This window comes from Nocardia sp. NPDC050435 (genome assembly GCF_040655395.1).
GTDB lineage: Bacteria > Actinomycetota > Actinomycetes > Mycobacteriales > Mycobacteriaceae > Nocardia.
Map to the genome: position 1 here is coordinate 56,099 of NZ_JBFAJW010000012.1, position 55,701 is coordinate 111,799.

General features: G+C 70.0%; 57 protein-coding genes (1 of these 57 running past the window's edge). 30 read left to right on the forward strand and 27 right to left on the reverse strand.

The window, feature by feature from the left end:
* On the forward strand, positions 1-411 hold the final stretch of the coding sequence (locus AB0I43_RS31830) for a succinic semialdehyde dehydrogenase (RefSeq protein WP_356976298.1). Its footprint begins 1,170 nt before the window's first position; the window shows 411 of its 1,581 coding nt (coding positions 1,171-1,581); the start codon falls outside the window, past its left edge; the stop codon is at positions 409-411.
* Positions 412-415: 4 nt separating this feature from the next.
* Here the strand turns inward: AB0I43_RS31830 and AB0I43_RS31835 are convergent, their stop codons facing one another.
* On the reverse strand, positions 416-1,360 hold the full coding sequence (locus AB0I43_RS31835; RefSeq protein WP_356976300.1) for a YihY/virulence factor BrkB family protein: 945 nt from the start codon (positions 1,358-1,360) through the stop codon (positions 416-418).
* A gap of 176 nt (positions 1,361-1,536) precedes the next feature.
* Between AB0I43_RS31835 and AB0I43_RS31840 the strand changes: the two genes are divergently transcribed.
* Positions 1,537-3,231 carry an alpha/beta fold hydrolase gene (locus AB0I43_RS31840; RefSeq protein ID WP_356976301.1) on the forward strand — a complete coding sequence of 565 codons (1,695 nt, stop codon included), beginning with the start codon at positions 1,537-1,539 and terminating at the stop codon, positions 3,229-3,231.
* A gap of 43 nt (positions 3,232-3,274) precedes the next feature.
* On the opposite strand, the gene AB0I43_RS31845 is transcribed toward AB0I43_RS31840, so the two are convergent.
* Positions 3,275-4,648, reverse strand: a complete 1,374-nt coding sequence (locus tag AB0I43_RS31845) for an MFS transporter (RefSeq protein ID WP_357433167.1) — start codon at positions 4,646-4,648, stop codon at positions 3,275-3,277.
* A gap of 114 nt (positions 4,649-4,762) precedes the next feature.
* Here AB0I43_RS31845 and AB0I43_RS31850 point away from each other — a divergent pair, with 114 nt between their 5' ends.
* The 4 genes from AB0I43_RS31850 to AB0I43_RS31865 all read left to right on the forward strand — a co-directional run bounded on the left by AB0I43_RS31850 (position 4,763) and on the right by AB0I43_RS31865 (position 7,650).
* The gene (locus AB0I43_RS31850) at positions 4,763-5,128 is read left to right on the forward strand and encodes a VOC family protein (protein WP_356976304.1); all 366 of its coding nucleotides are present in this window, start codon (positions 4,763-4,765) and stop codon (positions 5,126-5,128) included.
* A 32-nt stretch (positions 5,129-5,160) separates the two neighbouring features.
* Positions 5,161-5,493: a rhodanese-like domain-containing protein gene (locus AB0I43_RS31855; protein WP_356976305.1), complete on the forward strand. Its 333-nt coding sequence runs from the start codon at positions 5,161-5,163 to the stop codon at positions 5,491-5,493.
* A gap of 83 nt (positions 5,494-5,576) precedes the next feature.
* The gene (locus AB0I43_RS31860; protein WP_356976306.1) at positions 5,577-7,103 is read left to right on the forward strand and encodes an MFS transporter; all 1,527 of its coding nucleotides are present in this window, start codon (positions 5,577-5,579) and stop codon (positions 7,101-7,103) included.
* Positions 7,087-7,650, forward strand: a complete 564-nt coding sequence (locus AB0I43_RS31865) for a TetR family transcriptional regulator (RefSeq protein ID WP_356976307.1) — start codon at positions 7,087-7,089, stop codon at positions 7,648-7,650. The genes AB0I43_RS31860 and AB0I43_RS31865 overlap by 17 nt, the downstream gene beginning before the upstream one ends.
* Positions 7,651-7,676: 26 nt before the next feature.
* Here AB0I43_RS31865 and AB0I43_RS31870 read toward each other — a convergent pair whose 3' ends face one another.
* Both AB0I43_RS31870 and AB0I43_RS31875 read right to left on the reverse strand, forming a co-directional pair.
* A complete protein-coding gene (locus tag AB0I43_RS31870) occupies positions 7,677-7,913 on the reverse strand; it encodes a hypothetical protein (protein ID WP_356976308.1) in 237 nt (78 codons plus the stop codon).
* On the reverse strand, positions 7,913-8,404 hold the full coding sequence (locus AB0I43_RS31875; protein ID WP_356976309.1) for an HAD domain-containing protein: 492 nt from the start codon (positions 8,402-8,404) through the stop codon (positions 7,913-7,915). Before AB0I43_RS31875 ends, AB0I43_RS31870 begins: the two co-directional genes overlap by 1 nt.
* Positions 8,405-8,852: 448 nt before the next feature.
* Here AB0I43_RS31875 and AB0I43_RS31880 point away from each other — a divergent pair, with 448 nt between their 5' ends.
* From AB0I43_RS31880 to AB0I43_RS31895, 4 genes are read left to right on the forward strand one after another with little or no spacing between them, the layout of a single operon-like run.
* Positions 8,853-9,872 carry an iron chelate uptake ABC transporter family permease subunit gene (locus AB0I43_RS31880; RefSeq protein ID WP_356976310.1) on the forward strand — a complete coding sequence of 340 codons (1,020 nt, stop codon included), beginning with the start codon at positions 8,853-8,855 and terminating at the stop codon, positions 9,870-9,872.
* Complete coding sequence (locus AB0I43_RS31885; RefSeq protein ID WP_356976311.1) at positions 9,866-10,936, forward strand: iron chelate uptake ABC transporter family permease subunit; 1,071 nt, start codon at positions 9,866-9,868, stop codon at positions 10,934-10,936. The genes AB0I43_RS31880 and AB0I43_RS31885 overlap by 7 nt, the downstream gene beginning before the upstream one ends.
* Entirely contained in the window at positions 10,933-11,757 is an 825-nt protein-coding gene (locus AB0I43_RS31890; protein ID WP_356976312.1) for an ABC transporter ATP-binding protein, read from the forward strand. Before AB0I43_RS31885 ends, AB0I43_RS31890 begins: the two co-directional genes overlap by 4 nt.
* Before the next feature lie 29 nt (positions 11,758-11,786).
* Positions 11,787-12,764 (forward strand): ABC transporter substrate-binding protein, encoded by a 978-nt coding sequence (locus AB0I43_RS31895; protein ID WP_356976313.1) that lies wholly within the window; start codon positions 11,787-11,789, stop codon positions 12,762-12,764.
* Here the strand turns inward: AB0I43_RS31895 and entS are convergent, their stop codons facing one another.
* Positions 12,765-14,009, reverse strand: a complete 1,245-nt coding sequence (gene entS / locus AB0I43_RS31900; RefSeq protein ID WP_356976314.1) for an enterobactin transporter EntS — start codon at positions 14,007-14,009, stop codon at positions 12,765-12,767. It abuts the gene before it with no gap.
* A 193-nt stretch (positions 14,010-14,202) separates the two neighbouring features.
* Between entS and AB0I43_RS31905 the strand changes: the two genes are divergently transcribed.
* Both AB0I43_RS31905 and AB0I43_RS31910 read left to right on the forward strand, forming a co-directional pair.
* Complete coding sequence (locus tag AB0I43_RS31905) at positions 14,203-14,376, forward strand: hypothetical protein (RefSeq protein WP_356976315.1); 174 nt, start codon at positions 14,203-14,205, stop codon at positions 14,374-14,376.
* A 38-nt stretch (positions 14,377-14,414) separates the two neighbouring features.
* Positions 14,415-14,633, forward strand: a complete 219-nt coding sequence (locus AB0I43_RS31910) for a hypothetical protein (protein WP_356976316.1) — start codon at positions 14,415-14,417, stop codon at positions 14,631-14,633.
* A gap of 7 nt (positions 14,634-14,640) precedes the next feature.
* On the opposite strand, the gene AB0I43_RS31915 is transcribed toward AB0I43_RS31910, so the two are convergent.
* Genes AB0I43_RS31915 through AB0I43_RS31930 form a run of 4 tightly spaced genes read right to left on the reverse strand, consistent with a single transcriptional unit; the run spans position 14,641 to position 19,037 of the window.
* Positions 14,641-14,967: a DUF2087 domain-containing protein gene (locus AB0I43_RS31915; protein ID WP_356976317.1), complete on the reverse strand. Its 327-nt coding sequence runs from the start codon at positions 14,965-14,967 to the stop codon at positions 14,641-14,643.
* A 53-nt stretch (positions 14,968-15,020) separates the two neighbouring features.
* Positions 15,021-15,827 (reverse strand): alpha/beta hydrolase, encoded by an 807-nt coding sequence (locus AB0I43_RS31920; RefSeq protein WP_356976318.1) that lies wholly within the window; start codon positions 15,825-15,827, stop codon positions 15,021-15,023.
* Complete coding sequence (locus AB0I43_RS31925; protein ID WP_356976319.1) at positions 15,817-18,366, reverse strand: PEP/pyruvate-binding domain-containing protein; 2,550 nt, start codon at positions 18,364-18,366, stop codon at positions 15,817-15,819. The genes AB0I43_RS31920 and AB0I43_RS31925 overlap by 11 nt, the downstream gene beginning before the upstream one ends.
* 14 nt (positions 18,367-18,380) lie before the next feature.
* A complete protein-coding gene (locus tag AB0I43_RS31930) occupies positions 18,381-19,037 on the reverse strand; it encodes a TetR/AcrR family transcriptional regulator (RefSeq protein WP_356976320.1) in 657 nt (218 codons plus the stop codon).
* 356 nt (positions 19,038-19,393) lie between these two features.
* On the opposite strand from AB0I43_RS31930, the gene AB0I43_RS31935 reads away from it, so the two are divergent.
* The 4 genes from AB0I43_RS31935 to AB0I43_RS31950 all read left to right on the forward strand — a co-directional run bounded on the left by AB0I43_RS31935 (position 19,394) and on the right by AB0I43_RS31950 (position 22,050).
* The gene (locus tag AB0I43_RS31935; RefSeq protein WP_356976321.1) at positions 19,394-19,555 is read left to right on the forward strand and encodes a hypothetical protein; all 162 of its coding nucleotides are present in this window, start codon (positions 19,394-19,396) and stop codon (positions 19,553-19,555) included.
* A gap of 183 nt (positions 19,556-19,738) precedes the next feature.
* Positions 19,739-20,671 carry a prolyl aminopeptidase gene (pip, locus tag AB0I43_RS31940; protein WP_356976322.1) on the forward strand — a complete coding sequence of 311 codons (933 nt, stop codon included), beginning with the start codon at positions 19,739-19,741 and terminating at the stop codon, positions 20,669-20,671.
* Positions 20,672-20,834: 163 nt separating this feature from the next.
* Positions 20,835-21,218, forward strand: a complete 384-nt coding sequence (locus AB0I43_RS31945; RefSeq protein ID WP_357433168.1) for a hypothetical protein — start codon at positions 20,835-20,837, stop codon at positions 21,216-21,218.
* Positions 21,219-21,288: 70 nt separating this feature from the next.
* Positions 21,289-22,050: an SDR family oxidoreductase gene (locus AB0I43_RS31950; RefSeq protein WP_356976326.1), complete on the forward strand. Its 762-nt coding sequence runs from the start codon at positions 21,289-21,291 to the stop codon at positions 22,048-22,050.
* An 8-nt stretch (positions 22,051-22,058) separates the two neighbouring features.
* Here the strand turns inward: AB0I43_RS31950 and AB0I43_RS31955 are convergent, their stop codons facing one another.
* Positions 22,059-22,928 (reverse strand): class I SAM-dependent methyltransferase, encoded by an 870-nt coding sequence (locus AB0I43_RS31955; RefSeq protein ID WP_356976327.1) that lies wholly within the window; start codon positions 22,926-22,928, stop codon positions 22,059-22,061.
* Positions 22,929-23,033: 105 nt separating this feature from the next.
* Between AB0I43_RS31955 and AB0I43_RS31960 the strand changes: the two genes are divergently transcribed.
* Positions 23,034-23,489 carry a nuclear transport factor 2 family protein gene (locus tag AB0I43_RS31960; protein WP_356976329.1) on the forward strand — a complete coding sequence of 152 codons (456 nt, stop codon included), beginning with the start codon at positions 23,034-23,036 and terminating at the stop codon, positions 23,487-23,489.
* A gap of 61 nt (positions 23,490-23,550) precedes the next feature.
* Here the strand turns inward: AB0I43_RS31960 and AB0I43_RS31965 are convergent, their stop codons facing one another.
* Positions 23,551-24,153 carry an excalibur calcium-binding domain-containing protein gene (locus AB0I43_RS31965; protein WP_357433170.1) on the reverse strand — a complete coding sequence of 201 codons (603 nt, stop codon included), beginning with the start codon at positions 24,151-24,153 and terminating at the stop codon, positions 23,551-23,553.
* 140 nt (positions 24,154-24,293) lie between these two features.
* On the opposite strand from AB0I43_RS31965, the gene AB0I43_RS31970 reads away from it, so the two are divergent.
* Positions 24,294-25,154, forward strand: coding sequence for an alpha/beta hydrolase (locus tag AB0I43_RS31970; RefSeq protein WP_356976333.1), 861 nt, complete (start codon positions 24,294-24,296; stop codon positions 25,152-25,154).
* Between the two features lie 37 nt (positions 25,155-25,191).
* Here AB0I43_RS31970 and AB0I43_RS31975 read toward each other — a convergent pair whose 3' ends face one another.
* From AB0I43_RS31975 to AB0I43_RS31985, 3 genes are read right to left on the reverse strand one after another with little or no spacing between them, the layout of a single operon-like run.
* Positions 25,192-26,046: a sugar phosphate isomerase/epimerase family protein gene (locus tag AB0I43_RS31975; RefSeq protein ID WP_356976335.1), complete on the reverse strand. Its 855-nt coding sequence runs from the start codon at positions 26,044-26,046 to the stop codon at positions 25,192-25,194.
* Positions 26,043-27,233, reverse strand: coding sequence for a dihydrodipicolinate synthase family protein (locus AB0I43_RS31980; protein ID WP_356976336.1), 1,191 nt, complete (start codon positions 27,231-27,233; stop codon positions 26,043-26,045). The genes AB0I43_RS31975 and AB0I43_RS31980 overlap by 4 nt, the downstream gene beginning before the upstream one ends.
* Positions 27,230-28,396: a Gfo/Idh/MocA family oxidoreductase gene (locus tag AB0I43_RS31985; protein WP_356976338.1), complete on the reverse strand. Its 1,167-nt coding sequence runs from the start codon at positions 28,394-28,396 to the stop codon at positions 27,230-27,232. Before AB0I43_RS31985 ends, AB0I43_RS31980 begins: the two co-directional genes overlap by 4 nt.
* A gap of 177 nt (positions 28,397-28,573) precedes the next feature.
* Here AB0I43_RS31985 and AB0I43_RS31990 point away from each other — a divergent pair, with 177 nt between their 5' ends.
* The 5 genes from AB0I43_RS31990 (at position 28,574) to AB0I43_RS32010 (ending at position 33,625) form a co-directional block, all read left to right on the forward strand.
* Entirely contained in the window at positions 28,574-29,605 is a 1,032-nt protein-coding gene (locus tag AB0I43_RS31990; RefSeq protein WP_356976340.1) for a LacI family DNA-binding transcriptional regulator, read from the forward strand.
* Positions 29,606-29,731: 126 nt separating this feature from the next.
* A complete protein-coding gene (locus tag AB0I43_RS31995; protein WP_356976342.1) occupies positions 29,732-30,604 on the forward strand; it encodes an ABC transporter permease in 873 nt (290 codons plus the stop codon).
* A 38-nt stretch (positions 30,605-30,642) separates the two neighbouring features.
* Positions 30,643-31,683: an ABC transporter substrate-binding protein gene (locus AB0I43_RS32000; RefSeq protein ID WP_356976343.1), complete on the forward strand. Its 1,041-nt coding sequence runs from the start codon at positions 30,643-30,645 to the stop codon at positions 31,681-31,683.
* Positions 31,684-31,695: 12 nt separating this feature from the next.
* A complete protein-coding gene (locus AB0I43_RS32005) occupies positions 31,696-32,499 on the forward strand; it encodes an ABC transporter ATP-binding protein (protein ID WP_356976344.1) in 804 nt (267 codons plus the stop codon).
* Positions 32,500-32,515: 16 nt separating this feature from the next.
* Complete coding sequence (locus AB0I43_RS32010) at positions 32,516-33,625, forward strand: glycerate kinase (RefSeq protein WP_356976345.1); 1,110 nt, start codon at positions 32,516-32,518, stop codon at positions 33,623-33,625.
* Between the two features lie 11 nt (positions 33,626-33,636).
* Here AB0I43_RS32010 and AB0I43_RS32015 read toward each other — a convergent pair whose 3' ends face one another.
* The 6 genes from AB0I43_RS32015 to AB0I43_RS32040 form a co-directional block, all read right to left on the reverse strand.
* Positions 33,637-34,287, reverse strand: a complete 651-nt coding sequence (locus AB0I43_RS32015) for a response regulator transcription factor (RefSeq protein WP_356976346.1) — start codon at positions 34,285-34,287, stop codon at positions 33,637-33,639.
* Complete coding sequence (locus AB0I43_RS32020; RefSeq protein WP_356976347.1) at positions 34,284-35,450, reverse strand: histidine kinase; 1,167 nt, start codon at positions 35,448-35,450, stop codon at positions 34,284-34,286. Before AB0I43_RS32020 ends, AB0I43_RS32015 begins: the two co-directional genes overlap by 4 nt.
* Complete coding sequence (locus AB0I43_RS32025) at positions 35,443-35,898, reverse strand: hypothetical protein (protein ID WP_356976348.1); 456 nt, start codon at positions 35,896-35,898, stop codon at positions 35,443-35,445. The genes AB0I43_RS32020 and AB0I43_RS32025 overlap by 8 nt, the downstream gene beginning before the upstream one ends.
* A 34-nt stretch (positions 35,899-35,932) precedes the next feature.
* On the reverse strand, positions 35,933-37,168 hold the full coding sequence (locus AB0I43_RS32030; protein ID WP_356976349.1) for an MFS transporter: 1,236 nt from the start codon (positions 37,166-37,168) through the stop codon (positions 35,933-35,935).
* A 521-nt stretch (positions 37,169-37,689) separates the two neighbouring features.
* Complete coding sequence (gene lanKC, locus AB0I43_RS32035; RefSeq protein ID WP_356976350.1) at positions 37,690-40,254, reverse strand: class III lanthionine synthetase LanKC; 2,565 nt, start codon at positions 40,252-40,254, stop codon at positions 37,690-37,692.
* A gap of 159 nt (positions 40,255-40,413) precedes the next feature.
* A complete protein-coding gene (locus AB0I43_RS32040; RefSeq protein WP_356976351.1) occupies positions 40,414-41,343 on the reverse strand; it encodes an alpha/beta hydrolase family protein in 930 nt (309 codons plus the stop codon).
* A gap of 184 nt (positions 41,344-41,527) precedes the next feature.
* Between AB0I43_RS32040 and AB0I43_RS32045 the strand changes: the two genes are divergently transcribed.
* Positions 41,528-42,541 (forward strand): ABC transporter substrate-binding protein, encoded by a 1,014-nt coding sequence (locus AB0I43_RS32045; protein WP_356976352.1) that lies wholly within the window; start codon positions 41,528-41,530, stop codon positions 42,539-42,541.
* 8 nt (positions 42,542-42,549) lie between these two features.
* Entirely contained in the window at positions 42,550-43,371 is an 822-nt protein-coding gene (locus AB0I43_RS32050; RefSeq protein WP_357433172.1) for an NADPH-dependent oxidoreductase, read from the forward strand.
* A 19-nt stretch (positions 43,372-43,390) separates the two neighbouring features.
* On the opposite strand, the gene AB0I43_RS32055 is transcribed toward AB0I43_RS32050, so the two are convergent.
* Positions 43,391-43,789, reverse strand: a complete 399-nt coding sequence (locus AB0I43_RS32055) for a VOC family protein (protein ID WP_356976354.1) — start codon at positions 43,787-43,789, stop codon at positions 43,391-43,393.
* Complete coding sequence (locus AB0I43_RS32060) at positions 43,677-44,981, reverse strand: glycosyltransferase family 87 protein (RefSeq protein ID WP_356976356.1); 1,305 nt, start codon at positions 44,979-44,981, stop codon at positions 43,677-43,679. The genes AB0I43_RS32055 and AB0I43_RS32060 overlap by 113 nt, the downstream gene beginning before the upstream one ends.
* A gap of 111 nt (positions 44,982-45,092) precedes the next feature.
* Here AB0I43_RS32060 and AB0I43_RS32065 point away from each other — a divergent pair, with 111 nt between their 5' ends.
* Complete coding sequence (locus tag AB0I43_RS32065) at positions 45,093-45,662, forward strand: helix-turn-helix domain-containing protein (RefSeq protein WP_356976358.1); 570 nt, start codon at positions 45,093-45,095, stop codon at positions 45,660-45,662.
* A gap of 8 nt (positions 45,663-45,670) precedes the next feature.
* A complete protein-coding gene (locus tag AB0I43_RS32070) occupies positions 45,671-47,050 on the forward strand; it encodes a hypothetical protein (protein WP_356976359.1) in 1,380 nt (459 codons plus the stop codon).
* Here the strand turns inward: AB0I43_RS32070 and AB0I43_RS32075 are convergent.
* Entirely contained in the window at positions 47,026-47,391 is a 366-nt protein-coding gene (locus AB0I43_RS32075; RefSeq protein WP_356976360.1) for a DUF2834 domain-containing protein, read from the reverse strand. The genes AB0I43_RS32070 and AB0I43_RS32075 overlap by 25 nt on opposite strands.
* 356 nt (positions 47,392-47,747) lie before the next feature.
* Here AB0I43_RS32075 and AB0I43_RS32080 point away from each other — a divergent pair, with 356 nt between their 5' ends.
* Positions 47,748-49,199, forward strand: coding sequence for an amidase (locus AB0I43_RS32080; protein ID WP_356976362.1), 1,452 nt, complete (start codon positions 47,748-47,750; stop codon positions 49,197-49,199).
* Between the two features lie 9 nt (positions 49,200-49,208).
* On the opposite strand, the gene AB0I43_RS32085 is transcribed toward AB0I43_RS32080, so the two are convergent.
* Positions 49,209-49,382, reverse strand: coding sequence for a hypothetical protein (locus AB0I43_RS32085; RefSeq protein ID WP_356976364.1), 174 nt, complete (start codon positions 49,380-49,382; stop codon positions 49,209-49,211).
* Between the two features lie 201 nt (positions 49,383-49,583).
* Here AB0I43_RS32085 and aat point away from each other — a divergent pair, with 201 nt between their 5' ends.
* Positions 49,584-50,321 carry a leucyl/phenylalanyl-tRNA--protein transferase gene (aat, locus tag AB0I43_RS32090; protein ID WP_356976366.1) on the forward strand — a complete coding sequence of 246 codons (738 nt, stop codon included), beginning with the start codon at positions 49,584-49,586 and terminating at the stop codon, positions 50,319-50,321.
* Position 50,322: 1 nt separating this feature from the next.
* Here aat and AB0I43_RS32095 read toward each other — a convergent pair whose 3' ends face one another.
* Positions 50,323-52,842, reverse strand: a complete 2,520-nt coding sequence (locus AB0I43_RS32095; protein ID WP_356976368.1) for an excinuclease ABC subunit UvrA — start codon at positions 52,840-52,842, stop codon at positions 50,323-50,325.
* A gap of 99 nt (positions 52,843-52,941) precedes the next feature.
* Here AB0I43_RS32095 and AB0I43_RS32100 point away from each other — a divergent pair, with 99 nt between their 5' ends.
* The gene (locus AB0I43_RS32100) at positions 52,942-54,033 is read left to right on the forward strand and encodes a hypothetical protein (protein WP_356976370.1); all 1,092 of its coding nucleotides are present in this window, start codon (positions 52,942-52,944) and stop codon (positions 54,031-54,033) included.
* Here the strand turns inward: AB0I43_RS32100 and AB0I43_RS32105 are convergent.
* Positions 54,021-55,268 (reverse strand): sigma-70 family RNA polymerase sigma factor, encoded by a 1,248-nt coding sequence (locus AB0I43_RS32105; protein ID WP_356976372.1) that lies wholly within the window; start codon positions 55,266-55,268, stop codon positions 54,021-54,023. The two genes, AB0I43_RS32100 and AB0I43_RS32105, sit on opposite strands and share 13 nt — an antisense overlap.
* Positions 55,265-55,576 carry a YciI family protein gene (locus tag AB0I43_RS32110; RefSeq protein ID WP_357433174.1) on the reverse strand — a complete coding sequence of 104 codons (312 nt, stop codon included), beginning with the start codon at positions 55,574-55,576 and terminating at the stop codon, positions 55,265-55,267. The genes AB0I43_RS32105 and AB0I43_RS32110 overlap by 4 nt, the downstream gene beginning before the upstream one ends.
* Positions 55,577-55,701 lie beyond the last annotated feature (125 nt).

Here is a 55,701-nt window from a genome sequence, read left to right on the forward strand (position 1 = left end):
CACGCCACCCTGGAGACCTTCGGTCCCGTCGCCGCGGTCTACCGGGTCGCCGACGACGAGGAGGCGATCCGCCTGGCCAACGCCACCGACTACGGTCTCAACGCCAGCGTCTGGAGCTCGGACCTGCACCGCGCCCGGCGGATCGCCGACCGGCTCGAGGCCGGGAACATCAATATCAACGACGGATTCGTCACCACCTACGCGGCCAAGGCCACCCCGTCCGGCGGCGTCAAGAATTCCGGCGTCGGCACCCGCCACGGCGATCAGGGGCTACTGAAATACACCGACACGATCAATGTAGGCGTGCAGAAGCGGCAGGTGATGGCGGCCCGCGACGGCATGCCCTACGACAAGCAGTTGCGGATAACCCTGACCTCGCTGCGGCTCATGCGCCGCATGCGGCTGCGCTGAGGACTCAGGAGACGCCGGCGTGCTCCGGCACCGGTGCGGGCGCCACCCGCGCCTCGAGTTCCCGGCGCAGGCCGGGGCGGGGCTGCGCGGTGACGCGCACCGGCGCGCGGTAGCGGCGCAACCGGCGCTGCCGGTGCACCTGGGCGTCGATGACGGCGCCCAGCAGCAGCGTGAAATTGGTCAGCCACAGCCAGATCAGCACGATCACCACCGCCGCCACCGAGCCGTAGACCTTGTCGAACGAATCGAAATGCGAGGCGTAGTAGGACAAACCGGCCGAGCTGAGGATCCAGGCCGCGACCGCGATCACACTGCCGGAGGTGACCCAGCGCAGCCGCTGGCCGCGCACGTTCGGCGCGATCCAGTACACCAGCCCCAGCGCGGCGCTGGCCAGGCACGCCAGCACCGGCCACTGGGCGAAGCGCCAGATCGTCAGGCCCGTGTCGCCCAGGCCGAAGATCTCGCCCAGATGCACCGCCGCGCCGCTGGTCACGGCGAAGCCGACCACCGTGGTCACGATGGCGGCCACCATCAGCAGGCTCAGCGCCACCCGCAGCAGGATCGTCCGGGCGAACGAACGACTCTCCGGCACTTCGTAGAGCGCGTTCGCGGCCCGCATGAACGCGCCCAGATAATTCGAGATCGTCCAGATGGCCGAGCCGATACCGATGATCGCCGCGGGGCCCGACCACGCCTTGGTCTCCTGCAGATGCCGGACCGCCTCGATCAGGACCGTGCGGCCCTCGTCGGGGCCGAGCCGCTGCGCCGCGGTCGCCAGGGTGTCACTGGAGGAGGGCGCGAGCATGCCGAGCACCGCGATCGCGATCAGCAGCGCGGGGAACAGCGACAGCATGCTGTAGTAGGTCAGTGTCGCGGCCCGATCGGAGAATTCGTCCGACCAGGCGACGCGCGCCGTGTGCACCAGCACCCGCACCCGCCGTTTGCGCAAGAGCCCGACCCTGTTCAACCGCCACCGTCCTACCCGTCGCCGCAACACCTCCGAGGTCTAGTTTTGCCCACTGCCGGGTGCGCGAAACCCGGCGGGGGTCGCTCGGTTGCGGTGGCGGGCCGATTCCGGAGCGGCTAAATTGACTACGATCTGTCGCGGGATGGGGGGAGTCACCTGTGCGGTGTTCGGCGAAGGCTGCCATCGGTGTTTCGGTTCTCGTTCTCGCCCTGGATCTTTCGAGGGGGACCGCCCAGGCGGGTGCGTGGAACCTCGAATTCGCTCCGGCGGCACCGGAGGTGATCGCCGATTCCGGCGAATCCACCTGGCCGCCGCCGGCCGTCGCGGGGCAGCAACTCGCCTGGCAACCGTGCGCAGCCACCGGCGTTCAGGATCTGCTGGACGGTGCGGTGGCGGCCGCGGCCCGGGCCACACTGCTCGACGGACTGGAATGCGCGCGCGTGTCGACGCCGCTGGACTGGGCGGATCCCGGCGGGCCGACCGTAAGTTTCGAGATCTCACGCCTGCCGGGGCCGGGGACCGGGCGCGTGCTGCTCACCAGTCCCGGCGGCGCCGGAGCGGGCACCCTGCTGAACCCGATCCAGTGGGCCGCCGCGCTGCCGGAGCTGCGCGACTCCTACGACCTGATCGGTTTCGATCCGCGCGGCACCAGCGGGTCGGGCACCGCGGCCGACTGCGACGCGAACGTCTCCGGGGATCCGCAACTGCTCGCGACCGGCCGCAACGACGCCGCCGACATCCTGGATTTCGCGGCCGCGTCGGTGCATCGGCAACTGGCCCAGGCCCGAGCGTGGATCCAGGCGTGCGTGCAGCGCACCGCGGCGGGTGCGAACACCCTCGGCGTCGTCGACTACTGGCAGACGGTGCGCGACCTGGATCTGGTGCGATCGCTGCTGGGCGTGCCGACCTGGAGCTATCTCGGAGCTTCCCAGGGGACGGCGCTCGGGCTGGAACTGGCGCGCACGTTCCCGGACCGGATCGACCGCCTGGTGCTCGACTCGGTGATCGACCCGTCCCGCTCGCTCGCCGACGGCCTGCGCGACCGGATCCTGGCCCAGCAGCAGACCCTCGAGGGGTCCTTCGGCCCGTGGCTCGCCACGCGCGGCACGCCCTTCGGCGCCGACCGCGAGTCGGTGCTGGCCGCGCTTACGCGGCTGCGCGCGGAGCTGACCGCGCGCCCGATCGCGCTGCCGCTCGGCCGCAGCTTCAGCGGAAACGATCTGAACACCGTGCTCTTCGGCGTCGGCAACGGGCCCTACGAGACGCTGGAACGCAAGCTGCTGCTCCTGCGCGACGCGCTGGATCGGCCCTCGCTGGCCGCGCAACTGAACGTGGCCATGGCTTTCCGGGTCACGCCCCTGGCCGGTGAGCTGGGCCAGGATGTCGTCCAAGCCGGTTCCCGGGTCGGCTGGTGGACCGCCCGCAGCTGCAATGCCGCCGGGTGGAGTCACGACCTGGACGAGATCGTCACCGCCGCACAGCAACTCGCCGAGCGCGCGCCCCTGACCTACCTCGGGATGGGCTTCACGGCCGCGTGCGCGTTCTGGCCCGCGCCGCATCGCGCGCCGAATCCGGCTCCGCTCGAGCACATCAGCTCGGCTCTGGTGCTCGGCAACGACAGGGATCCGGTGACGCCGATCGCCGGGGCGCGGGCGGTCCGCGCCGCCGTCCCGCAGGCTCGCCTGATCACGGTGTCGGGCACGCCGCGTCATCTGGTGCTTCCGCAGACCATGCCTGCCGGGCTGCCGGGCTCGATTTCCGCCACCAGTGCCTGCGCGGTTGGTGCGGTCGTGGATTACCTTGTGCACGAACGGCTTCCGGACGACGATATCGGCTGCCGGTCCGACCGGTAGCGGGCCTCCCGGTCGAAACCGGAAGGCCCCGGCGCGGAAGGGGTCAGCGGGCCGCGCAGGCGCTCAGCGCCGCCGACAGCGCGGTCGATCCGGCCAGGCTCAGGAACACCGTTCCGAAGGCCGCGATGCCGACCACGACGCCGAGCTGGACGTTGGTCACCAGGATGCCGCTGGCGTCGGCGGCCAGCTCCAGCGGCACCTTGGCCAGCGTCCGCGTCATCAGCGGGCTGAACGCCAGCCCGTTGCCCAGGCCGATGAGCCCGAACAGGATCCAGCCGAGCGGACCGAAATCGGAACCGTCGCGCAGCAGCGTGCCCAGCGCCACCATGGCGATCGCCGCCAGCACCAGTCCGGCCGGGATCATCGCGGCGTGCAGGTTCGCCGGGATCCGATCCCAGCGCAGGCTCGCCAGCGCGAAGGTCAGCCCCATCGGGATGAACAGCAGCCCGGCGTGCAGCGCGCTGTAGCCCAGCGTGCTCTGCAGATGGATCGCCATCACGAACATCCAGCCGCCGAAGGTCGACATGATGACGAACAGCGTCGCGGCCGTGAGCAGCAGCCCGGGTGCGCGCAGGGCGCGGCGCGCGAACAGGGGAGCGCCGCCGCGCGCGGCCACCCAGCGTTCGATCGCGACGAAGCCGGCGAAGCCGAACACGCTGGCGCCCACCAGGATCCAGCTCCACGCCGGCCAATCCTGCTCGTGGCCCAGCACCAGCGGGAGCACCAGCAGCAGCACCGACAGGGTGAGCGTCACCAGGCCGGGCACGTCCACCTTGCGCTCGAAGCGCGGGCCCCCGGCGGGCAGCACCCGCGGCGCGAGCACCAGCAGCGCCGCGCCGATCGGCACGTTCACCAGGAACACGCCGCGCCAGCCGCTGTCGAACAGATCGAGATCGACGATCAGCCCGCCGAGCACCTGCCCGACCACCACGCCGCCGGAGATGATCGCCGAGTACAGGCTCAGCGCCTTCGCCCGCGCCGTTCCGGTGAACGTGCGCTGGATCAAGGTCATCACCTGCGGCACCATCGCCGCGGCGCCGACACCCTGGATGAAGCGGAACACGATGAGCGACAATTCGTTCCAGGCCAGTCCGCACGCCAGCGAGGCGACGGTGAACAGCGCCAGACCCGCGATGAACACGCGCCGCTGGCCGAAACGGTCGCCGAGCCGCGCGCCGGTCACCAGCAGTACGGCGTAGGCGATCACGTACCCGGCCACGATCAGTTGCAGCGCGGAACCGCTGGTGTGCAGATCGCCGCGGATCGAGGGGATCGCGACATTGACGATCGAAGAGTCGAGGACAGCCATGAACTGTCCGGTGAGAATGACGGCGAGAATGGCGAAGGTGCGGCGTGGGTCCAGCGCGGGCACCACCGCCGGGGCCGGCGGCGCCTGCGTCGGCAAAGTCTGTGTCATGTATTGCAGCGTGCTCCGCGTGCGGCACCGGTAACAGGAGCCCAGGAAAACTAGTACTGGGAACACCCGGATAACCGCGTGCGGACGGTCGCCTCGCCGCTCTAGGGTGAAGCGATGACGTCGGTTCGAACCATCCAGGTCACCTTCGACTGCGCGGAACCCGAACGGCTCGCGCGTTTCTGGAGCGAGGTGCTCGGCTACGAGCATCGCGGCGTGGCCTGTGCCGACCCGGCCGGGGTCGGCCCGCGCCTGTACTTCCAGCGCGTCCCCGAAGGCAAGGTGGTCAAGAACCGGGTGCACGTCGACGTGCGGGTCGGCACCGGGCTGGTGGGGGCCGAGCGCGAAGCCGCGCTGGAGGCCGAATGCGCTCGGCTGACGGCCCTGGGCGCGGTGCGGCTGTGGCTCCTGCCCGCCGACGACGAGAACGAATCGTGCCTGGTGATGCAGGACATCGAGGGCAACGAGTTCTGCCTGGACTGAGCACGAGCACAACCTTCAGCTAGGCTGAAGGTGTGAGCATTCGTCACTATCTCCGCAGACCGCCCTCCGTCAGTGCCGCCGAGGCCATCCGGCTCGTCGGTGACGGCGCGCTCGTCGTCGACGTCCGCCGCCACTTCGAATGGAACCGCGTCCACATCCCCGACGCCGTCCACGCGCCCCTGGAAACTCTGCTCGAAGACTGCCTGAGCTTCCCCGGCGATCGCCTTCTCATCACCTTCTGCACCGGCGGCCTGCGCTCCGCCGGAGCCGCGAACCTCTTGGTGGAGAACGGTTTCGACGCCGTCAACATGAGCGGCGGCCTCATCCACTGGCGCGCCGCGGGCGGTCTGCTCACCGATCGGTGAAGCCGTCGATCCCGGCTCCCGCTCGCCGCATTTATTGAACGATGGTACAAATAGTACGATAGTTCAACTAGTGAGGGAGTGTTGTGGATACCGAACGCGCGAGCTGGCGGCAATGGGCGGGCCTCGGGGTGCTGGCACTGCCGACCGTTCTGCTGGGACTCGATGTCACCGCCCTCTATCTGGTCGTGCCGAGTCTGGCCGAGGATCTGAATCCGACTGCGGCGCAGACGTTGTGGATCATGGACGTCTACGGCTTCCTGATCGCGGGTTTCCTGATCACCATGGGCACGCTCGGTGACCGGATCGGTCGCCGCCGACTGCTGATGATCGGCATGACCGCCTTCGGCGCGGCGTCGGCCCTGGCCGCGTTCGCTCCCAGCGCCCTGTGGCTGATCATCGCGCGCGCTCTGCTGGGCGTGGCCGGCGCGACGCTCATGCCCTCGACGCTGTCCTTGATCGGCAACATGTTCACCGACGCGCGCCGCCGTGCCCTCGCGATCGGGGTGTGGGCGACCATGTTCGCCCTGGGAATGGCGCTGGGGCCGGTGGTGGGTGGTGTGCTGACGGCGAGCTTCTGGTGGGGCGCGGTGTTCTTGATCGCGGTCCCCGCCACCCTCGTGGTGCTGGTCGCTGCGCCCGTGCTGCTGCCGGAATTCCGGACCGGCGCCGGTCGCCTCGATCTCGTCAGCGTCGGCCTGTCGCTGGCCGCGCTGCTGCCGCTCATCTACGCGATCAAGCATGTCGCCGCGCACGGGCTGGACGCGCAAGGGCCGATCGCCGTTCTCGCGGGCGCGGTTTCGGCGGTGGCTTTCGTGCGCCGGCAGCTGCGCTTGCCCGAGCCGCTGCTGGATATGACGTTGTTCGGCAACCGCGCGTTCTCCGCCGCGCTGGCCGTGCTGCTGGTCGGCTTGATCGGGTTCGGGGGCGTGATGTATCTGGTCACCCAGTATCTGCAATTCGTCACCGGCTTGTCGCCGACGTCGGCCGGGCTGTGGATGGGTCCGCCCGCCCTGGCCATGCTGGTCGGTGCCATCGGTGCGCCCCTGGTGGCCGCTCGGGTGTCACCGGGTGTCCTGATGGCGGCGACGCTGGTGCTCTCGGTACTGGGATACGCGCTGCTGGTGGGGGCGGGCACCGAGGCGAAGTGGAGCGTGGTGGCCGGGTTCGCCCTGGTCTATCTGGGACTGGGGGTCATCGCCGCGCTCGGCACCGACATCGTCGTCGGGGCCGCGCCGCCGGCCCGGTCCGGATCCGCCGCGGCGTTGTCGGAGACCGTGCAGGAGTTGGGTATTGCCGCCGGGGTGGCTCTGCTGGGCAGTCTCACCACGGTGATCTATCGGGCCGTGGTCGAGGTCCCGGCCGGTGCGGGCGAGTCCTACCGCGAGGGGATCGCCTCGGCGGCCGGTGCGGCGCAACACCTTCCGGGGACGGCGCTCGACAACGCGCGTTCCGCGTTCACCGCGGGGGTGAACCTGGTGGCCGGCGTCTCCGGTCTCGCGATCGCGGTGGCCGCGCTGGTCTGCTTCGCGACACTGCGGCACCTGCGCCCGCTCGGCGAGCACGGCCGCCAGGAGGAGCCGGTAACCTCGAGCGGTGGCGAAGGTGGATGAGACCGTCGACGGTCGCAAGGTGCGCGGCGAGCGTCGCCGCGCCCAGATCATCGAGGCGACCCTCAGTATCGTGCACCATCAGGGCGCCGCCGGCGTGACGCATCGAACCGTGGCCAAACAGGCGGGCATCACCACCAGCCTGACCCTCTACTATTTCGCCACCCTCGACGACCTGCTGGTCGCCGCGCTCACCAGCGTCACCGACGAATACACCCAGCGCATCCGGCAGATCGCGGACACCGCCGACCCGATCGCGGGCCTCGCCGAACTCATCGCCGAATCCGCCGGGCCGGGGCGCGAACGCGCCCTCGCCGAACGCGAACTCTCCACGCTCGCCGCCCGCCGGCCCGCCCTGCGGCAGGCCGCCCGCGCCTGGCGCGACAGCGTCGCCGACCTCGCCCGCACCCGGACCCGCGATGCCGACGCGATCGCGGCGTTCGTCGCCCTCACCGACGGCCTCTGCACCGCACTGCTTCTCGACGACAGCCGCGCCGACGTCGACCACCTCCGCGCCGTCCTCGACAACGCCCTTCCCGCCGCGGGTTAGCGGATTCTCACGCGAGCGCGACGGATTCATCGCCGACGGTCGGCGCCCCCGCGCGCGTCCAACCAGGCGTCCTGGTGATCGGCCAGGGGAGTACTGAGCGGCAGTGCCTCGAACCGGCACGCGAGACTCTCACCGGCCTCCACCCCGTCGGCCGGCACCTGTGTCCCGGCCTCCGGCATCCCCACATGGTCGAAAACCAGAAGCTCCGCCCCGCCCCGATCCCGGATTACATACGCGGCCACCCGCACCCTCGGCTGCTCCATCACCGCTCCCTCACCTCCGCGAGCCATTCGGCCATCGTGACGAAGTCGCTGCCCCGCAACCCGATTCGCGGATCGACCCGATAGAGCAGCGCCGCCCCGCCATGCTGCCGCCCCACCCACTCCCGATCGTTCTCCCCGATCTCGTCATCGACCCAGATGAATCCTCGCCCTCGCGCCCACTCCACCACGGCCCGCGTCTTCCAATGCAACCCGAACCACGCGTCGACCGGATCATCGCCCCGCTCCGGCCATTCCACCACCGCCAGCACCGGCAACCCGAGCAACGGCGCAAGCACCTGATTCGCCTCTTCCCCCCAGGTAGTCGCCCACACCACCTCGCACTCCAACCCCGAAAGCAGCCGCCCCACACCACGATCGACCCGATCGATCAGCGGATTCCCCCGCCCCTCCCGCACCGCCCGCGGCTCCATCCCACCGAACGGAATCAGCGGACCATCCACATCGAGAAAGAGCAACGGACGCCGCGACATTCGCTGAATTGTATCCGTTCGTGGGCGAGACCAGATCGCTACGCTCACCGCGCTCGGACGCACGGCCGAATTCGGGCGGCGAAGCGGCTGCGGAACTCGAAACCTCGGATCCGCTCGGTGCCGAATGCTCCTTCTGGGCTGCCGTCGTGGCGAGCCGCTCTCGCGCGAGTAGATATGGGCGAAAGTTTCGGCTTCGAAAGCGCAGCGGAAACGCGCGCTCGGCTACCGCGACTTGCGGCACTATTCCCGACCACGCCGGAGAACGCCACGAGCGATCGTCGTCCGAGTTTGTGCGACCGCGGCGGGTCCCACGTGCTGCGGGATAGCTGAGGACACCCCCGTGCGGGGTCGGCTGATCCCACTAACCCAAGGCTAAACTAACCTCCACGCGGTGGCGGCAAGCCTTCCGCCCCTCGAAGGCAGCATTTCGAATGGAGGATCCAGGAACGTGCCCCCATCCGCCACCGCTCCGCCGCGCACAGCCTGGTCGCGGACCGTCGTGCTGGCGTTTGCCGCCGTGCTGCTGGTCGCCCTGCTGGCCGCCGGTCTCGTGGTCGGCAGCGGCGACTTCTCGGTGCACGACGCCTGGCGGGCGCTGTTCGGGGAGGGCAGTCCCACCACGCTCGGCGTGATCCGGGAGCAGCGGGTCCCGCGCACCTTGCTGGCCGCGCTGGTCGGCGCGGCGCTCGGCGTGGCGGGCGCGGTGATGCAGGGGCTGACTCGCAACCCGCTGGCCGATCCCGGCATTCTCGGTGTGAACTCCGGCGCGTACTTCGCGATGGTGCTCGGTTCGGTCGCCGCCGGTGCGGGCGGGTCCGACTATCTCTGGTGGGCGCTCGGGGGCGCGTTCGTCGCCTCGGTGCTGGTGTATTTCGTGGGCTCGCGCGGCATCGGCGGCGCCAGCCCGGCCAAACTCGTGCTCACCGGCGTGGCGATCGCCGCCATGCTCAGCGGACTCGCGTTCGGGCTCACCATGATTCACCCCAAGAGCTTCGACGCCATCCGCGGCTTGCTGATCGGCACCCTCGACGGGCGCGGCTGGCCGCAGCTCTCGGCCACCTGGCCGCTGGTCCTGGCCGGCGCGGCGGCCGCGCTCGTGCTCACGGCCTACCTCAACGCCCTCGCTCTCGGCGACGACCGCGCCAGCGCGCTGGGCGTGCCCGTGACCCGGGTCCGCGCGCTCGGGTTCGCGGTGGTGACGGTGCTGTGCGGCGCAGCGACCGCGGCCATCGGCCCGATCACCTTCGTCGGCCTGATGGTGCCGCACGCGGTGCGCGCGGTCGTCGGACCGGATCACCGCTGGACGATTCCGCTGTGCCTGGTGGTCGGCCCGATCGTGCTGGTCGGCTCCGACCTGATCGCCCGGACCGCCACCGCGAGCGAACTGCCGGTGGGCATGGTCACCGCGTTCCTCGGCGCCCCGGTGCTGATCTGGCTGGCCCGCCGCGAACAGGAGTCGCAGTGGTGACCCCGGCCCGCTGGCCCCGGCGCGTCCGGTTCCTGCGGATCACCCGGTCCGGCCCGAGCGTGCGCGTCGACCTCGTCTCGACGGCGATCACCGTCGCGCTGCTGCTGTTCACCGCGGTGCTGGCGGTGTGGTCGATGGGCGCGAGCACCACCCGCCGACCCGGGCTCGGCTTCACCGAGGTGCTGCGCGTGCTCACCGGCCAGGTCGCCGGCGCACCCGCCGATCACGTGGCCACCTGGCTCCCGGTCGTGGTCACGGCGGTGCTCGGCGGCGCCTGCCTGGCCCTGTCCGGCGCGATCTTCCAGACGTTGACCCGAAACCCGTTGGGCAGCCCCGACATCCTCGGTTTCACCACGGGCGCCAACACCGGCGCGCTGCTGGCACTGCTGGTGCTCGGACTCGGCTCGGCCGGCGCCACCGCGGGCGCCCTGCTCGGCTGCCTCGGCACCGCCCTGGTGGTCTACTTCCTCGGAATGCGCGGCGGCACAGGCAATTACCGCTTCATCATTGTCGGCATCGGCATCTCGGCGATGCTGCTGTCGTTCAACGGCTACCTGATCGCCACCTCCGACGTGCAGAACGCCGGCGCGGCGGCGGCGTGGGGGATGGGCAACCTGCGCGATCTCACGATGACCGACACCGTGCCGGTGTTCCTCACCCTGGCGGTCCTGGTCCCGGCGCTGATGGTGGTCGCGCCGCGCATGCGCATGCTGGAGCTGGGCGCCGATTCGGCGCAGAGCAAAGGCGTCGACACCGAACGCACCCAGCTGGTGCTGCTGGTGATCGGTGTCGGATTCGCCGCGGCCACCACGGCTATCGCGGGCCCGATCGCCTTCATCGCCCTCGTCGCACCCCAGCTGGCCGCGCGCATCACCCCGACCGCGGGCATCCCGCTGATCACCTCGGCGGCGCTGGGCTCGGCCCTGCTCGTCTCCAACGAACTGGTGGCGCGCACGATTCTCGCCCCCGAGACCCAGCTGCCCGTCGGCGTGGTCACCACCTCGCTGGGCGGGCTGTATCTGCTGTTCCTCCTGCTCGCTCAGTCCCGAAAGGCGCGGCCGTGACCAGCGAACTCTCCTCCGGCCCGGGCCGGCTCACCGGCGCCGGACTGCGGGTCGGCTACGGCGACCGCACCGTGCTGGCCGACCTCGACGTGGTGGTGCCCGACGGATCGTTCACCGTGATCGTCGGCCCCAACGCCTGCGGCAAATCGACCCTGCTGCGCACCCTGTCGCGATTGCTGCGACCCGCGCGCGGAGCCGTGCTGCTCGACGGGCGCGCGGTGGCCGAGTACGGCGGCAAGGAATTCGCCCAGGAGGTCGGGCTGCTGCCGCAGCAGTCGATCGCCCCCGAGGGCATCACGATCATCGACTTGGTCTCGCGCGGGCGTTTCCCCTACCAGAAGATGTTCCGCCAGTGGACCGACGCCGACCAGCACGCCGTCGACTTCGCCCTGCAGGTCACCGGTCTCACCGAGCTGTCCACGCGCCCGGTCGAAGCGCTCTCCGGCGGTCAGCGTCAGCGGGTGTGGATCGCGATGGCGCTGGCTCAGGAGACGCCGATCCTGCTGCTCGACGAACCGACGACCTACCTCGACCTCGGTCACCAGATCGAGGTGCTCGACCTGTGCGTGGACCTGAACCGCCGGGGCACCACCCTGGTCGCGGTGCTGCACGACCTGAACCAGGCCGCCCGCTACGCGTCGCACATCATCGCCATGCGCGACGGCGAGATCGCCGCCGTCGGCCCGCCGGGCGAGATCATCACCGCCGAGCTGGTCGAGCGGGTCTTCGGGGTGTACACGCAGGTGATCGACGATCCGCAAACCGGAACACCGCTGGTGGTGCCGCTCGCACGCGGCGCGGTCCGGACCGAGGGCGAATGAACAGGGCCCGCAACCGAAAAGGAGAGTGCATGTCGAAACGGCGTTTCCGCGCGGTCGTGGCGGTCTTGGCGGGTGTGGCGCTGGCGGCCACCGCGTGCGTGAAGTCCTCCGACACCGTGCACGAGGTGTTCGCGGATCCGGCCGGCACGCCCGGCTATTCGCTGCCGGAGAATCCGCGCGTGGTGGCGCTGGGCTGGTCCGACGGCGCGGTGGCCGCGGAACTGGGCGTGCTGCCGGTGGCCGTCTACGACTGGATGAGCTTCGGCGCGGCCACCAAAGGCGTCGGCGAATGGGACGCGGCGGCTTTCGGCGACAGCACCCCCGAACTGCTGTCCGCGCAGAGCGCCGGTGACTTCAACATGCAGCAGATCCAGGAGCTCGAGCCGGATCTGATCCTGAACGTGCGGGCGAAGGCCGACAGCGGCGTCACCGACAACCTGCGCAAGATCGCCCCGGTAGTCACCGCGCCGGCGGGAACGGGCGATTTCGCGGTCGACTGGCAGACCCAGGCGAAGCTCATCGGCGCCGCGCTGGGCAAGCGCGCGGAAGCGGACAAGATCATCGCCGAGACCACCGGCGCGCAGCGGTCGGTCGCGGCCGCGCATCCGGAATTCGCGGGCAAGACGTTCGTCTATGCCGCCAAATACGGCACCGCCTACGGCGCCTACCTGGCCGGGGACGCCCGCTTCGACTTCTTCGCCGATCTCGGTTTTGTGCCGAATCCGCCGGTCACCCGGTTGCAGAGCTCGGGCTTCTTCGCCCAGGTACCGGTGGAGCGGGTGGGTGACCTGGACGCCCAGGTCGCCGTCTTCACCACCATCGGACTGCCGTTCGCCGATCTCGAGAACGACAGCCTGATCAATTCGCTGGCCGTGGTCCGCGACGGTCACGCCGTGCGGCTGCCCGACGACGATCCCGCTGTGCAGGCCCTGGCGGCGGGCACTCCGAAATCGCTGCGGGTCGCGCTGGAGCGGATCACCCCGCAGCTGGCCGCCGCCGCCCGGTAATCACCGCGGCACGGATTCGCGGCTGTCGAAGGCGCGCAGTCCGGCGAGCACACCCCACAGCACGAGGATCAGCACGCACCCGCCCGCGCCGTAGACGAGGAACACGGCGCGGGCGGGAAACGTAGACGACACCACACCCGCCACGACCGCGCCCAGCGACAGCGCGATGGTCAGCTGCGCGGTCCACAGACCCGACACCCGGCCGCGGAACTCGTCAGGGGTCTCGGCCTGCACGACCGCGAACCGGGCGATATCGCTCACCACCCGCCCGGCGCCGTGCGCGAGCAGGCCCGCGAAGACCACGGCCGTGGCCGCCACCAGCCCGGCACCCGCGATCCCCGCCGCCGACAGGAGGGTGGCCGCGAAGACGACCTGGCCGCCGCGCCGCATCGATCCGGTCCAGCCCGAGGTCAGCGAACCGAGCACCGCGCCGGCCGCCGGCGCCGCGAACAGCAGCCCCACCGTGGTTTCCCCGCCGTGCAGCACCTCGCTCACATAGCCGGGAATCAGCACGTTCCACCCGGACAGCAGCATCGTCACGCAGCCGACCAGCAGCGTCGCCCCCACCACCCGATGCCCGGCGACGAACCGCAACCCGGCCAGCACGGCCCGCACCGGACTGTCGCCGCCATCTCGCTCGGCGTTCATCGGTCCGAGGCGGGCGATGAGCACGGTGGTGACCACGCCCGCCGCGGCCGCCAGCCAGAAGTTGGCGGCGACGCCGAGCCAGGCGATGAGCAGACCCGCCAGCGCGGGCGCCACCATGTGGCCGAGGTCGGCGGTCAAGGCCATCAGGGCCGCACCGGCCGCCAGCTTGTCCGGCGGGACTAACCCCGGCACCGCCGCGACCAGCGCTGTCTCCGAGATGCCGCCGGTCAACCCGTCCACCACCGCGCAGACCAGGATGATCCACAGCCGCGGTTCGGGCAGCATCGCGTTCACCGCCAGCAGCGCGAATCCGAGCGTGGCGGCGGCGCGCGAGCCCACGATCACCGCGCGCCGGTCGTATCGGTCGGCCATCGGGCCGCCGATCAGCGTGCCCGCGAACGCCGAGACCCCGATGAGGGTGGCCACGGTCGCGACCATGGCGGTGGCGCCGGTGAGCCGATACACCTGGATCGGCAGCGCGACCACCAGGAACCCGATGCCGAACACCGAGATCGTGCGGGCCGCGAACAGGGTCGCGAAGGCGGGACTGGTGCGCAGCGGATCCAGGTCGATAGCGATCCGGCGCTCCCGGGCCATGCGTGCGGCTCCTCTCGTCGTGGCAACGCACCCGGAAAAGGCCGCTGATTCGCAAAGCCTACGAACCCGTCGTGATCGGTCCTACGGTCGGGCCTGCATCAACGGCAATACGGCACGCGGTGCAAGAATGCGGCGACTGGCGTGCACGTGTCGTGGCGTCGTTTCCTCCACGTCCGTCGATACCATTCCGGCTATGGCGGACTTCAAGATCGGCGATACCGTACGCGTCGTCGGCTCGACGATGACCGGAAATGTCGGCACCGTCGTCTATCTCGACAGCGGCACCGGCAAGTACCTCGTCCGAATCGGGGGAGCGACGCAGAATTACTTCACCGTCGACGAGCTGGAGTTGTTCACGAGCTCGTAGAATCGGTGGTGAAGTTCGTACAGGGGGAGGTTTCGGGCGTGGCCGCTTCCGACAACCGACTGGCCGCGGTGATCGTGTGGGCAATACAAGTCTTCGTGCCCCTGATCCTCTGCGGGGTCGCCTATTTCATTTTGATGCTGCTGGCCCAGCGCCCCGCCGACGGCGGGGACTGGGCGTGGCTGGTGGCGCAGAGCGCGGTGTTCGCGGCGCTGCTCGTCGGGTGCAATCTGATTTACGAGAAAGTTTGCCGCCGCTGACCCGCCGTCACTGCTCGGCGCCGGGCAACCAGTAGCGGGAGCCGTCGCGGGTGCGGTCGAGTCGTCCGCCGACGACCAGGTAGCGGCGCAGCGCGGCGTAATCGTCGAAGATCGCCGCGAGGCGTTCGTTGACCTGCTGCTCGGTATAGAAGACATTCGGCTCGAAACGCGTGCGGGCGATAAAGCTGAGCAGCATTTCCCGTACCGGGCGGCGACGCGTCTTCAACGAGGGCATCGCCACCAGCCGGCCATCGCGAAACAACCGGTCGATATCCGGGTCGCCGCTGCCGCTGCCGCCGTCGATGCGCTCGCCAACCATCGCCTTCTCACTCATGCCGTCAGTGTCGTGGCACCCCGCCCGCCCGCGCAACGGGATTTCGCGGAGCTTCAGTACCCCTGGGCGCGTTGCCAATCGAGGTAGCGGTCGAGCCAGAAATCGCAGGGCAGCCCCCGCTCGCCCTCGGCGAAACCGTGCCCGCCCCGGTCGTAGAGGTGCAACTCCACCGATCGCCCGGCAGCCAGCCAGTCGCGGTGCAGCGCGAGATTGCCCGCGAGGACGTTCTCGCCCGGATCGTCGGCGGCCAGGCAGAGGAACAGCGGCGGAGCCGCGGGCGGCACCCGGTACTCGTGCCAGATCGGCGGATAGATCGGCGCGGCGAAGTCGGGCCGCGCGGCCGGGTCGGGATCGGTCGCCGCACCAACGGTCAGCAGCCCACCGGCCGAGAAGCCGAGCATGCCGACGCGCTGCGGGTCGACGCCCCAGTCCGCGGCCCGGCCCCGCACCACCCGGACCGCTTGCTGGGCGTCTCGGAGGGCGACGCGGGAGTGCGCCCGGATCTCGTCCATCGAGAGCTCGCCCCACCGCCGCTGGAAGTCGGCGTCCGAGGGTGCGGACGGCAGCAGGCGGTAGCGCAGGACGAAGGCGGTGATGCCCTGGGCGGCAAGCTTTCTCGCCACGTCGGTAGCGGTCTCGGTGAGCGTGACGAAACTGCCACCCGGACAGACGATCACCCCGGATCCGGTAGCCCGCCCGGGCGCCGCGGGGTGCACCACGCACACGGGCCGGGTGACATTGCGGATCACCCGCAGGTTCCGATGCCCCGCTACCTCCGGCAGCACCGTCTCCTGCCCGGTGCTGGAGAGCGCATCTTGCTCCGGCCACAACGGAACCATGTCGGCACGCTCAATGCTCATCGACGGTCACCTTCCCGGAATCGCCGTCGACGGTGACCCGCTGACCCGTCCGAAGGCGGCCGGTCGCGTCGCCGGTGCCGAGCACCGCCGGAATGTGGTACTCACGTGCCACGATCGAGCTGTGACTGAGCGCGCCGCCGACATCGGTCACGATGGCCGAGGCGAGAGCGAACAGGGGCGTCCAGGCCGGGGTGGTCATCTTGGCGACCAGCACGTCGCCGGGGCGCATCTGATCGAACTCGCCGGGGCCGTTGATGATTCGGGCCGGTCCCGTGGCCCGCCCGGGACTGCCGGGGGTGCCCGCGACGGTGTCCGCGTGCTCGGCCGACTCGCCCGAGCCGAAATCGATGCCCAGGATCTTCCCGCTTGTGGCCACCGGCAGGACATGCGGCGCGGACTGCGTGCGTTGCGCCCGCCACGTCGCGCGCCGCTCGGCGATCGCGGAGCGTGCGTCGGCCACCGCGGACCCGGCGTCCAGCTCGCGCGCCGCCGCCCGCAACTCCGGCAGGGGCAGCCAGTAGACATCGTCGGGCTCGGCGATCGCCCCCGCCGCGACCAGCCGCCGCCCGAGTTCACCGGCCAGCCGCTGCACTGCGGGCCAGCCCGCACCCACCTCCGCCAGCGCGTCCTCGCGCAACGGAGCCGCCGACTGGGCCCACCCGAGCAGCCACGACGCCGGGCGGCCCGCGAGGCCCTTGGCCGCCAGCCGCCGCATCGCCGCGGTGCGGGCTTGGACGGCGGTGCGCTGGCGCGCATGGGGATCCGGTGCGTCCCCCGTTAGGAAGAAGCTCAGGACGCGCAGCTGCCCGGCCGGATCGTCGGCCGGCAGCGGCTTGGCGAAATCGAGGTCGTAGATCATGTCGCCGAACTCGGCCAGGTGCCGCTGGAAGCGTTCGCGGAATTCCGGCCACGCCGGGTTGTCCGATTCGGTGGCCGACATGCTGATCAACTCGGCCAGACCCGGCTGCTCCCGCACCCACCGGGCCAGATCGAAGAGCGCTTGTTCGCCGCGGATCGGCTTGCTGTCGAAGCCGAGCAGGAAGGTCGCCGCGGGCGGATCGTCGGCGCCTCGCACCAGCCGATACGCCTTCGTGAACAGTGATTCGCTGAGGTAGGCGGCGGGCAGCGCGCTGCCCTGGATGGTGAGGTAGTACCGGGCCGCCTCGTCGGTGATCTCGCCGATGCCGTCCAGCAGCCGTTCGGCGGGCTGCTCGACCGAGGTCCACCGATCGGCCACCGCCCGGTACCGGTCGCGTGCCGTGCGCCAGCGCTCCGGCGCGGTGCGGAGCAGTTCTGGCAGCGTCCGGCTCAGAAACCTGGGCTGCGCCAACGCCATTCGGATCAGCAGGCTGCCGCGGTAGTCGACGTTGTAGTAGCCGTAACCGTTGATGATCGCCAGTGGTTCCCGGAAGTAGGGCAGGTGGATCGCGCGATAGTGCGCCAGCGTCGCCCGCTCCCAGGCCGGGATGCCCACGGTGGCGAACAGCGGCGACAGCGGTTCGGGCAGTAACTCCATCACGCTGCCGCGGATGTATTTTCCGTGCGGATCGGGCAGCTCCCAGCGTGGTTCGGGCTCCGGGAGTGCCGTGATGGGGCGGGCCTGCAGAACGAAAAGCTGTCGATCGTGCTCGGCCCATTCGATGTCCATGGGCTGTCCGTAGAACTCCTCGATCCGCACCGCGAGCCGGGTGAGTTCGGCTTCGGTCGCCTCGTCCAGCGCCGGCCGGCGGCGCTGTTCCGGCGGCACCGCCGCCTCGCGGGTGCCCTGCGCGGTGCGCACGGTCATCGACTGCTTGTCGCTGATCTGCCGCTGCCGGACCGCCCCGTCCCGCTTGCCGATGACGACGGTGTCCGGGGTGACCTGACCGCTGACGATGGCCTCGCCCAACCCCCACGCGGCATTGATCAGCACCTCGTCGCGCGCCCCGGTGAGCGGATTCGCCGTGAACGCCACCCCGGCCGCAGCGGCGGGCACGAGTTCCTGCACGACGACCGCCAGCGCCACCTCGTCGGCGGAAATCGCCTGGCGGACACGGTATCCGATCGCGCGGTCGGTCCACAGCGAGGCCCAGCACCGGGTGACCGCGGCCACCACCTCGTCCGCGCCGGTGATGTCGAGATAGGTCTCCTGCTGGCCCGCGAACGACAGGTCCGGCAGGTCCTCGGCGGTGGCCGAGGAGCGGACCGCGACCGCCACCTCGCCGAGTTCGGCGTAGGCGTCCCGGATCGCCTGCTCGATCGGGGCCGGAATCGGTTGTGCGGCAAGCAGTGCGGCGATCTCGGTGGCGGCCGTGCGCCAGGTTTCCGGCTGGTCGGCCGAGACCCGGGCCGCCACCTCGAGGATGCGATCGTGCAGCCCGTCGGCCGCGACGTATCGGCGGTAGGCGGTGGTGGTCACGTGGAATCCCGGCGGCACGGGCAACTCGGCCGCGGCCATGCGGGCCAGCGAACTCCCTTTGCCGCCCGCGAGCTCCAATGTCGCGCGGGCGTCGGCCAGGTCTAGCGTGTAGGTATCCGGTTGAGTAGCAACGGTATTCACAGCATCTCCCAGAATCAGGCGGAAAAGGCGGCCCGGGTTCGCGTCAGCGCGTCCAGCAGGTAGGACTTGCCTGCCGCCAGATCGGGGCCGCCGGGTGGGGTCAATCCGAGGTCGAGCAGATCGGCGAGCGTGTCGACCACGGTGTCGGTGCTGGGCCCGCTGGTGCTCGAAAACGTCTGGCGCAGTGCCGGTGTCAGCGCGTCGAGCAGGAACGCCACCGCGGTGGCGTCGATATCGGCGCGCATCGCTCCGGCCTCCTGCATGCCCGCGAGAAAGCCCGCGGTGCCGACGTCGTCGAGCCGATCGAACAGGGTGCCCGGCTTGCGCAGATACTTGCCGAACACCGCCTCGTCGCGCGCGACGATGGCCGCGGCCAACGGCAGCGCCCGCAGCGCCCGCACCATCGCCCGATAGATACTGGCCACCGTGCCGCCGCCCGGGTCCGCGGCCAGGGCCGCCGACCACCGCTCGGCATAGCGCTCCAGCTCGCGCCGCCCCGCCGCCTCGACGAGCTCGTCCTTCGACTTGAAGCACAGATACACCAGCCCTCGGTGCAGCGAAACCGCCTCCGCGACATCGCCCATCGTCAGTTTCTGGTACCCGCCCCGCAGCAGCAGTTCGACCGCCGCATCGAGGATCGCCTGCTCCCGTTCGATCTCGTTGACAACCACGTTCTTGACCTCTTGACGAATTTCGACAACTTGTCAAAACCGAACGTACGCCGCCGGGAGGACGGCGTCAACGGTGGTCCTGGCCGTAGGCGAATCGGACCTCGACTGCGTGGGGCCGCAATGGTTCAGAGTGACAAACGATTCGACGGCTGCGGAGGGATACACGCGACGCTGTGATGGCAGACGTCGATCGGTTCGCCCGCCGGGCGGTAGGTGCTGCTCATATCAAGTCAGTGCCATACGGGTGCGGTTCCAGAATTATTCTGTAGCATCGATCGAGAAGTGTTGGGGCTGCCACGCTTCGGTCGACGAAGGGGACGACAATGGGGATCAGAACGAGAATCGCTACCGGGGCAATGAGTGTGGCGCTGTTCACGGCGGTGGCAGGTGGAGTGGCCGGAGCGCAGTTCGAGGGTGATCACACCGCGATCACGCCGCAGCAGTGCATCGAGGGCGGCGGCGTGGTGCGGGGCGCGATCTGCGAGGGCGGCTATTACACCGGCTGGATCACTTTCTAACGCTCGAAGGTATGCTCGAGCATATCGATCAGGGTTTCGCGAACCTCAGCGCACCCACGATCTCGGTCGGCGAGCAGTAGGCCGGCCAGTGGCTGTGGCGTCGCGGACCGGCCGATAGGCCCAGCGGTCACCGACAGCGACCAGCGCCGCGCGTCCGGCGACTGGTCCGGCTAGCCTCGGACAGTGGAATTTCCAGCGATCGATCCGTTCACCGAGGGGCTGCTCGACGTCGGCGACGGCAATCAGGTGTACTGGTGCGTCAGCGGCAACCCGACCGGCCGGCCGGTGCTCGTCGTCCACGGCGGACCGGGCAGTGGAAGTAGCGCGCGGGCACGAAAAGCGTTCGATCCGAGCATCTTCCGGATCGTGCAGTTCGATCAGCGCGGTTGCGGGCGCAGTGTCCCGAGCGCCGCCGATCCGCGCACCGACATGGCGGTGAACACCACCGGCCACCTGATGGCCGACATGGAGCGACTGCGCACCCACCTCGGCATCGACCGGTGGCTGCTGTACGGCGGGTCGTGGGGTTCGACCCTCATCCTCGCCTACGCCCAGCGGCATCCGGCGCGAGTCACCGGGATCGTGCTGGTCGGCGTCACCACCACCCGCCGTCACGAGATCGATTGGCTCTACCGGGGACTGGCGCGGCTCCTCCCGGCCGAATGGGAGCGATTCGCCGCCGCGGCCCCAGGTGGCGGCGACCTGGTCGAAAACTATCGTCAGCTCCTCGAAGATCCCGCGGTGCGCCACACCGCGGCGACCGAATGGTGCCGCTGGGAAGACGCCGTGATCGCCCACGAAACCCTGGGCAGCCCAGGGCAATACAGCGCCAAACCGGATACCGCCATGCTCGCCTTCGTTCGAATCTGCACGCACTATTTCGCGCGCGGGGCATGGCTCGACGAAGGTGTGCTGCTGCGTGAAGCCGGACGGCTGAACGGAATTCGAGGCCACCTGATCCACGGCCGCCTGGATCTGAGCGCGCCCCTGGATACCGCGTGGGAACTCGCGAAAGCGTGGCCGGAAGCCCGCCTGCACGTCATCGAGGACTCGGGCCACACCGGAAGCCCCGCCATGGGCGAGGCCGTCGCCCGGGCTATCGCCGACTTCGCGTAACCCGGTGTCGGTGCGATCGGCTAGAGTCGGTGATCGCGCGAAACGGGGGATGGGCATGGGTGAGTCGACGTCGGCGCGAGTGCGACAGGGCTGGTCCCGGAATCGGCCGACGCGGCATCGGATCGCGGGATGGTTGGCGCTCGGGGGCTGCTTGGTGTGGGCTATGCAGGCCCTCGGCGCATGGATTCAGTCGCAAGAAGGCAAGTGGCAGAACAAGGAATACCTGTCGGCCGGCGGATTCGTCGTCGACGCCGACGACCTGATGCTGTTCTCGTGCTTCGCCTTCCTGCTGATCGCCGGGCTGCTGGGCTACGGCGCGGTGATCCTGTTGGGGGGCAACGAAGTCGGGCGGTATCCGCTGCTGACCGGAGCGTGGCTGGTCGTTTTCGGGCAGTTGTTCGCGGGCATACTCGCGGCGATTCCGATCGACGCGTTCTACTACTCACCACCGGCCAACCTCGTCTTCTCGACGATTCTCGTGGTCTTTCCGCTGTTCGCGATTCTGTGTCTGACCGATAGTCGTCGCAGTGTGACACAGGCCACGTAGCTCGGCTGTCACAGCCCGCCGGTCCTCGGCATCTCTTGTTCGTTCGACAGACGACACAAGCGAGGACACCATGACTACTTCACAGCCCACGATCGCACTGGTCACCGGAGCGAACAAAGGGATCGGTCAGGCGGCGGCCCACCAGCTCGCCGCGCGGGGAACGACGGTGCTGGTCGGCTCTCGCGATCCGGAACGCGGGGAGCGGGCTGCCGCGGCGATCCGGGCGACCGGCGGTACGGCGCACGCGCTCACCCTGGAAGTCACCGACGCGGCCGGTATTCGGGCGGCGGCGCGGTCGATCGAAGATCGCTTCGGCTACCTCGACATCCTGATCAACAACGCGGGGATCAGTGGTTCCGGCCAGGTCGACCCGGCCGACGCCGTCGATCAGATTCCCAGCACCGTCGAGCTGGACATGGTTCGAAAAGTGTTCGAGACCAACGTCTTCGGCGTGATCGCGGTCACCAACGCGATGCTGGGATTGTTGCGCCGGTCACCGGCCCCGCGCATCGTGAATGTCGCGAGCCACGCCGGTTCGCTCACCCTGTTCAGCGACCCCGACGGCCCGTTCGCGGCGCTGCTGCCGTCCGCGGCGTACTCGCCGTCGAAGTCGGCGCTGCTCTCGCTGACCGTCAACTACGCCAACGAGCTACGCAAGGACGGTTTCCTGGTCAACGCCGTCGCGCCCGGCTACGTCGACACCGACAGCAACAACCACACGGGTTTCCTCACCGTCGAGCAAGGAGCCGCGATTCTGGTGCGCATGGCCACCCTCGGCGCGGACGGGCCCACCGGCGGATTCTTCGCCGAGGACGGCCCGGTTCCGTGGTAGCCGGCCCTTCAGTGACCGGCCCGCAGTAACCGCACCGGCCGCAACGCCTGCGGCGGCGCGCCGTCGAATTCCGGTGTGCCGCCCAGGTAATCGGCGATGAGTTCGGTTGCGGGATGGTCGTCGATGTCGGTGAAGCCGAGCGTGCGCAGCTGTTCGGCGAGGTCGCCGGGCGCGAAGTAGCTGAACCACGGCTCGCCGACAGCGCTCGCCCGCTCCGCCCGAGCCAGCAGTTGCGCACGATCTTCGTCGGTGTCGGCCAGATAGTCGAAGACCACCTCGACCGGACCGGAGTGCCCGGCAATGTATTCCAGGGTGGCGCGGGCGGCCTCCGGCGTCAGATAGAAGATGACGCCCAGCCACACGAACACGGCCGGCTCCGCCCGGTCGAAACCCGCGGCTTCCAGTTGCGTTGCCAGCGAGTCGGTTTCGAAGTCGACCGGCACGAAGGTCAGGCTCTCGGGCAGATCGATGCCGGAGGTGTCGAGGCGCTCGCGCTTCCACGCCTGGGTAGCCGGATGGTCGACCTCGAAGACCCGCAGCCCGGCATCCGGGTTGCGATAGGCGAAGGTGTCCAGGCCCGCACCCAGGATCACCACCTGCCGCGCACCGGTCGCGGCCACACGGTCCTCGGCGAAACGCGACCGCGCGGCGAAGAACAATCGGCGCGGCCGATCGCCGACTCCGAGCCGGAGCATCTTCAGCCCGTCGTCCTCCTCGGCGCCCGCGGGCCGGCCCAGCTCGCCGAGCTCCTCCACCGTTACCCCGAGCAGCCGCGCCGCGAGCGGATCGGTGAGGATCCTGGGCTCATCGACGAGCTGATGATAGGCACGCGCATAGGCCGTAGTGAGCGCTGTCCGGCTAGGTCCGTCATGGTCCATACCCGAGAAGCTACTCATCCTCCCCGCCCGCGCACCATGAACTCGGCCACACGCGGCGTCCGATAACCGCCGGTATTCCGGACGCACGATCTCGATAGTGAAGGCATGACGATATCCGCCACGCCCGCACCCAAGCTCGTTCTCGAGCGCATGTACCAGGCCGAATCCGAGTATCTCGCCGCCGGCGGCCCAGGAATCGCCTCCTTCACCACCCTCGCCCCGTTCTTCGCCCCCGACGTCGTCCTGACCCAGGCGGACTCCCTGCCCTACGGCGGCGTCTGGCGCGGCCACGCGGGCCTGGAACAGTTCTTCCAGGCGATGACCGCGACCTGGGACCGTTTCGACCTGCTCGACCAGTCATTCCTGTCCGAGTCGAACCCCCTGATCGTCCTCACCCACGTCCACGCCCGCTCCCGCACCACCGCCCGCGAACTCGATTTCCCCATCCTGCAGACGATTACGGTGACCGACGGCCGCATCAGCGAGGTCCGCCCCTTCTACTGGGACACCGCGGCAATCGCCGCGGCCTGCGCCTCGGCCGATTCGGTCTCAGAAGGCTGACGGAGACCGACACGGGCGGCGGGACTCGCCGCCTTCGGTGCCGCGCACGTGGTCGGCCCCGTCACCGGTCGCAGGCGATTCCGTCGTTGTCGCGATCCAGTCCGGATCGGTAGCCCGGCTCACCACGATGCAGGGGGGCGGCGCCGGCGGCTCGCACCGCATCGCAGTCGGCGTAGTGCACACGCGCCGGAGCAGGGGGAGGTGTCGTCGACTCCGCAGTGGGTGGTGCCACAAAAGGTTGCGGGGCGGGCACGCGGGTCGACGGCAAGGGTGGCACCGGCGGGGCCGGACTGAAGGACGTGGGTGCAGCGGGCACCGTGGTAGTCGCGGGCGCGACCGGTGCGGCGGAGACGACCGGTGACGAGCTGACCGGTGCAGAAGTCACCGGCGAGGACATTGTTGTCGGAAGGGCAGGGGCAGAACTCGGGGGACTCTTCTGCTCCGCGTCCCCGCTCTTCTGATCCGGTGCGGTGAGGCCGATGAGAAAGAACACGACGAACGACGCGGCGAGGAGCCATCCCGCATGCTTACGGCTGCGCAGCCGAGCCCAATGCAGGTGTCCTCGCACCAAGCCGATCACCGCGATTAACACCATAATCAGCCAAATCAGCGCGAGCACCCCTGCTACTGCCGCCATCCGATGACTCCTCCAGTTCCGGCTCATGGAGACTGCGGGAGCCCGATGCGACTCTCGGTGTCTCGTTCGATGCCTGAACTATCGGCGGAGTTCGAGCTTCGTTTCATTCACCGCCGCCGGATCGAACCGACCGATGAGTTTTCGACCTTGCTCCCGTCAGAACGGTTATGACGACACACAAGCTCGAAACTCCCGGCGCGACGATCACCTACGACGTGCACGGACCACTGCCGACAGCGGACGGGCGGCCGCCGCTGCTGATGGTCGGCCTCCCGATGGACGCCTCGGGTTTCACCGCCCTCGCCGCGTATTTCACCGATCGCACGGTTGTCACCTACGACCCTCGGGGTCTCGGCCGCAGCGTCCGCGCCGAGGGGCAGCTCGACAATTCCCCGGCCGTCCACGCCGCGGACGTGTACGCCGTCATCGAGGCGCTCGACAGTGGACCGGTCGAGGTCTTCGCCAGCAGCGGCGGGGCCATCGTCACGCTCGCGCTGGTGACGGCGCATCCGGGCGCGGTGCGCACGCTGGTGGCGCATGAACCGCCGGTGCTGTCGGTGCTGCCGGATGCCGCAGCGGCCGAGCGGGCGGCGGCGGGGTATCGCGAGGCCTACGCGCAGAAGGGATTCGGCGCGGGGATGGCGGGCTTCATTGCGATGACGTCCTGGCAGGGCGAATACAGTGACGCGTATTTCGCCGCGCCCGCCGCCGACCCGGCGATGTTCGGCCTGCCGGTCGAGGACGACGGCTCCCGCGACGATCCGCTGCTGTCGGAGCGGGCCGAGGTGGTCACCAGCTACCGGCCCGACATCGCCGCCCTCACCGCCGCGCGGACCCGGATCGTGATCGGCGTCGGCGAGGAGTCGACCGGCACGGTCACGGCCCGCACATCGACGGCGCTCGCCGAGCGGCTGGGGCAGAAGCCGGTGCAGTTTCCCAGCCATCACGGCGGCTTCACCGGCCCGGAGTCCGGCTACCCGGGCCAGCCGGAGCCGTTCGCCCACGTCCTGCGTCAGGTCCTCGGCTGAGCTGCCGGCCGGTCCAGCACGCTGGACCGGCCACGGGTCAGATCAGGGACGGCAGGATCAGATCCCGATAGCGCTGTTTCATCCGCTCGAGCACGACGTTTCCGTCGCCGGCCCAGATCTCGGCATTGAAGATCTCGACCTCGACGTCACCGCGGTACCCGGCGTCGCGAACCCACCGGCCGATGCTCGCGAAGTCGATCACGCCGTCGCCCATCATGCCCCGCGACAGCAGTGGGTCGGCGGCCATCGGATCGAGCCAGTCGCACACCTGATACGAGCTGATCCGTGCGGCGCCGGCGCGGGCGATCTGTTCCTCCAGCGTCGGATCCCACCACAGATGGAAGGTGTCGACCACGACGCCCACCGCCTCCGCCGGATAGGGCCGCGCCATCGACAACGCCTGTCCCAGTGTGGAAAGCACGGCGCGGTCGGCGCAGAACATCGGATGCAGCGGTTCCAGGGCGAGCCGGACCCCGCGGTCGGCCGCATAGGGGACCAGCCGCGCCAGCCGGTCCTCGACCCGCGCCCGCGCGGCGGCGAGGTCGCGGTCGGCGAGCCCACCCATGACCATGACCAGTTCGCGGGTGCCCAATGCCGCCGCGTCGTCGATGGCACGGCGGTTGTCGTCGAGGGCTTCCTGCCCGTCGCCGGGCGCGGTCAGGAAGCCGCCGCGGCAGAGGCTGGAGACGCGCAATCCGGCATCGGCGACCACCTTCGCCGCGCGGGCCACCCCGATCTCCTCGACGCGGTCGCGCCAGAGTCCGACCGCGCCGAGCCCCGCCCGGGCGGCCCCGTCCACCGCTTCGATGAGCGTCCAGCGTTTCGTGGTCGCGGTGTTCAGGGACAGCGCACCATACGGGTCATCGAGATCGTACGGCCGAGACGATGTCATGCGCGCAGTCCGTTCAGCTCGAGGTAGACCCGCATCCGATGCGCGGCCAGGTCCGGGTCCGACAGCAGCCCGGCCCGATCCGCCAGCCGGAACAACTCGGTCAGATGGGGCACGGAGCGTCCCGTGGCGAGGCCCGCCACCATCGAGAAGCCGGGTTGACGGCCGTTGAGCCAGGCCAGGAAGGCGATACCCGTCTTGTAGTAGTACGTGGGTGCGGCGAAGATGTGACGCCCGAGTTCCCTTGTCGCGCCGAGGATCTCCGCCGCGCGCGCCGCGTTCCCGCGATCGAGTTCCTGCAGTGCGGTGGAGGCGGCCGGGTAGATGGCCGCGAAGATGCCGAGCAGCGCGTCCGAATGCCCCTGTGCGTCACCGATGATCAGCTCGGGATAGTTGAAATCGTCGCCGGTGTAGAGCCGTACGCCGTCGGGCAGCGCCCGCCGCAGCGCGACCTCGTGTGTCGCGTCGAGCAGCGACACCTTGACCCCGTCGATCTTGGCGCGATTGTGCTCGATGAGCGCCCGGAAAGTCTCGGTGGCGGTATCGATCTCGGCGCTGCCCCAGTATCCGTGCAGCGCGGGATCGAACATGGTGCCGAGCCAGTGCAGGATCACCGGCCGATCCACCTCGGCCAGCACCTTCTCGTAGACGCGCACATAGTCGGCGGCCGACCGGGCCACCCGCACCAGCGCCCGTGAGGCCATCAGGATCACCTGCGCCCCGGCCTCCCGCACCACCTCGATCTGCTCGCGATAGGCATCGACGATCCGGTCGAGCCCGGCCGGGCCGGACGGCAGTGCCGCGAGATCGAGCTGGTCGGTCCCGGCGCCGCAGGCGAGCCGGCCGCCGGCCGAGGCCGCCTCGGCGCCCGTGCGGCGGATCAGTTCCGCGGTCGCGAGCCAGTCCAGACCCATGCCGCGCTGCGCGGTGTCCATGGCGTCGGCGACCCCGAGACCGTAGGACCACAGTTCGTGCCGGTAGGCGAGCGTCGCGTCCCAGTCGACGGTGGCGGGCGCGCCCGGGGTGTTGTCCGCCGTGGCGCGCGGAATCACATGCGCGGCAGCGAAAGCCACCCGCGAGGTGATCGGACCGGTCGGTCGTGTCCACACTCCCGGTGCGCCCAGGACGTAGGGTTCGAGCCGCGCACCGGCGGGTAGCAGAACGGAGACGTCCGTGGCTGCCGCGGTCACAGCGTCACCTCCGGGATCTCGATCCGGCGGCCTTCGGCGGAACTGCGCAGTCCCAGTTCGGCCAGCTGCACGCCGCGCGCGGCCGAGAGCAGCCCGTAGCGGTGCGGCCGCTCGTGCACCACGTCGGCGAGGAATTCCTCCCACTGCGCCTTGAATCCGTTGTCCAGCTCCGCGTTCGCGGGCACGTCCAGCCATTGTTCGCGGAACGGCTCGGTGACCGGCAGGTCGGGATTCCAGACCGGTTTGGGCGTGTGCGAGCGGTGCTGGGCGACGCAGTCGCGCAGGCCGGCCACGGCGGAGCCGTGGGTTCCGTCGATCTGGAATTCGACGAGCTCGTCGCGGTACACCCGCACCGCCCAGGACGAGTTGATCTGGGCGACAACGCCGCCGGCCAGCTCGAAGATCGCGTAGGCGGCGTCGTCGGCGGTGGCCGGATAGGGCCGGTCGTGCTCGTCCCACCGGGTGGGGATGTGGGTCGCGGTCTTGGCGGTGACCGCCTCGACCTTGCCGAGCAGGCCCTCGAGGACGTAGTTCCAGTGGCAGAACATGTCGACGACGATGCCGCCGCCGTCCTCGGCGCGGTAGTTCCAGCTGGGCCGCTGCGCGGGCTGGCCGTCGCCTTCGAAGACCCAGTAGCCGAATTCGCCACGTAGCGAGAGGATCCGGCCGAAGAATCCTTCGTCGACGAGCCGGCGCAACTTGACCAGACCGGGCAGATACAGCTTGTCGTGCACGACGCCGGCGGTGACGCCGGCGTTCGCGGCGATGCGGGCGAGTTCGACGGCCTCGGCGAGGGTTTCGGCGGTCGGCTTCTCGGTGAAGACGTGTTTGCCCGCCTTCATCGCGGCCGCGAGCGCCTCGACGCGGCGCGAGGTGACCTGGGCGTCGAAGTAGATGTCGACGGAGGGATCGGCGATGACGGCGGCCGCGTCGGTGCTCCACTCCGCGATGTCGTGCTCGGCGGCGAGTGCGGCGAGCTTGGCGGCGTTGCGGCCGAGCAGGATCGGCTCGATCTGGACGCGGGCCCCGTCGGGGAGCAGCAGTCCGCCGGCGGCGCGGATCGGCAGGATCGACCGCAGCAGGTGCTGGCGGTAGCCCATGCGGCCGGTGACGCCGTTCATGGCGACGCGGAGCGTGCGCGGGGCAGGGGTGGAATCGGGCATTGGATTGTGCCTCTTCTGATTTGCGTGACCGACGACCCGCAGAATGGGTCGTGGACGGTGTGCGGGGAGTCCGCACACGTCGAGTGGACAAGTCAGCTCGGAATGCGCTTTCCAAGCTATGCTAGTCACCGAGTCCGGTCAACCCCCACGCCTACCGAGAGAACGAGGCACGAAGCCATGGCGGCTGTGAGATTGCAAGACGTCGCGATCCGGGCGGGCGTCTCCCAGGCAACCGCGTCCCGAGTGCTCAACGGCTCGTCGCGGGTCCCCGGCGAGGAGGTCGCCGACCGGGTGCGCGCCGCCGCCGCCGAATTGGGCTATGTGCCGAATGCCCAGGCCCAGGCGCTCGCCCGGGCCTCGACCGGCCTCATCGGACTGGTCGTGCACGATATCGCCGACCCGTATTTCTCCTCGATCGTGCAGGGCGTGCAGGGGGCGGCGCGACGGGCGGGCAAACTCGTCCTGCTGGCCAGTACGCAGCGGGATTTCGATATCGAACGCGAGTCGGTGAGCACCTTCATCTCGCACCGCGCCGACGCGATCATCCTGGCGGGCTCGCGCCAGAGCGGTGATCTCGACCGCGATCTGGAGCGGGAGTGCGCGCGGTATCTGGACAACTGCGGCAAGGTGGTGGTGATCGGCCAGCCGCTGTCCTTCGGTGCGGCGGTCGAGCCCGAGAACCGCGTGGCCGCAGCGCAATTGGCGCACGCGCTGCTCGGGCAAGGGCACCGGGATTTCGCCGTGATCGGCGGTCCGGGCCACATCAGGACGGCCGTCGACCGGCGCAACGGCTTCGTCGAGGCGCTGGCGACACAGGGCGTGACGCCGCTGGTCGAGATCGCCGGCGACTTCTCCCGCGACGGTGGTTTCAGTGCCGCCCGCCGCCTGGCCGCCGCGCTGGAGCTGCGCCCCGGCAACGCCGCACCCTGCGTGTTCGCGGTGAGCGACGTGATGGCGATCGGGGCGATCGCGGCGTGGCGTGAGCTGGGCCTCGCGGTGCCGGGCGACGTCTGCGTCGCCGGTTTCGACGATATTCCGACGCTGCGTGATCACGTCCCCGGGTTGTCGACGGTGGCGCTGTCGCTGGTCGATATCGGCGAGCGTGCCGTCGCGCTGGCGCTGGACGCCGCGGCGACGGCCGAGCGGGCGCACGAATTCGCCCCCGGCCGTGTGATCCTGCGCGACAGCACGGTTTTCCGGCCGGTCTGAGCTGCGGAGATTCGAAACCCTTGACACTGTGTGGGCGGTCACACTAGCCTCGGTCCCAGCTTCGGAAAGCGCATTCCCAGCGGGTGCAGTTCGAACCCCGCTCCACTACTAGCTTTAGGACTCCAGATGGCGGTAATCACGTCCGTCGGGGCCGATTCCTCTGCACCGAAGGCGACGCAACCCGTTCGCGCCCGGCGCCGGAAGCTCCCATCCCCAGCCACGCTGTGGTCGAACATCTGGCGGCCGCTGGCCCTGGTGGCGGCGCTCGCCGTCGCCTGGTGGGCGGTCACGAAGTTCGAACTCGTCGAGCCCTACATCCTGCCGTCGCCGGGGGACACCTGGCGCACCACCGTCGACAATTCGGCCTACCTGCTCGAGAACACCTGGGTGACCACCTACGAGACGGTGGCCGGCTTCCTCATCGCCGCGCTGGTCGGCGAGGCCGTCGCGCTGATGATGATCTACTCCCGCGGCGCCGAGCGGACGATGTATCCGCTCATTCTCTTCGCCCAGGTGATCCCGAAGATCGCGATCGCGCCGCTGTTCATCGTGTGGCTCGGCTTCGGCACCAGCCCCAAGATCCTGGTCGCCGTGCTGATGGCGTTCTTCCCGATCGTCATCTCCGGCATGGCCGGGCTGCGCTCGGTGGACCCGGAAATCCTCGAACTCACCTCCACCATGGGCGCGAGCAACTGGAAGACGTTCGTGAAAGTGCGTTTTCCGGCCTCGCTGCCGCAGTTGATGTCCGGCCTCAAGATCGCGGCCACCCTCGCGGTCACCGGCGCCGTCGTCGGCGAATTCGTCGGCGCCAACGAGGGACTCGGCTATGTGATCCTGCAGGCCAACGGAAACATCGACACGGCGATGCTGTTCGCCGCCCTGATCATCATGTCCCTGCTGGGCATCATCCTGTTCGCGATCATCGAAATCGCCGAGCAGTTCCTCATCCCCTGGCACGCCTCCCGTCGATCCACGGCCTCGGTCGTCGGCGGCGCGTGAGCACGTCGCACCATTCGCGTCACAGCTGGAGAACTCGCATGAAATTCGGAACTCGCACACTCACGACAGTCGGCGCCGCCGCGCTCGCCTCGGTATTGGCCCTGACCGGCTGTGGCGGCGGCGGCAAGGACGCCAAGGAGCCCGGCGCCGACGGGAAGACCACCGCGGTGTCGCTGATGCTCAACTGGTACCCCTACGGCGAGCACGCCCCGTTCTACTACGGGATCCAGGAGGGCATCTTCGCCAAGCACGGGATCGATCTGAAGATCTCGGCCGGGCAGGGCTCGACCAAGACCGCCCAGGCCACCGGGTCGAAGCAGACCGACTTCGGCTGGGCCGATACGCCGGCCGTGCTGAGCAATATCGACAAGGGCGTGAAGATCAAGAGCGTCGGCGTCTTCTTGCAGACCACGCCCTCGGCGGTGCAGGTCTTCGCGGATTCGAATATCCGGACACCGGCGGATCTGGTGGGCAAGACCATCGCGGTCTCGGCCGGTGACGCGCCGACCACGACCTTCCCGCTCTATCTCGACAAGGCGGGCGTCCCGGCGGACCGGGTCACCCAGCAGAGTCTCGATTCGGCGGGCAAGATGTCGGCGATGCTCTCGGGTCGCGTCGACGGGCTGATCGGGTTCGCGCACGATCAGGGGCCGACCATCGCGAACAAGAGCGGCAAAGAGGTGCGCTATCTGCGGTATTCGGAGCAGGGGCTGAACTTCTTCAGCAACGGGCTGATCGCGAACCAGGGCACCATCGAATCCTCGCCCAAGCTCGTCCAGGCCATGGTCGACGCGACCAGCGAGGCCTTCGCCGCGGCGGTCGCGAATCCGGACGCGGCGGTCGCCGCGATGCAGGGCAAGGATCCGCAGCTGCCGCCGCAGCAGGTGCTGCTGCAGCAGTGGCAGCAGACCATCCCGCTGCTGAGCACACCGGAGACCGCCGGCAAGGCGCCCGGCACCAACAGCGCGGCGAACTGGCAGGCCACCGTCGAGGTGCTCAGCAGCGCGAAACTGCTCGAGAAAGCCGAGGACCCGGCCAAATACTGGGACTCGGCGTTCACCCCCACCGGCAAGCCGTGAGCAGGTGACCAGATGAGCACACCCACCGAAACCCTGGCCCGGACCGATACCGCGGTCGCGGTCACCGACCTGACCGTCCGGTTCTCGTCCAAACGCGGCGAAGTCACCGCCCTGCACGAGGTCGATCTCCAGGTCGGCCGCGGCGAATTCGTGTCCATCGTCGGCCCGTCCGGCTGCGGCAAGTCGACGCTGCTCAAGGTCGTTGCCGGGCTGACCGAGCCGAGCGGGGGCCGGGTCGAACTCGGCGGTGCCCCCGTGCGCGGTCCGCAACGCGATATCGGCTACGTCTTCCAGCGCGCCGCGTTGCTGGAATGGCGGACGGTCCGCAAGAACATCCTGTTGCAGGCCGAGATGCGCGGCATGGACAAGCGGGCCGCGGCGGCCGAGTGCGCGCGGCTGATCGAGATGACCGGGCTCGGCGGCTTCGAGAACGCCCTGCCGCACGAGCTCTCCGGCGGTATGCAGCAACGGGTTTCGCTGTGCCGGGCGCTGCTGCACCGGCCCGCGGTGCTGCTGATGGACGAGCCGTTCGGCGCCCTCGACGCGCTCACCAGGGAACGGATGAACGTCGAACTGCATCGGATCTGGCGCGAGACCGGCACCACGGTATTGCTGGTCACCCATTCGGTGGCCGAGGCCGTCTACCTCGCCAACCGGGTGGTCGTGATGAGCCCGCGGCCGGGCGAGATCATCGAAGTGCTCGACGTGGATCTGCCCGCGCACCGCGACTACGCCACGACGATGGAGACGCCGGAGTTCATCACCGTCGCCAACCGGGCCCGGGACCTGCTCGGCGCGGTGGCGCAGGCGGATTGAGCGGAAGGACGATCGCGTGCGGGTTCTCCTCGCCCCGGACAAGTTCAAAGGCAGCCTGAGCGCCGCCGAGGTGGCCGACGGGCTGGCCGCGGGCTTGACGGCGGCGGGGGTCGGCAGTCACCGGATCCCGCTGGCCGACGGCGGCGACGGCAGCGTCGAGGCTGCCGTGGCAGCGGGTTTCACGCCGCGGCCGGTGACGGTGGCCGGCGCGGCCGGAACCCCGCGGTCCGCGCGGATCGCCTTCGGCGACGGCACCGCGGTGGTGGAGGTCGCCGCCGCCTGCGGTCTCACCACCCTGCCCGGCGGCCGCCCGCTACCGCTGGACGCGAGCAGCCTGGGCCTGGGACAGGCTGTCGCCCAGGCTTTGCGGTACCGGCCGCGGCGACTGGTGCTCGCCCTCGGCGGCAGCGCCAGCACCGACGGCGGCATGGGTTTGCTCGCGGCGCTCGGCCACACCTTCGCCGACGCTGAGGGCAGACTGCTGCGCCCCTGCGGGCGCAACGCGGGCCTGGTCCACACCGTCGACTCATCCCGAGCGCAGTCCTTGACCGGCGTCGAGATCGTGATCGCGGGCGATGTCACCAATCCCTTGCTCGGATCCAGCGGGGCGGCAGCGGTGTACGGCCCGCAGAAGGGAGCTACCGCGGCCGAGGTCCGGTTTCTCGACGCCGGTCTGGCCAACCTGGTCGAGGCGTTCGCGCGCAGCGGCTACCCGCACGCCCGGACGGTCGCGGCCGCGGCCGGCGCGGGCAGCGCGGGCGGAATCGGTTTCGCGGCGTTGCTGCTCGGCGGCACTCTCGTCTCCGGTGCCGAGTTCTTCCTCGACCTGGCCGAATTCGACCGGCACCTACCGGGATTCGACCTGGTGGTGACCGGGGAGGGCAGTATCGACGCGCAGACCGCGCACGGCAAACTGCTCTCGGTGCTGGCCCGGCGCGCCCGCCCGGTGCCGGTGGTCGCCGTCGCCGGCCGGAGCACGCTGCTCCGCCACCAGTGGGGCCCGGCCGGCTTCACCGCGATCCACGCCCTCGGCGACTACACCGACCGGGAAACCGCCGCCGACCCCGAACTGACCCGGCGGCTGCTGACCACGATCGGGCGCCGGATCGGCGGCGTCGCCGTCTGAGTCCCGGAACGTCAGCTCATCAAACCGCTGCGGTAGGCGTGCACCACCGCCTGGGTCCGGTCCCGGGAACCGGTCTTGGCGATGACGTGGGAGACGTGTGTGCGGGTGGTGGCTTCGCTGATGAAGAGCTTGGCGCTGATGTCGGTGTTGGCGTAGCCCATCGCCATCAGCACCAGCACCTCGCGTTCCCGGTTGGTGAGCCCGGCGATCGAGGCGGGTGTGCTGACCTGCGGGGGAGTGGCCGAGCGCAGGGCGGTGAGCACACCGCCGACGACCGCGGGATCGAGCCACCCGTCGCCCGCGGCGCACGCGCGAATGGCCTGGGCGAGGTCGGCGGGGGCGGCGTGTTTGAGCAGGAAGCCGCTCGCGCCGGCGGCGAGCGCCTGCTGCACCGCCTGCTGTTCGTTGAACGTGGTCAGGATGAGAATCGCTGGGGCGTCGGGGTTTTCGCAGAGCGCCCGGGTGGCGGTGATCCCGTCGGTGCCCGGCATGCGCAGGTCCATGAGGACCACGTCGGGCCGCGTGTCGGCGGCGAGCGCGACGGCCGCCGCGCCGTCGGCGGCTTCGCCGACCACCTCGATCCCGGCGACGCTGCCGAGCAGCAGCACACAGCCCGCCCGCACCAGGGCCTCGTCCTCGGCGATGAGCACTCTGATCGTCACGTGTTCTCCGCGATTCCCGTGGCGCTCAGCGGTATCTCCGAGACCACCGACCAGCCCGCGCCGTCCGGGCCGTATTCGACGGTGCCGCTGAGGGTTTGCAGCCGCTGTGTGAGCCCGGCCAGGCCCTGGCGGGTGGAGAGCCGGCCGACCTGCTCGGCCGGGCCCGCCCCGCCGCTGCTGCGCACGGCGACGGTGACCCGGGAGGGGTGCCAGCCGATGCTGATGTCGACGTGCGCGCCCGCGCCCGCGTGCTTGGCGACGTTGGTCAGCGATTCCTGCACCAGCCGATAGGCGGCCAGGTCGACGTCGGGATCGACCCGCGGGGGCCGGGCGCCGTCGGTGTCGAGACGAATCGTCAACCCGCGCGCCCGATTCCGCTCGATCAGGTCTTCCAGGGTGCCCGGCGCGGTGGCCTGGGCGGGGGCACGCAGCAGGCCGAGCAGGTCGTGCAACTCGCTCATGGCGTGGGTCCCGGCCTGCTCGATGGTGGTCAACGCCGCGATCACCTGCGGGTCCCCGCCGGTGGCCAGCGCCCGCGCGGCGGCGGCGTGCAGGATCATGCCGGACACCGCACCCGAGACGCTGTCGTGCAGGTCGTGCGCGAGCCGCAGCCGCTGCGCCGCCAGCGCGGCCTCGGCGTCGGCGCGCAGCCGCGACTGCGCCGCGAGCCCGCGCTGTTCGCGCAGGTAGAGCACGCGTGCCACGCCCCAGACGACGCCGAGCGCCAGGGCCCAGAGCGTGCCCGCGACGAGATAGTGGCTGGGCGCGGACTCGGCGGGACCCGCCAGGTCGTTGTGGTAGGTGAACAACGCGAGCGAGAGCGCGGAGCCCGCCAGCACCAGCCGCGCCGTGCTCGCGGGCACCCGGCACCCGGCCGCGAAGGTGGCGACCAGCAGGTACCCGACCGGAAAGTAGTTCGGGACAACCAGATTCACCGCCGTCCAACCCCACGCGAGTGCCCACACCGCGAGCGGGAACCGCCCGCGCCACAGCAGCGAACCGCACAGCAGCACCGCCGCGACCGGCACCACCCAGATCGGCAGGCTGCCCCCGCCGGCCAGCTCGCGATCGCCGCCCCAGGCCGCCAGGTCGAGCGCGCCGACGGCGACGACCAGGGCGAGGTCGGCGCATCGACGGAGCGCGCCGGCGGGGAATTCAGCCACCGCCCAGCAGCTTCCACACCCAGGTCAGGGGATTGCCGATCGTCATCGCCGGCGGTGGCGGCTCGGCGGCGGCGTCGGCGAGCACCGCGCGCACGGCCGTGACGACGTCGGCGCGGCTGGGTTCGATCAGGCCGCCGTCGGGATTCTCGGCGAGGGTGACCGGCACGCCGCGCGGCGGCGCGGCCGAGGTCTGGGCCAGTTGCAGCAGCACGATATCGGGGGCCTCGGGCACGACGATCGTCGCCGCGACATCGACGACCTCGCCGTAATGATGGGCGGGACTGAAGATCCCGAGCCGCAGCGCCGCCCGCTGCCCGGCGAGCAGGGCCGCGGAATCGGGGTGGGCGAGGGCGAATTCCCGTTCGAGCAGACTCGCCTGCCCGATCCGCACACCGGTCGCGCCGCTCTCGTCGACCGCGTATACGACCACGAAAGTCCGTGCTGTCATGGGCAGAAGTGTCGCACGACAGCGCCGGACGGGACTATGTATTCAGCGGGGCCGGGCGGCGGGCCAGGACCAGGGTGAAGGCGAGCGCGCCGCCGAGATCGGCGAGGACGAAGACCCAGATTCCGGCGCGGGCGCCGAGCTGCTCACCGAGCACACCGCCCAGCAGCGCCCCGGCCAGGTTCGCGGCGGTCGTGCCGGTGGCCAGCAGCGCGCCCACGCGGGCGAAATACCGGTCACCGACCTCGGCGCCCATGACGGTGATCAGCGCGATGTTCAGGATCGCGCCGAAAAAGGTCGGCAGCGCGGTGCTCGCGCAGACGATCACCAGCGCGACGGGCAGGGCGCCGGTGGCGGCCGGCAGGGCGAGCGCGCAGACCGCCGCCGCGAGGACGGCGCCGCGCAGCGCGCGATCGGCGGACATCCGTCCCGCGAGCAGGCGCGGCGCCAGCACCGCGCCCAGCGCCGCGGACAAGGTGGCGGCGACGGCGGGAATGCCATACACGGACACCGGAATTCGGATGTCGGTGAGCAGGAACACCGAGCGCATCGCCGCGACGCCACCGGCGGCCGCCCCGCCGATCAGCAGATACAGTGCCAGCGCGGCGAGGATTCGGGAGTCGCGCAGCGCGCGGATCCCGTCGGCGAATTCGCGGCGCAGACCGCTGGGTTCGGCGGTCTCGCGGTGATCCGGCGCGGACAGTCCGGCCAGGCAGTAGGCGCTGAACAGATAGCTCAGCACGTCGCAGCCCAACATGATCGCCGCACCGGCCGCCGCCAGCAGCGGCCCCGCCACCGACGCGCCCGCCGACCGCGCCAGCAGGGCATTGGCTTGCAGCCGCGCGCGGGTGGCGCCGAGATCGCGCACGCCGAGCGTGCTCAGATGCGAGAAGTACAGTCCCGCACGGACTATGCCGGTCACGCCGAGCGTCAGCGACAAGCCGATCAGGGTGGCCACGGTGAGGCGGCCGGTCAGCGCCGCCACCGCGCACACCGCGATCGCCGTGGCGGCCACGAGATCCGCGCCGATCAGCATCCGGCGTGGCCGGCGCACCCGGTCCAGCAGGACCCCGGCGCACGGACCGAGCAGCAGCGGCGGCACCGCCGAGGCGGCGACCAGCAGCGACACCTCGCGCGGCCCGGCCGCCAGGGCGGCCACGGCGGTGACGGCGACGGTGGTGCTGGTCATGGTGCTGCCGAAGCTGGAGGTGGCCTGGGCGAGCAGATAGCGTCGCAGATCCGCATGCCGCCGTGTCGCAGCTGTATCGATCATGGTCGGGTTCCTTGTCGGCGGAAAAGAATCGCCGGGCGCGGGGCCGCACGGCCCCGCGCCCGGCGCGGTTGTCGGGGTGTCACTGCATTTCGTGGGTGTTGGTGCAGTGCTGGATGCTCCAGGTGCTCAAGCCGGCGTCCTCGCCCTCGTTCCTGGCGATTTCGGCCTGCAGTCTCAGGATCTGGCCCATGGTGTCTCACCTCCTTCGGGTGTCGCGGGTGCGGTGGGGTGTCACTGCATTTCGTGGGTGTTGGTGCAGTGCTGCATGCTGAGCGTGCTCAAGCCGGCGTCCTCGCCCTCGTTCTTGGCGGTCTCGGCCTGCAATTTCAGGATCTGGCGCATCGTGTTCACCTCCTTCGGCGGTGGCGGAGTCGACTGGGCGTCACTGCATTTCGTGGGTGTTGGTGCAGTGGGCCATGCTGAGGGTGCTCAGGGCGGCGTCCTCGCCCTCGTTCTTGGCGGTCTCGGCCTGCAGCTTCAGGATCTCGATCATCGTGTTCACCTCCTCTCGGTGTCGTCGGTTACAGCTCGACCGGCTGGGGCGCGGCCGGAGCCGCTGCCGCGTCGAGGGTGAACAGGGGGTCGGGGCTGCCGGTCAGCGCGTGGTGGAGGGCCAGCAGGACGCCGGCCGAACCGGTGGCCAGGTCGGCGCTGAGCCGCTGGCCGTGCCCGCCGAGCCAGCGCACGCCGGTCGCGCCGGGAATCGCGTACTTGAACAGCGCCGTCCATCGAGCCGGATCGAGCGGCAGGCCCGAATCGGCCTGGGCCAGAGCCATTCCCGCTTGACCGTGGAAGAGCCCGGGAGCGGCGGTGAAGCGGATGCCCGCGGAGCGCAGACATCTCCGCAGCGCCTCGGCCAGCACGGGATCGTCGTGCCGGCGCAGGTAGCGGGACGCGACCAGCGCGTAACCCGCGCTGCCGGAGGCGAGGTAGGGCATGACCCGCAGGTCGCGCTCCGAGGTCCGGAACTCCAGCGCGTCGCCTGGTCGAAGCTCGGCGTGCGCCAATTCCTCGTGCAGCAGCCGCAATCCGTGGTCGAAGGAGCGCTGCTCGCCGGTCAGGGTCGCCAGGTAGTACAGGGCGAGCGCCGGGCCGGGCCGCCCGTGCAGCAATCCGCCGGCGTTGTCGGCGCCCAGCAGGGGGCGCAGGTCCGCGGGCAGGGCGCTGAGCAGGCGGTGCGCCTGTTCGAGGTGGCCGGGATCGCCGGTGCGCCGATGAAAGAGCAAGTAGGCCATAGCGATTCCGGCGGCACCGCCGCCCCAGGTCGCGGACTCGGTGGCGAGACGATGCGCTCCGGCCGCCGCGAGCAGCGTCGCCGCGGCCTCGCGCTCGCCGAGATCGTCGAGCACCAGGGCGATTCCGGCGTTGCCGAACATCAGGCCCGGGCAGGTGTCGTCGCGGGCGGCCAGCGATTCGTCGCGCAGGCGGGTCCGCACCGCCGGGTCGATGGTTCGTCCCGCCGACCGCAACGCGTGCAGCACGCCCGCCGTACCGTGGGCGACGCCGCGGGTGTTGGTGCCGTAGCCCTTCGGGCCCAGCGGATACACCGAAATCGGATGCCCCGGTTCGGCCATGCGTTCCAGCGCGTCGGCGGTGCGGTCGCGCAACCAGGCCAGCGCGGTGATCGGGTCGGCGCGCACCGTCTCCGGATCGGGCAGGCGTTGCTCGCCGCTGTCGCGCCGGTAGCGCAGCGCGGCATCCCACAGCGGTGCCGGCGGGGCGGCCACGTCGGCGAGATCGGCGTGCAGATGCGCCAGCGACTGCGGCGACCGCTCGGCGGCCTCGTGCATCGGGAAGATCAGCGTCTGCGCCAGCGCCGCCAGCGCGTAGGCATCCACATAGCGCGGATCGGCCTCGGCCCGCGCCGCGGCCGTCCGCAATTCGGGCGGCGTGAAGCCCGGCGTGGACAGCAGCCCGAGCGGATGGTCCAGTCGCTGCACGGCTTCCACGTCGATCAGCCGCACGGTGTCGTCGTCGGCGACGAGCACGTTGCCCGGACTGATGTCGACGAAGGCGTAGCCGAGGCGGTGCAGCGTCTGGATCTGCTCGGTGAGCTGCTCGAGGATGTGGCGGCAGCGCCGGTAGTACCCGGCGAAGGACGCCGGATCCGCGCCGGCGTGGATCAGCGGCGTCGTGGCGACCATCCAGCTGGTCAGCGTGCGTCCCGGCACGAACTCGGTGACGAGGTAGGTGTTCTCCCACTCGGTGAACAGCTCGATCGGTCGCGGCGCCAGCCCGGGTGCGGCGGCGTGCAGGGCGCGCAGCGTCAGATACTCGTGCTCGAGCCGCTGGCGGGCGTCCCGCGCGCCGACGTAGCCGTTGTGGCCCCTGGCCTCTTTCACGAAGCACGCGCCGCCGTGGCTGTCGCGGACCCGATAGGCGCCCCCGGCATTGCTGTGCTGGAGCACCTCCTCGAAGGTGTAGCCGTGGAAGCTGACCTCGCCCGCGGTGTCGGCGGGTTCCGGCGGCGGCCCGAACGGATCGACCACGCCGGCCGGCAGGAAGAATTCCGGGCGGCGCTCGTCCGGGATCTCGGTGCCGTCGAGGGCGCGCATGGTGGGCAGCTTCGAGCCGTCGGCCTGCAGCCGGTAACGGGGCCGAAACGCACCGAAACGATAGGAGACACACTGTGATTCGCCGAATCGGCGATCGGTGAGCACATAGGGTCCCGCGATGCCGTAGAGTGCGCGCTCCAGCCGGATCAGCACCTCGTGGGCGCGCTGTGGCGTCGGCGGGTAGAGCGCGCAGAACTTCCCGCTCTGCACCCGGCTGCCGTGCTTGCTGTGCAGCCAGCCGAAGAACGCCCGCCCGGTCAGGTGCTTGAACGGCACCCCCAGCTCGGCGCAGACGCCGGCGACGATGTCGAGCACCAGGTGGGTGTTCTCCAGTGCGCTGGAGACGTGCACTTTCCAGCCCTGATCGGGCAAGGCGACCTCCGGCGGCAGCCAGTGGGTCCACACGCCGGACTCGCTGCGCGTCCACCCGGCGGGCGGCGCGGCGGGGGCGAATCGCGGTCCCGGGTCGCTGTACTCGATCGGCCGGAAGTAGTCCGGGTCGGTGAGCAAGAACGCTGCGTCGTGAAGCATTGCGGTCCAACCCTTCTCGGGTTTCGAATCCGTCCGTCGGTCGATCGAACGGATTCCAGAATGACCGCTGCGGCACCCTCACCGAATCGGTGCGTGGTGCCGTCTCCGGCCTACCGCACGGCGATGAGTGGTCTCATCGTCGCGCGGTAGTGCTCGTGCTCAGGCGCCGATGGCGCGGGCCAGCTGGGGCCAGGATTCGTGCAGATCGGTCTCGAACTGCCCCCAGGTGTGCGAACCCTCCGGGCGGTTGACGTGGGTGACCGGCAGTCCGAGCTGGGTCAGCCGGGCCGCGAACGCCGCGGTGCACGAGCTCGCGATGGCCTCCAGCGGCGGGAACGGCAGCCCGCCCTCGTCGATGGCGCCGGGCGTGCCGGACGCGGCGGACAGATAGACGGTCTTGCCGGACAGGGCCGCCGCGTTGGCGAAGGCATCGTGCGCCTGCCAGATCGCGCCACCGGGGGCACCCCACATGTTGGCCGAGTTGGCCCCGCCCCGTCCGACCTGCGCGTTGATCATCGCGGTGCCGAGCGCGTCGGCGGTCCAGGGGCAGCCGCTGTAGGCCGCGACCGCGCTGTAGAGCCCACCGGAGTGGATCGCCAGATCCACGGCCGAACCCGCGGCCATCGACGCCCCGGCGATGGCGTTGCGGCCGGTGCTGCCGAGCTTCGCGTCGAGCACGCCCGGTAGCTCCTGGGTGAGGTAGGTCTGCCACCGGTTGCGGCCGATCGCGGGATCGTCGGCGATCCAGTCGGTGTACAGGCTGTACTTGCCGCCGACCGGCATCACCACGTTGACGTGCTTGTCCGCGAAGAACTCTCGCACATCGGTGTTGTCCCACCAGGAGATGCCGTCCTCGCCGCCACCGATGCCGGTGAGCAGGTACAGCGTCGGCGCGGGCCCGTCGGCCGCGTGGATCACCCGGTTGGTGATCACCCGATCCATCGCGGGAGAGTAGACGTCGATCCGGGAGATGTTGTCGGCCAGCGGCGCCTCCTCCACCAGCCGGGGTTGCGCCGCCGCCGGGACGGACACCAGGAATGCGGCCGCCAGTGCCGCCGCGAACGCGGCCGAAGACTTCGAAAACGCCATACTCCAGCTATACCGCCGCGCGATCATGACGAAACGTTCTGTGCCGAAGCGCGATACGGGACAGCCGCCTGCCGACCGCCACGTATCGAATCTGCGCGAACGCAATTCTGGACGGCCGACCGCTCGTCCGCCAGTCTCGCTGTACCGCAACGCGATGTCGTGTTGCCCGGAGCGAGGAGTGAACGTGAGACGACACGGGAGAGCGGTCCTGGCCGCGGTGATCGCCACCGTGGCGTTGGCGCTCAGTGCGTGCGGCGGTGGGCAGGTCCGGGAATCCGGTGGAGTTCCGGTGCTGCGCTATCAGGGGTGGGCATCGCAGGTCACGATTCCTGAACTGGCGGAGGACCTCGGATTCTTCGAGGGCAAGGTGAAATTGGACTGGCAGGGCAATACCGGCAGCGGACCCCAGGACATCCAATCCGCGGCGACCGGGCAGGTCGACTTCGGCGGCGCGTTCGGTGGCGCGGTCGCCAAGCTGGCGCAGGCGGGGGCGCCGGTGACGGCGGTGATCAACTACTACGGCTCCGACGAGAAGACCTTCACCGGGTTCTACGTGCCCGAGGACAGCCCGATCCGATCCCCGAAAGACTTGGCCGGAAAGAAGATCGGGGTCAATACGCTCGGCGGTCAGGCCGAGGCCGACATTCATACGGCCTTGAAACAGAACGGTTTCGACGAGCAGCAGATCAAATCGGTGCAGCTGGTGGTCCTGCCGCCGCCCAACACCGAGGACGCGGTGCGCCGCGGTCAGGTGGATGTCGCGGCGCTGAGCGGGCAGTTCCAGCAGCGGGCCGTCGCCGCCGGCGGACTGCGGCCGGTCTTCACCGATTTCGAGCAGTTCGGTCCGTTCAACGGCGGCCAGTACATCTTCCGCAACGATTTCCTGGCCAAGAACCACGCCGTGGTCGAAGCTTTCGTCGGCGGCATCGCCAAGGCGATCGAATGGCAGAAGACCACGCCCCGTGAACAGGTCGTCGCGAAGTTCACCGAGATCATCGATAAGCGCAAGCGCTCCGGGGAGGATTCCTCGGCCGTGCGGTTCTGGTTGTCGGTCGGAGTGCCCGCCGTCAACGGACTGATCACGCCTCGTGATTTCCAGCTGTGGGAGCCGTGGCTGCGCGACACAGGCGCGATCACCGGTCCGCTGGACTCCTCGAAATTCTTCACCAACAAGTACAACCCGAACGCGGCGAAGTAGGAGAGTCCGTGACACAGGAACTGCTGGCCGAGGCGCTCCGGCAACGGTATCGCGAGTCGCACTCGGCGGCGCCCGCGCAGTGGAACTCCGTGCTGCGGGTGCTGCACGAGCACCGTTCGGTGCGCGCTTATCTCGACACCCCGGTCTCCGACGAGACGCTGCGCCTACTGGTTTCGGCGGCGCAATCGGCGGCGACTTCCTCGAATCTCCAAGTGTGGAGTGTCGTCGCGGTGCGTGACCAGGCGCGCAAGGCCCGGCTGGCGGAACTGGCCGGTGGGCAGCAACACATCGTGCAGGCTCCGGTGCTGCTGGTCTGGACCGCGGACTTCGCCCGGCTCCGGCAATTGGCGGCCGATCACGACGCGCCACTGGACGGAGCCGACTATCTCGAATCCAGCTACGTCGGGTTCATCGACGCCGCGCTGGCCGCGCAGAACGCGGTTGTCGCCGCGGAGTCGCTCGGACTGGGCACCGTGTACATCGGCGCGCTGCGCAATCACCCGGAACTCGTTGCGGCGGAGTTGAATCTGCCGCAGCACGTATTCGCCGTCTTCGGACTGGTCGTCGGCCATCCCGACCCTTCCGGGCCGACGCGGATCAAACCACGCCTGCCCCAGGCCGCGGTGCTGCACCACGAGACCTACAAGCTGACCGAACAGCGCAAGCACGTCGCGACCTACGAACAGCGCATCGCCCAGTTCTACGCCGAGGAACAGCTCACCCACTCCTGGACCGAACGAGTGCTGCATGGCCTCGCCTCCGCCGCCGGACTGAACGGGCGGCACCGCCTGCGTGAAGCCTTGGCGAATCACGGGTTTCGCTTGGTCTGATACCGCTCGGGGTTCGTATTCACCTCGCGGCGGGGCCGAGTAGGTCCCACCGGTTGCCGGCGATGTCGAGGAAGATCGCCACCCGGCCGTAGGGTTCGGTGCGCGGTTCGCCCACGAAAGTGACTCCGGCTTCCAGGAATCGCTGGTAGGTGGCGTCGAAGTCGGCGGCTCGGAGGAAGAACCCGACTCGCCCGGCGGCCTGTTGCCCCCGGGCGGCGCGTTGCACATCCCCGTCCGCGCGGGCGAGGAGGATTCCGGTTGCGGCACCGGGCGGGCGCACGACGACCCAGCGCTTGGGCCGTCCGTCAGTCGTCAGCGCCGGCGAGTTCTCGACCAGCTCGAATCCCAGTGTCTCGACGAAGAACTCGATCGCCGGGTCGTAGTCGTCGACGATGATCGTCACCAATTCCAGATGCACCCGATGAGGGTATTCCGGCCGTCGCACGGCGGGCGGCCAGATAGCGATCGCCGAGCACGCAGAAGGTGACGAGCAGCAGTAGGCCCCAGCCGAAGGTGACGCGCAGATACTCCAGGTCGCGGCCGACGCTGGGCCAGCGGTCCGAGAGCCATTTGTCGTAGGACAGGAAACCGAAGACCGCCAGCCACGCGGGCCAGTTCCGCAGTACCGAATCGCGCAGCACGACGGTCATCAGGAACGGCGCAAGCAGCATCGAGTAGTACATCTGGCCGAGCGAGCTGAGCAGCCACGTCCCGAGCAGCAGCACACCGGAGGCGGTGCAGACGAAGAACAGTTCGTCGTCGCGGTGGTCGCGGTAGAGCAGCCACAGGGTCAGGCCGACGAGGGCCGCCACCGCGAGCCGCAGCAGCCAGACGAGCCAGTCCGCGACACCGTAATACGCCCCGTTCCCGACGATCGCGCTGTTGAAGTAGTCGCGGGTTTCCGACAGGTAGGGCATCGTGTGGGTGAAGAACGCCACCGGATCGGCCGACAGCGGCCAGGCGATGCCGAGCAGCAGCAACGGCAGCACGAGCGCGCCGACGGCCACCTTCCACTGCCCGCGCGCCAGTGCGATGAGCAGCAATGCCCCCGGCGTGATCTTCACCGCGATCATCACACCGAGCGCGGCACCGGCCAGCAGATCGTGCCGGTGGAGCAGCCAGCGGAGGAAGAGCACCTCGGCGAGCAGCAGGCAGCCGTTGATATTGGTGAAGACCAAGGTGTTGGTCACGCTCTCCGACGCGAACATCGCGACCAGGAGCAGGGGGGCGGCCACCGACGACGCCCGGAATCCGAAGAGCCGCAGCAGTAGATAGCACGCGAGAACGATCGCGACGACATTCGCCAGGATCAGCACCCATCGCGCGTGATCGTGGTCGAAGAACGCCAGCGGGGCCAGGAACAGGGTGCCGCTCGGCGGATACAGATAGTGCGGGTCGGTGGAATCGAAGTTCGCGGTGTAGACGGGCAGGTGCTCGCGGAATGCCCGCGCGGCGGCGTAGACGGGTCTGAAGTCGTCGGTGACGTGACCGTTGCCGGCCTTGATGACGATGCGGTTCGCGATCGTCAGCAGCGCTAGCGGCCACAGGACCAGCTTCAGGAGGTCGGCGGTGGTGGGGGCGACGCTGCGCTCCGGGCGACGAATGAGCACCTGCGGAACGGTACACGGTCGTGGAACACCCAGCGGCCCTGTGCGTTCCAGACCCGGCAAGTTGCAGAATTTGAGTTGCAAAATCTGTGTTGCAAAGAATATTCTGCAACTATGACCGACGAGGTACCGCCGCGGGAGATCACCGACTCCGCCGCCCTGCGCGCGCTGGCGCATCCGCTCCGGCAACGCATCCTGCGCGCCCTGGCCGAAAACGGTCCGTCGACCTCCACCGCCCTGGGCGCCCGGCTGGGCGAGAACACGGGGGCGACGAGCTACCACCTGCGCCGGCTGGCCGAGCACGGGTTCATCGAGGAGGCGCCGGAGCTGGCCAAGGGGAAGGAGCGGTGGTGGCGGTCGCCGCCGAAAGACCTGCGCTACACCGTGACTCAGGAGACCTCGCCGGAGCTGCGGGAACTGCTCGAGGGGCTGTTCGCCCAGCACATCGCCGAAGACGTCGAGATGTTCCAGCGGTTCCAGGCCGAACGCGCGGACCTCGGCGACTGGGCCGACGTCATGCCCTTCTCCCGCGGCGCGGTCTATGCGACACCCGCGGAACTGTCGGAGTTCTTCGAGGACTATCTGCGGCTGCTCAAGAACTTTCAGGCCACCCACGACCGCGACCGCCCGGGCACCCGGCGGGTGCTGACCCGCTTCCTGGCCTTTCCGGCACCCACCGAGTAGGACCCCTCATGTTGTCGATCATCCGGCGCCTCGCGGCGCTCGCCGCCCTGTTCGCCGCGGTGTGGGGCGCCATGCCGCCCGCACACGCGGAACAGCCCACCACCACGGCCGATATCGCTTTCCCGCGCGGTGACGGCAGCACCACCACCGGCACGGTGCACGCACCGGCGGACGCTCGGGGTCTTCCCGGTGTCGTGCTGGTCCACGGGTCAGGCGACGGACAGGGCGAGCACTACGACCAGATCGCCGCGGCCTTCGCCCGCGCGGGCGTCGTCGCGCTCCGCTACGCCAAGCGCACCGAGGATTACACGCCCGCCCACCGCGACTATCCGCTGCTGGCCGAGGACGCGCTGGCCGGTGTCGCCGCGCTGCGCGGCCGCCCGGAGGTCGACCCGGCCCGCCTCGGCCTGTGGGGCTTGTCCGAGGGTGGCTGGGTCGCGCCAATGGCGGCCGCGCGCTCCGGCGAGGTCGCCTTCCTGATCACCGTCGGCGCGAACGCGGGCGCTCCGGCGGCGCAGCAGAACTGGGCCAACGAAACCAGGTTCGCCCTGGCCGGAGTGCGCGGCTCGATGGTCGATGTGCTGGCGCGCAACGGGATTCGCCAGCTGGTCGGCGGCGGGCAGTTCGCGCAGGCCGACTACGACCCCACCCCGGTGCTGGAGCGCCTCACCCAGCCGGTGCTCGCCATCTGGGGCGAGAAGGACCGGCTGACCCCGCCGGGTGACAGCCTGCGCGGTTTTCGGGCCGCGTTCGACCGAGTCGGAAAACGGAACTACACCCTGGTCACCCTGCCCGGCGCCGAGCACGCCGGACACCGGACCACCGATGGTTTCGACCGATTGCCCGATCTCGCACCGGGTTACGCCGAACTGCTCGGCGACTGGGTGACCGGACTGCCCGGCTCGTCCGACACCGCGCGAGCGGATGCGCCTGCCGCGCAAACACATCCGGTCAGCGCGCTCGAACCGCTGCGCTGGTGGGAGTCGGTCCCGGTGCACCTGGCCCTGCTGGGCGGGACACTGCTCGCCTTCGCCGGCTATGCCCTGACCGGGTTCGTCCGGCGGTGGCGGCTGCCGAATCCCCGGCCCGCGCGAGTGCTCCTGATCGCCGCCGTGCTCGGAATCGTCGGCGCCGTAGCGCAACTCGGCGTCGTCCTGTCGACGCGCGCCACCTCGTTCGGGCCGCTGCTGGCCGGTCGCACCCTGCCGTGGCTCGCGCTGCAACTGCTCGCCGTGTCGGCGGTTCTCGCGCTGGGGTTCGTCGTCGCCCGGGGACCGCGCACACTGCGTGGCGTGGGCACGGTGGCGCGGCTCCGCTGGGCGCTGATCGTCGGTGGCGGAACCGGTTTCACGATCTGGGCGATCTACTGGGGCCTGCTGCTCCCGTGAGCCAGCGCCCGGTCCCGGGCCAGCAGGAAGAACGGGATCGCGGTGGCGATGCCGACGGCGAAGGTCAGCGCGAACGAGGCCAGCCACCAGCGGATGATGCCGAGCTGGCGGGCTTCGGCGAACGCCCACACGTGGAAGCCCACGACCACGAAGGCCAGGTCCGTCATCGCGAAGCGCCCGGGGACGGTTTTGTGGATGTCGCCGACGAAGAAATCCGCCGCCGACTTCGGCCCATTGGCTCGCACGTAAGGCAGAGCGATGGCGTTCTGGGTGAGGAACGAGGCGATGAAGATCGCGATCAGGCTGCGCTGCCGCCAGCGCTGCGTGGTGGGCTCGATCATGGGGACTCCTCGGGGTCGTGATCGTGTCGGTTGCGCCGGCGAGATCGGTCAGATCGATCCGTCGGGCTTCCCCGAAGACTATGTGGCCGAGTTGCCACGTGGCCCGCTGACGGTGCCCCCGGCCGGGGACGCGCAGATTTCCGCCGGGCACATCAGCGCAGTGGTGGGTCGATACTGAGACATCGATCCCGTTGTGCGAAACCGCGGCGTGTGGCTTGCCCCGAGGCAGCGACCAGCTGCGACGCTGTGACCTGCGTGCGCCGCCGATTCAGTGCCGGAGAGCGCTGGCAGGGGCCTTTTTCGTTGTGTAAATCAGCGTTTTATGCCCCCTCGACCAGCCCAATAGCTTGCGACTCATGAATTGGGATTTTCTTTCGGTCGAACAACTTTCCACCGCCCTGCGTGGCGGCGAGGTGACCTCGGTGGAACTCACCGAGCGGGCGATCGCCCGGATCGAGCAGGCCGACCAGGCGATCAACGCGATCTGCGTGCCGGACTTCGAGCGTGCGCGCTCGGCCGCCCACGCTGCCGACCAGGCCCGCGCCCGTGGGGAGGATCGGCCGCTGCTCGGGATTCCGGTGACGGTCAAGGAGTGCTACGACATGACCGGGCTGCCCACCACCTGGGGCATGGCGCAGTACGCGGACCACGTCCCGAGCACGGACGCGGTGCAGGTGGCGCGGCTGAAGGCGGCGGGCGCGGTCATACTCGGCAAGACCAATGTGCCGCTGGGGTTGCAGGATATCCAGAGCTTCAACGAGATCCACGGCACCACCAGCAACCCGTGGGACCACACGCGCACCTCGGGCGGGTCCTCCGGCGGCTCGGCCGCGGCGCTGGCCTCCGGATTCGGCGCGCTGTCCCTCGGCTCCGACCTCGCCGGTTCACTGCGCACCCCCGCGCACTTCTGCGGAATCTACGCCCACAAGCCGACTCTCGGCCTGGCGGCGACCCGGGGCATGACCGCCCCCGACGTCCCGGCCCTGCCGACCGAGCTGGATCTCGCCGTCGTCGGCCCGATGGCCCGCACCGCCCGCGATCTCACGCTGCTGCTCGACGTGATGGCCGGGCCGGACCCCCTCACCCACGGCGTCGCCTACACCGTAACGCTCCCGCCGCCGCGGCAAGAACGGCTGGCGGACTTCCGCGTGCTCGTCCTCGAGGACCACCCCCTGATCCCCACCGGATCCGCGGTGCGGGCGGGCGTGCACCGGGTGGCCGACGCTCTGATCGCCGCCGGGGCCCGGGTCGAACGGCACAGCCCGTTGCTGCCCGACCCGACCGAAGCCGCGACGCTGTACAAGCAGTTGCTGTTCTCGGGCTCGGTGGCACGCTTCCCCGTCGCAGCCCACGAGCAACTACGAGCCGAGGCCGCCGCCCTGAGCCCGGACGACCACGGTCTGGACGCGACCCGGCTGCGCGCCATGCTCTTCACCCACGGGGAGTGGCTCGAAGCCGCCGGCCGACGCGAATTGCACCGCCACGGCTGGCGTCAGCTCTTCACCGAATTCGACGTGGTCCTGTGCCCGATCACCCCGACGCCCGCGTTCCCGCACGACCACAACCCCAACCCGCTGGACCGCGTGCTCGACATCGACGGGACGCCCCACCCCTACTTCGACCAACTCGTCTGGGCCGGTGTGGCGACCATGCCTGGCCTGCCCGCCACCGCCATCCCGGCCGGGCGCTCACCCGACGGCCTGCCCGTGGGCGTCCAGCTCATCGGCCCGATGTTCGAGGACCGCACCCCGTTACGGCTGGCCGAGCTCCTCGAACAAGAGATCGGCGGCTTCCAGCCACCGAGGTAGCGCTGCCGGTCAGAGGCAGATGCTGACGCTGGCCGGGCCGAGGGGCAGGTTGAAGCACAGGGTCACCGAGCCGACGGGGGTCGCGGTGGGGGTGGTGGCCGCGGCGGCGGGGCCGGCGCTCAGGGCGATGGCGGACACCGCGAAGGCGGCGACGGTGAGGGAGCGAGCGGGTTTGCTGATCATGGAACTACCTGGCCTCTCGAGCGACGGCGGACCGTCTTGGGGATTCGCTATGAAATATCCCTACGTCAGCGGCGACAGACAAGTCAACCGGGTTGTGAAGTGCCACAGCTGATTCAGCGTCCGCGCGAGATCGCGGTAGACAGCCTGACCAGGCTGTCTACCGGACGGCCCCGATCCGATCGGATCGGTAATGTCGGTCCGGTGACCGACGCTACCGACCTGATGTCGATGCACCTGGCCGATGCGGACCAGCCTTTCCCGGCCGTCGACCTCGCGGATCCGTCCGGGTTGCTGGCGCTGGGCGGGGATCTGTCGCCGCGGCGGCTGTTGAGCGCCTACGCCGCCGGCATCTTCCCCTGGTACAACCCCGGCGAGACGATCCACTGGTACTCCCCGGATCCGCGCAGCATCCTGCTGCCGGCCGGTCTGCGGGTCACCAGATCGCATCGCCGAGCCGTCGCGAACGGCGACTACGCGATGACTATGGATCACGCCTTCGCCGAGGTGATTTCGCAGTGCGCCGCACCGCGCCCCCAGGAGACCGGAACCTGGATCGGCTCCGACATGCAAGCGGCGTACCTGCACCTGCATCAGCTCGGTCACGCGCACTCGGTCGAGGTATGGCGCGACGGCGAGCTCGTCGGCGGCCTCTACGGCGTGGCGTCGGGCCGCTCGTTCGCCGGGGAATCCATGTTCTCCCGGGCCCGCGACACCTCCAAGATCGCGCTGTACTGGCTCTGCGCCCAACTGGCCGCCTGGGAATTCGCCCTGATCGACTGCCAGGTCACCTCCGACCACCTCTCCTCGCTCGGCGCCGTCGATGTCCCGCGCGCGGACTACCTGCGCTTGCACACCGAGGCCGCCGCCCGCCCCGGTCTACCCGGCCCCTGGCGCTTCGACCTCCCGGTTCCGCACTCGCCCAGACATTTACCGGCGTGAGTCACCGCGCCAGACGGGCCGCCAGGTAGGGCGCCGTCCGGCTGCCCGCCGCCGCGGCCACCTGCGCGGGCGTCCCGGCGGCCACCACGCGCCCACCGCCCTCGCCCGCGCCCGGCCCCAGATCGATCACCCAGTCGACCCCCGCCACCACGGTCATATCGTGTTCGGCCACGACGACGGTGTTGCCCGCGTCGACCAGATGGTGCAGCTGCCGTTCGAGCAATTCGACATCGGCCGGATGCAGCCCCGTGGTCGGTTCGTCGAGCACGTAGAGGGTGTGACCACGGCGAGCGCGCTGCAATTCCGTGGCCAGCTTGATGCGCTGCGCCTCGCCGCCGGAGAGTTCGGTGGCGGGCTGCCCGAGGCGCAGATAGCCGAGGCCGACCTCGCGCAGGGTGCGCAGGCTGCGCGCCGCGCCGGGCAGATCGGCGAGGAACTCCGAAGCATCGTCGACGGTCATCGCGAGCACGTCGGCGATGGTGCGGTCGCGATAGCGCACCTGGAGCGTCTCCTCGGAGTAGCGCGCCCCGTGACAGGTCGGGCAGGTCGCGTAAGTGCCTGGTAGAAACAGCAATTCGACAGCGACGAAGCCCTCGCCCTGACAGGTCGGGCAGCGTCCCTCGGCGACGTTGAAGGAGAACCGCCCCGCGCTCCATTTGCGGCGGCGCGCTTCGTCGGTCGCGGCGAACACCCGTCGCACGGCATCGAACATGCCGGTGTAGGTGGCGAGATTCGACCGAGGTGTGCGCCCGATCGGACGCTGATCCACCGTCACCAGACGGTCGACGACGTCGAGTCCGTCGGCGCGGACCCCGATGCTCGCGTCCTGATCGAGATCGATGAGCGCGGCATCCGGGTCGGCGGCGGAGTCTTCGGCTTCGGCCGGTTCGCCGCCGGGGGAGAGGTGGCGGGTGACGACGTCGCCGAGCACCTTGCACACCAGCGTCGACTTGCCGGACCCGGAGACGCCGGTGACCGCCGTGAACACCCCGAGCGGCACCTCCACCGTCAGATCACGCAGATTGTGAAATCGGATGCCGCGCAACCGCAGTGTGCCCGCGGGCGTACGCACCGGCCGTGGGCTGCGCGGGCGATCATCGAAGAGATAGGGCCGGGTCACCGACGCGGTCGCCGCGGCCAGACCCGCGACCGGCCCGCTGTAGACCACCTCCCCGCCCTGCTCGCCCGCGCCCGGACCGACGTCGACGATCCAGTCCGCACGCCGCACCACATCCATGTCGTGTTCGACCACGAACAGCGAATTGCCCGCGCGCCGAAGGCGATCCAGCACGTCCAGCAGCGGCTCGGCATCGGCCGGGTGCAGGCCCGCGGAGGGTTCGTCGAGCACATACAGGACTCCGAACAGTCCCGCGCGCAACTGGGTCGCCAGGCGCAGCCGCTGCAATTCGCCCGGCGACACCGTCGGTGTGCGACGATTCAGGCTCAGATAGCCCAGGCCGAGATCGATCAGCACCTGGATGCGGGCGACGAGATCCGCCGCGATCAGGGTGGCGACCTCGGTGAGTTCACCGGATTCGGTGGATTCCCACGCGGCGGCGGCCTCGGCGCGGTCGGCGGCGGGCCGCAGGGCCTCGGCGAGATCGGTGAGGGAGAGCGCGATGTAGTCGGCGATCGTCCGCCCGGCGAAGGTGACGGCCAGCGCCTCGGGCCGCAGCCCGGAGCCGCCGCAGACCGGGCAGTCGATGCTGTCGACGAATTGCAGCACCCGCCGGCGCATGGTGGCGCTCTGCGAGTTGGCCAGGGTGTGCCGGACGTGGCGTTCCGCGCTCGAGAAGGTGCCGTTGTAGTAGTACTCGGCCTGCACCGGATGCAGCCGCGGGTCGATGGTGACGGTCGGCTGCTCGTCGGTGAACAGGATCCAATCCCGTTTGGCCTTGGCGATTTTGCGCCACGGCTTGTCGATGTCGTAGCCGAGGGTGACCAGGATGTCGCGCAGGTTCTGGCCCTGCCAGGCGCCGGGCCACGCGGCGACCGCGCCCTCCCGGATCGTCAGCGACGGGTCGGGCACCAGCGTCTCCTCGGTCATCCGGTGCACGCGCCCCAGCCCGTGGCACTCCGGGCAGGCGCCGACGGCGGTGTTGGGGGAGAAGGCGTCGGAGTCCAGCCGCTCGGTCGCCCCCGCCGGGTAGGTGCCCGCGCGGGAGAAGAGCATGCGCAGCAGGTTCGACAGCGTCGTCACCGTGCCGACGGTGGACCGCGAGGTGCCCGCGCCGCGCCGCTGTTGCAGGGCGACGGCGGGCGGCAATCCGGTGATGTCGTCGACCTTCGGCGCTCCGGTCGGCAACAGCAATCTGCGAGCATAGGGTGCGACGGATTCGAAATAGCGGCGCTGGGCCTCGGCGTAGATGGTTCCGAAAGCCAGCGAGGACTTTCCCGAACCGGAGACCCCGGTGAACGCGACGAGCGCGTCACGCGGGGCGTCGACATCGACGGCCCGCAGGTTGTGCACCTGGGAACCGCGCACGCGGACGTACTGGTCGAGCTCCTGCTCGGGTGCCATCCAGCCATTGTGCCCGCACTCGGGGATCGGTTGCAGCAACATAATGGCTACCATTGGGCAGGCGCTCGTTGACACCACCGATTCCGTGGAGGACACAGCATGTTGCATACCGATATCCCGACGCAGCGCGAGATCCTGGCCCTGGCCCGGCGCTCCGGCCCGTGGTGCGTATCCCTCTACACCCCGACCGAGGTCGAGACGCCCGCCCCGGACAAGAACCGCGTCGCGGTGGAGAACCAGGTGAAGACCGCCCTGGACGCAGTCACCGACAAGCAAGCGCATGCCGCGCTGGCCGACGAATTCGACGACCTGCTCTCCGACGAGGACTACTGGCGCTTCCAATCGCGCACCCTGGCGATCTTCGCCACGCCCGAGCAGCTGATCACCTACCGGGTGCCGAGCAGGCTGGAGGCCGCGACCACCGTCGGCGAGCGGTTCCTGATCCAGCCGCTGCTGCGCACGACCACCTTCCCGCAGTCGGCCTTCGTGCTGGCGCTCTCGGAGAACGCGGTGCGCCTGATCGAGGTCACCGCCGACCAGCCCGCACAGGACGCCGCGGTGGCCGGTCTGCCCGCGAACATGCTCGACTATCTGTCGCTGCCGCCGCTGGGCCGCAGCGCGCGCGGGCGGTTGCAGGGCGACGAAGGCCGTAAAGTGCGAATCCGCCAGTACTGCCGCGCGGTGGACCAGGCCCTGCGCGGAGTCCTCACCGGCCTGGACATTCCGCTGATCCTGGCCGCCACCGAGCCCACCGCCGGACTCTTCCGCTCGGTCAACACCTATCCGCACCTGCTGCCCGAGAGCATCCCCGGAAACCCGGAGCACCTCTCCGACGCCGACCTCGCCGCCGCCGCGCGCACCGTGCTCGACGAGTACTACGCCGCCGAACTCGCCGAACTGCGCGCCGAATTCGAGCTGCGGCGCAGCGACGGCCGCGGCGTCATCGATCTCGCCGACGTCGCCCGCGCCGCCACCTACGGCACCGTGCACACCCTGTTCGTCGACATCGACGCGGTCGTCGCGGGTGGGCTGGCCGCGGACGGTTCGATCACCGACAGCGCCGAGGAACCCGGCGTCCTGAACGAAATCTCGCGCCGCACAATACTTTCCGGTGGCCGGGTGCTGGCAGTTCGCGGTGCCGACGTTCCCGGCGGCGCGCGGGCGGCGGCGATTCTGCGCTACGCCGCCTGATCGGCGAGGCGGCGCGCCCGCTCGTTGAGGTAGCGCTGTTCGGGGACGCTCGTGGTGAGCTGGGCGGCGCGCCGGTAACTGTCGAGGGCAGCGGCGCGCTCGCCGAGCAGTTCCAGCAGGTGTGCGCGCACCGCGTGGGTGCGGTGATGGCGTGCCATCGCCGGATGGTCGAGCAGCGGCGCGATCAGCTCCAGGCCCTGCTGTGGGCCGGCGGTCATGCTGATCGCGACGGCGCGGTTGAGCGTCACCATCGGGCCGGGCGCCACCCGGTCCAGCATGCCGTAGAGGACGCTGATCTGCGGCCAGTCCGTGGTCTCCCAGGTGGGGGATTCGGCGTGCACCGCGGCGATCGCCGCCTGTAACTGGAAGCGGCCGACGTGGCCGCGCGGCAGGACGCGCTCCAGGATGCCGGTGCCCTCCGCGATCATGTCCCGATCCCAGCGGGAGCGGTCCTGCTCGGCCAGCGGGACGAGATCGCCGCCCGCGGTGCGGGTCGCCGCGCGCGAGTGCGTGAGCAGCATGAGCGCCAGCGCGCCCGCGACCTCGTCATGATCGGGTATGGCGCAATGCAATTGGCGGGTGAGACGGATCGCCTCCGCGGCCAGGCCGCCGTCCACCAGGACGCCGCCGCCGGATCGGGTGTGCCCCTCGGTGAACAGCAGATGGCACACATCGAGAACCGAGGCGATCCGCGCGGGCAACTCCGTCCGGCTCGGCAACTCGAACACCGCGCCCGCCGAGCGCAGGGTGGCGCGGGCCCGGGTGAGCCGCTGGGTCATGGTGCGGGCCGGAACGAGGTAGGCCGCGGCGATCTCGCCCGTCGTCAGACCGCAGACGGCGTGCAGCGTCAACGCGACCTGGGAGGAGCGGCTCAGGCTCGGATGGCAGCAGAGCACGAGCATCCGCAGCATGTCGGCGCCCTCGGCCGTGCTTGTCTGATCCACCGGCGGCGCGAGGTGCGCGTCACCCGGCTGGGCCGCGGCCTCCGCCTCCTCGCGGCGGGTGCGGGCCCGGTCGGCCCGCACCCGGTCGATCAGACGCCGCGACGCCACGGTGATCAGCCATCCGCGCGGATCGGCGGGCACCCCGTCGCGACCCCATTGCGCCGTGGCCGCCTCGGCCGCTTCTTGCGCGGCGTCCTCGCAGTCACCGAGATCGCCGTGCCGGCGCAGCAGGGCGGCCAGGACGTGCGGAGACTCGCGGCGCCACGCGTCCTGCACCGCCCGCTCACTCACTGGTCGTCGCCACCCGGCCACATCGCGGGCCGCAATTCGACCGTCTCGCCCGGCCCGGCGAACTGCGCGGCGATCTCCTCCGCCCGCGCCGGACTCTCGACATCGATGAGGAAGAACCCCGCCAAATGCTCCTTGGCCTCCGAATACGGCCCATCGGTCACCAGCGGTTTCCCCGCACCCCACCGATACAGCCGGGCGGACTCCGGCGCTCCCAGCGCCTCCCCGGTGAGCAACTCACCCTTCTCCTGCATCTCACCCAGCAACTTCTCGAAATCGGAGTTCACCCGATCCCGCTCCTCCTGTGACATCGCTCGATACTCCGGCAGATAATCACTGGTCGGATGCCCCCACGGCCGGGGATTGGAATGAATCAGCAGCACGTACTTCACCATGGCTCCTCTCGGTCCGGATGTGCCCCGTCGACCCATCCTCA

Bases quoted from the DNA above. Each gene is read 5' to 3' on its own strand.
- lanKC (WP_356976350.1), bottom strand. From the start codon at position 40,254: ATGCTTCACGACGCAGCGTTCTTGCTCACCGACCCGGACTACTTCCGG.
- AB0I43_RS31965 (WP_357433170.1), bottom strand. From the start codon at position 24,153: ATGAGCCGGAACTGGAGGAGTCATCGGATGGCGGCAGTAGCAGGGGTG.
- AB0I43_RS31955 (WP_356976327.1), bottom strand. From the start codon at position 22,928: ATGGACCATGACGGACCTAGCCGGACAGCGCTCACTACGGCCTATGCG.
- AB0I43_RS32005 (WP_356976344.1), top strand. From the start codon at position 31,696: ATGAGCACACCCACCGAAACCCTGGCCCGGACCGATACCGCGGTCGCG.
- entS (WP_356976314.1), bottom strand. From the start codon at position 14,009: ATGGCCCGGGAGCGCCGGATCGCTATCGACCTGGATCCGCTGCGCACC.
- AB0I43_RS32065 (WP_356976358.1), top strand. From the start codon at position 45,093: ATGACCGACGAGGTACCGCCGCGGGAGATCACCGACTCCGCCGCCCTG.
- AB0I43_RS31995 (WP_356976342.1), top strand. From the start codon at position 29,732: ATGGCGGTAATCACGTCCGTCGGGGCCGATTCCTCTGCACCGAAGGCG.
- AB0I43_RS32080 (WP_356976362.1), top strand. From the start codon at position 47,748: ATGAATTGGGATTTTCTTTCGGTCGAACAACTTTCCACCGCCCTGCGT.
- AB0I43_RS32100 (WP_356976370.1), top strand. From the start codon at position 52,942: ATGTTGCATACCGATATCCCGACGCAGCGCGAGATCCTGGCCCTGGCC.
- AB0I43_RS31850 (WP_356976304.1), top strand. From the start codon at position 4,763: ATGACGTCGGTTCGAACCATCCAGGTCACCTTCGACTGCGCGGAACCC.
- AB0I43_RS31845 (WP_357433167.1), bottom strand. From the start codon at position 4,648: ATGACACAGACTTTGCCGACGCAGGCGCCGCCGGCCCCGGCGGTGGTG.
- AB0I43_RS31990 (WP_356976340.1), top strand. From the start codon at position 28,574: ATGGCGGCTGTGAGATTGCAAGACGTCGCGATCCGGGCGGGCGTCTCC.
- AB0I43_RS32070 (WP_356976359.1), top strand. From the start codon at position 45,671: ATGTTGTCGATCATCCGGCGCCTCGCGGCGCTCGCCGCCCTGTTCGCC.
- AB0I43_RS31915 (WP_356976317.1), bottom strand. From the start codon at position 14,967: ATGAGTGAGAAGGCGATGGTTGGCGAGCGCATCGACGGCGGCAGCGGC.
- AB0I43_RS31950 (WP_356976326.1), top strand. From the start codon at position 21,289: ATGACTACTTCACAGCCCACGATCGCACTGGTCACCGGAGCGAACAAA.
- AB0I43_RS32085 (WP_356976364.1), bottom strand. From the start codon at position 49,382: ATGATCAGCAAACCCGCTCGCTCCCTCACCGTCGCCGCCTTCGCGGTG.
- AB0I43_RS32095 (WP_356976368.1), bottom strand. From the start codon at position 52,842: ATGGCACCCGAGCAGGAGCTCGACCAGTACGTCCGCGTGCGCGGTTCC.
- AB0I43_RS31985 (WP_356976338.1), bottom strand. From the start codon at position 28,396: ATGCCCGATTCCACCCCTGCCCCGCGCACGCTCCGCGTCGCCATGAAC.
- AB0I43_RS31935 (WP_356976321.1), top strand. From the start codon at position 19,394: ATGAGTGTGGCGCTGTTCACGGCGGTGGCAGGTGGAGTGGCCGGAGCG.
- AB0I43_RS31970 (WP_356976333.1), top strand. From the start codon at position 24,294: ATGACGACACACAAGCTCGAAACTCCCGGCGCGACGATCACCTACGAC.
- AB0I43_RS31945 (WP_357433168.1), top strand. From the start codon at position 20,835: ATGCAGGCCCTCGGCGCATGGATTCAGTCGCAAGAAGGCAAGTGGCAG.
- AB0I43_RS31875 (WP_356976309.1), bottom strand. From the start codon at position 8,404: ATGTCGCGGCGTCCGTTGCTCTTTCTCGATGTGGATGGTCCGCTGATT.
- AB0I43_RS31975 (WP_356976335.1), bottom strand. From the start codon at position 26,046: ATGACATCGTCTCGGCCGTACGATCTCGATGACCCGTATGGTGCGCTG.
- AB0I43_RS31870 (WP_356976308.1), bottom strand. From the start codon at position 7,913: ATGGAGCAGCCGAGGGTGCGGGTGGCCGCGTATGTAATCCGGGATCGG.
- AB0I43_RS31895 (WP_356976313.1), top strand. From the start codon at position 11,787: ATGTCGAAACGGCGTTTCCGCGCGGTCGTGGCGGTCTTGGCGGGTGTG.
- AB0I43_RS31920 (WP_356976318.1), bottom strand. From the start codon at position 15,827: ATGAGCATTGAGCGTGCCGACATGGTTCCGTTGTGGCCGGAGCAAGAT.
- AB0I43_RS32040 (WP_356976351.1), bottom strand. From the start codon at position 41,343: ATGGCGTTTTCGAAGTCTTCGGCCGCGTTCGCGGCGGCACTGGCGGCC.
- AB0I43_RS32110 (WP_357433174.1), bottom strand. From the start codon at position 55,576: ATGTCACAGGAGGAGCGGGATCGGGTGAACTCCGATTTCGAGAAGTTG.
- AB0I43_RS31905 (WP_356976315.1), top strand. From the start codon at position 14,203: ATGGCGGACTTCAAGATCGGCGATACCGTACGCGTCGTCGGCTCGACG.
- AB0I43_RS31960 (WP_356976329.1), top strand. From the start codon at position 23,034: ATGACGATATCCGCCACGCCCGCACCCAAGCTCGTTCTCGAGCGCATG.
- AB0I43_RS32075 (WP_356976360.1), bottom strand. From the start codon at position 47,391: ATGATCGAGCCCACCACGCAGCGCTGGCGGCAGCGCAGCCTGATCGCG.
- AB0I43_RS32030 (WP_356976349.1), bottom strand. From the start codon at position 37,168: ATGATCGATACAGCTGCGACACGGCGGCATGCGGATCTGCGACGCTAT.
- AB0I43_RS32025 (WP_356976348.1), bottom strand. From the start codon at position 35,898: ATGACAGCACGGACTTTCGTGGTCGTATACGCGGTCGACGAGAGCGGC.
- AB0I43_RS32000 (WP_356976343.1), top strand. From the start codon at position 30,643: ATGAAATTCGGAACTCGCACACTCACGACAGTCGGCGCCGCCGCGCTC.